General features: G+C 46.6%; 46 protein-coding genes and 7 pseudogenes (2 of these 53 cut by a window edge). 30 read left to right on the top strand and 23 right to left on the bottom strand.

The genetic code is table 11. From position 1 onward, the window contains the following. From N5O98_RS12560 to N5O98_RS12550, 3 genes and pseudogenes are all read right to left on the bottom strand, one after another. A protein-coding gene (locus tag N5O98_RS12560; RefSeq protein WP_004308143.1) for a hypothetical protein crosses the window boundary here: on the bottom strand, nt 1-807 show its 5' portion. Its footprint begins 399 nt before the window's first position; 807 of the gene's 1,206 nt are visible here — the first part of the coding sequence; the start codon lies at nt 805-807; the stop codon falls past the left edge of the window. A 346-nt stretch (nt 808-1,153) separates the two neighbouring features. Next, on the bottom strand, nt 1,154-2,278 hold the full coding sequence (locus N5O98_RS12555; protein WP_004318663.1) for a helix-turn-helix transcriptional regulator: 1,125 nt from the start codon (nt 2,276-2,278) through the stop codon (nt 1,154-1,156). Between the two features lie 207 nt (nt 2,279-2,485). Next, nucleotides 2,486-2,935, bottom strand: a pseudogene (locus N5O98_RS12550) (DNA methylase); the annotation flags it as partial. Here N5O98_RS12550 and N5O98_RS12545 point away from each other — a divergent pair. Next, entirely contained in the window at nt 2,865-3,107 is a 243-nt protein-coding gene (locus tag N5O98_RS12545) for a hypothetical protein (RefSeq protein ID WP_010537621.1), read from the top strand. The pseudogene N5O98_RS12550 and the gene N5O98_RS12545 sit on opposite strands and share 71 nt — an antisense overlap. Nucleotides 3,108-3,381: 274 nt before the next feature. Here the strand turns inward: N5O98_RS12545 and tnpC are convergent. The 3 genes and pseudogenes from tnpC to tnpA form a co-directional block, all read right to left on the bottom strand. After that, a pseudogene (gene tnpC / locus N5O98_RS27590) lies at nt 3,382-4,967 on the bottom strand (IS66 family transposase). 82 nt (nt 4,968-5,049) lie between these two features. Then, nucleotides 5,050-5,394 carry an IS66 family insertion sequence element accessory protein TnpB gene (gene tnpB / locus N5O98_RS12530; RefSeq protein ID WP_074759520.1) on the bottom strand — a complete coding sequence of 115 codons (345 nt, stop codon included), beginning with the start codon at nt 5,392-5,394 and terminating at the stop codon, nt 5,050-5,052. A 4-nt stretch (nt 5,395-5,398) separates the two neighbouring features. After that, nucleotides 5,399-5,833, bottom strand: a complete 435-nt coding sequence (gene tnpA / locus N5O98_RS12525) for an IS66 family insertion sequence element accessory protein TnpA (protein WP_004308135.1) — start codon at nt 5,831-5,833, stop codon at nt 5,399-5,401. 536 nt (nt 5,834-6,369) lie between these two features. On the opposite strand from tnpA, the gene N5O98_RS12520 reads away from it, so the two are divergent. Beyond that, nucleotides 6,370-6,540 carry a hypothetical protein gene (locus N5O98_RS12520; protein WP_008643590.1) on the top strand — a complete coding sequence of 57 codons (171 nt, stop codon included), beginning with the start codon at nt 6,370-6,372 and terminating at the stop codon, nt 6,538-6,540. Between the two features lie 195 nt (nt 6,541-6,735). After that, entirely contained in the window at nt 6,736-10,701 is a 3,966-nt protein-coding gene (locus N5O98_RS12515; RefSeq protein WP_004308134.1) for a hybrid sensor histidine kinase/response regulator transcription factor, read from the top strand. Nucleotides 10,702-10,798: 97 nt separating this feature from the next. Here N5O98_RS12515 and N5O98_RS12510 read toward each other — a convergent pair whose 3' ends face one another. The 12 genes and pseudogenes from N5O98_RS12510 to N5O98_RS12455 form a co-directional block, all read right to left on the bottom strand. Beyond that, nucleotides 10,799-11,185: a fimbrillin family protein gene (locus tag N5O98_RS12510; RefSeq protein ID WP_032855785.1), complete on the bottom strand. Its 387-nt coding sequence runs from the start codon at nt 11,183-11,185 to the stop codon at nt 10,799-10,801. 85 nt (nt 11,186-11,270) lie between these two features. Continuing rightward, entirely contained in the window at nt 11,271-11,762 is a 492-nt protein-coding gene (locus tag N5O98_RS12505; protein ID WP_004318655.1) for a hypothetical protein, read from the bottom strand. A 2-nt stretch (nt 11,763-11,764) separates the two neighbouring features. After that, nucleotides 11,765-12,109: a fimbrillin family protein gene (locus N5O98_RS12500; protein ID WP_224262686.1), complete on the bottom strand. Its 345-nt coding sequence runs from the start codon at nt 12,107-12,109 to the stop codon at nt 11,765-11,767. A 189-nt stretch (nt 12,110-12,298) separates the two neighbouring features. Further along, nucleotides 12,299-13,579 (bottom strand): fimbrillin family protein, encoded by a 1,281-nt coding sequence (locus N5O98_RS12495; RefSeq protein WP_118161352.1) that lies wholly within the window; start codon nt 13,577-13,579, stop codon nt 12,299-12,301. A 263-nt stretch (nt 13,580-13,842) separates the two neighbouring features. Further along, nucleotides 13,843-14,206, bottom strand: a pseudogene (locus N5O98_RS12490) (helix-turn-helix domain-containing protein); the annotation flags it as partial. Nucleotides 14,207-14,326: 120 nt separating this feature from the next. Next, complete coding sequence (locus N5O98_RS12485) at nt 14,327-14,524, bottom strand: reverse transcriptase domain-containing protein (protein WP_008775183.1); 198 nt, start codon at nt 14,522-14,524, stop codon at nt 14,327-14,329. After that, nucleotides 14,502-14,852, bottom strand: coding sequence for a reverse transcriptase N-terminal domain-containing protein (locus N5O98_RS12480; protein WP_004308130.1), 351 nt, complete (start codon nt 14,850-14,852; stop codon nt 14,502-14,504). The genes N5O98_RS12485 and N5O98_RS12480 overlap by 23 nt, the downstream gene beginning before the upstream one ends. Nucleotides 14,853-15,823: 971 nt before the next feature. Further along, nucleotides 15,824-16,585, bottom strand: a complete 762-nt coding sequence (locus N5O98_RS12475; protein ID WP_004308129.1) for a glycerophosphodiester phosphodiesterase family protein — start codon at nt 16,583-16,585, stop codon at nt 15,824-15,826. Nucleotides 16,586-16,628: 43 nt separating this feature from the next. Beyond that, nucleotides 16,629-18,521, bottom strand: coding sequence for a RagB/SusD family nutrient uptake outer membrane protein (locus N5O98_RS12470; protein WP_118161353.1), 1,893 nt, complete (start codon nt 18,519-18,521; stop codon nt 16,629-16,631). 18 nt (nt 18,522-18,539) lie between these two features. Continuing rightward, nucleotides 18,540-21,698, bottom strand: coding sequence for a SusC/RagA family TonB-linked outer membrane protein (locus N5O98_RS12465; RefSeq protein ID WP_118161354.1), 3,159 nt, complete (start codon nt 21,696-21,698; stop codon nt 18,540-18,542). Nucleotides 21,699-22,089: 391 nt separating this feature from the next. Then, the gene (locus N5O98_RS12460) at nt 22,090-26,058 is read right to left on the bottom strand and encodes a two-component regulator propeller domain-containing protein (RefSeq protein WP_004318650.1); all 3,969 of its coding nucleotides are present in this window, start codon (nt 26,056-26,058) and stop codon (nt 22,090-22,092) included. Between the two features lie 72 nt (nt 26,059-26,130). After that, entirely contained in the window at nt 26,131-28,179 is a 2,049-nt protein-coding gene (locus N5O98_RS12455; RefSeq protein WP_004318649.1) for a hypothetical protein, read from the bottom strand. Nucleotides 28,180-28,409: 230 nt separating this feature from the next. Here N5O98_RS12455 and N5O98_RS12450 point away from each other — a divergent pair, with 230 nt between their 5' ends. Then, on the top strand, nt 28,410-28,652 hold the full coding sequence (locus tag N5O98_RS12450; protein ID WP_004318648.1) for a transposase: 243 nt from the start codon (nt 28,410-28,412) through the stop codon (nt 28,650-28,652). Between the two features lie 156 nt (nt 28,653-28,808). On the opposite strand, the gene N5O98_RS12445 is transcribed toward N5O98_RS12450, so the two are convergent. Then, the gene (locus N5O98_RS12445; protein ID WP_004312658.1) at nt 28,809-29,936 is read right to left on the bottom strand and encodes an AraC family transcriptional regulator; all 1,128 of its coding nucleotides are present in this window, start codon (nt 29,934-29,936) and stop codon (nt 28,809-28,811) included. Nucleotides 29,937-30,113: 177 nt separating this feature from the next. Between N5O98_RS12445 and N5O98_RS12440 the strand changes: the two genes are divergently transcribed. The 24 genes and pseudogenes from N5O98_RS12440 to N5O98_RS12325 all read left to right on the top strand — a co-directional run bounded on the left by N5O98_RS12440 (nt 30,114) and on the right by N5O98_RS12325 (nt 53,492). Then, entirely contained in the window at nt 30,114-31,400 is a 1,287-nt protein-coding gene (locus N5O98_RS12440; RefSeq protein ID WP_004312659.1) for an IS1380-like element ISBfi1 family transposase, read from the top strand. Nucleotides 31,401-32,170: 770 nt separating this feature from the next. Continuing rightward, nucleotides 32,171-32,350: a hypothetical protein gene (locus N5O98_RS12435; protein ID WP_008771119.1), complete on the top strand. Its 180-nt coding sequence runs from the start codon at nt 32,171-32,173 to the stop codon at nt 32,348-32,350. 181 nt (nt 32,351-32,531) lie between these two features. Further along, nucleotides 32,532-32,987, top strand: a complete 456-nt coding sequence (locus N5O98_RS12430; RefSeq protein ID WP_005680129.1) for a ferritin-like domain-containing protein — start codon at nt 32,532-32,534, stop codon at nt 32,985-32,987. A gap of 80 nt (nt 32,988-33,067) precedes the next feature. Further along, the gene (locus N5O98_RS12425; RefSeq protein WP_004308119.1) at nt 33,068-33,715 is read left to right on the top strand and encodes a MarC family protein; all 648 of its coding nucleotides are present in this window, start codon (nt 33,068-33,070) and stop codon (nt 33,713-33,715) included. Nucleotides 33,716-33,761: 46 nt separating this feature from the next. Then, complete coding sequence (locus tag N5O98_RS12420) at nt 33,762-34,244, top strand: ferritin (protein ID WP_004308118.1); 483 nt, start codon at nt 33,762-33,764, stop codon at nt 34,242-34,244. Between the two features lie 23 nt (nt 34,245-34,267). Next, nucleotides 34,268-35,320 carry a class I fructose-bisphosphate aldolase gene (locus tag N5O98_RS12415; protein ID WP_004308117.1) on the top strand — a complete coding sequence of 351 codons (1,053 nt, stop codon included), beginning with the start codon at nt 34,268-34,270 and terminating at the stop codon, nt 35,318-35,320. Between the two features lie 12 nt (nt 35,321-35,332). Beyond that, nucleotides 35,333-36,082 carry a 2,3-diphosphoglycerate-dependent phosphoglycerate mutase gene (gene gpmA / locus N5O98_RS12410; protein WP_004308116.1) on the top strand — a complete coding sequence of 250 codons (750 nt, stop codon included), beginning with the start codon at nt 35,333-35,335 and terminating at the stop codon, nt 36,080-36,082. A 76-nt stretch (nt 36,083-36,158) separates the two neighbouring features. Continuing rightward, the gene (locus N5O98_RS12405; protein WP_004308115.1) at nt 36,159-36,587 is read left to right on the top strand and encodes an Hsp20/alpha crystallin family protein; all 429 of its coding nucleotides are present in this window, start codon (nt 36,159-36,161) and stop codon (nt 36,585-36,587) included. Nucleotides 36,588-36,687: 100 nt separating this feature from the next. After that, nucleotides 36,688-37,185 carry an RNA polymerase sigma factor gene (locus tag N5O98_RS12400; RefSeq protein ID WP_004308114.1) on the top strand — a complete coding sequence of 166 codons (498 nt, stop codon included), beginning with the start codon at nt 36,688-36,690 and terminating at the stop codon, nt 37,183-37,185. 22 nt (nt 37,186-37,207) lie between these two features. Further along, the gene (gene pfkA / locus N5O98_RS12395) at nt 37,208-38,194 is read left to right on the top strand and encodes a 6-phosphofructokinase (RefSeq protein WP_004308113.1); all 987 of its coding nucleotides are present in this window, start codon (nt 37,208-37,210) and stop codon (nt 38,192-38,194) included. Nucleotides 38,195-38,206: 12 nt separating this feature from the next. Then, nucleotides 38,207-39,946 (top strand): annotated as a pseudogene (locus N5O98_RS12390) (cation:proton antiporter); the annotation flags it as partial. 42 nt (nt 39,947-39,988) lie between these two features. Beyond that, nucleotides 39,989-42,546: pseudogene (gene glgP / locus N5O98_RS12385) on the top strand (alpha-glucan family phosphorylase). A gap of 6 nt (nt 42,547-42,552) precedes the next feature. Further along, nucleotides 42,553-43,371, top strand: a complete 819-nt coding sequence (locus N5O98_RS12380) for an arginase family protein (protein WP_004308109.1) — start codon at nt 42,553-42,555, stop codon at nt 43,369-43,371. Between the two features lie 54 nt (nt 43,372-43,425). Further along, on the top strand, nt 43,426-43,962 hold the full coding sequence (locus N5O98_RS12375; RefSeq protein ID WP_008775197.1) for a methylglyoxal synthase: 537 nt from the start codon (nt 43,426-43,428) through the stop codon (nt 43,960-43,962). Nucleotides 43,963-44,196: 234 nt separating this feature from the next. Beyond that, nucleotides 44,197-46,605, top strand: a complete 2,409-nt coding sequence (locus N5O98_RS12370; protein ID WP_004308107.1) for an ATP-binding response regulator — start codon at nt 44,197-44,199, stop codon at nt 46,603-46,605. Further along, nucleotides 46,583-47,869: a sigma-54-dependent transcriptional regulator gene (locus N5O98_RS12365; RefSeq protein ID WP_004308106.1), complete on the top strand. Its 1,287-nt coding sequence runs from the start codon at nt 46,583-46,585 to the stop codon at nt 47,867-47,869. Before N5O98_RS12370 ends, N5O98_RS12365 begins: the two co-directional genes overlap by 23 nt. Before the next feature lie 214 nt (nt 47,870-48,083). Then, nucleotides 48,084-48,701, top strand: a complete 618-nt coding sequence (locus tag N5O98_RS12360; protein WP_004308105.1) for an RteC domain-containing protein — start codon at nt 48,084-48,086, stop codon at nt 48,699-48,701. 242 nt (nt 48,702-48,943) lie between these two features. Next, nucleotides 48,944-49,288: a conjugal transfer protein MobA gene (gene mobA / locus N5O98_RS12355; RefSeq protein ID WP_224202605.1), complete on the top strand. Its 345-nt coding sequence runs from the start codon at nt 48,944-48,946 to the stop codon at nt 49,286-49,288. Nucleotides 49,289-49,377: 89 nt separating this feature from the next. Further along, nucleotides 49,378-50,064 carry a relaxase/mobilization nuclease domain-containing protein gene (locus tag N5O98_RS12350; RefSeq protein ID WP_004308102.1) on the top strand — a complete coding sequence of 229 codons (687 nt, stop codon included), beginning with the start codon at nt 49,378-49,380 and terminating at the stop codon, nt 50,062-50,064. Then, nucleotides 50,061-50,234, top strand: a complete 174-nt coding sequence (locus tag N5O98_RS12345) for a hypothetical protein (protein WP_162864683.1) — start codon at nt 50,061-50,063, stop codon at nt 50,232-50,234. The genes N5O98_RS12350 and N5O98_RS12345 overlap by 4 nt, the downstream gene beginning before the upstream one ends. Beyond that, the gene (locus N5O98_RS12340; protein ID WP_004308101.1) at nt 50,203-50,502 is read left to right on the top strand and encodes a hypothetical protein; all 300 of its coding nucleotides are present in this window, start codon (nt 50,203-50,205) and stop codon (nt 50,500-50,502) included. Before N5O98_RS12345 ends, N5O98_RS12340 begins: the two co-directional genes overlap by 32 nt. 33 nt (nt 50,503-50,535) lie before the next feature. Then, nucleotides 50,536-52,548 (top strand): annotated as a pseudogene (gene mobC, locus N5O98_RS12335) (conjugal transfer protein MobC). A gap of 38 nt (nt 52,549-52,586) precedes the next feature. Then, nucleotides 52,587-53,330 (top strand): annotated as a pseudogene (locus N5O98_RS12330) (DNA adenine methylase). Then, entirely contained in the window at nt 53,331-53,492 is a 162-nt protein-coding gene (locus N5O98_RS12325; RefSeq protein ID WP_004308096.1) for a hypothetical protein, read from the top strand. It abuts the pseudogene before it with no gap. 126 nt (nt 53,493-53,618) lie between these two features. Here the strand turns inward: N5O98_RS12325 and N5O98_RS12320 are convergent, their stop codons facing one another. The 4 genes from N5O98_RS12320 to N5O98_RS12305 are packed head-to-tail and all read right to left on the bottom strand — an operon-like array spanning nt 53,619 to nt 55,194. Then, on the bottom strand, nt 53,619-54,365 hold the full coding sequence (locus tag N5O98_RS12320; RefSeq protein WP_004318633.1) for a toprim domain-containing protein: 747 nt from the start codon (nt 54,363-54,365) through the stop codon (nt 53,619-53,621). A 45-nt stretch (nt 54,366-54,410) separates the two neighbouring features. Next, nucleotides 54,411-54,569: a hypothetical protein gene (locus tag N5O98_RS12315; RefSeq protein WP_004311895.1), complete on the bottom strand. Its 159-nt coding sequence runs from the start codon at nt 54,567-54,569 to the stop codon at nt 54,411-54,413. A 16-nt stretch (nt 54,570-54,585) separates the two neighbouring features. Then, nucleotides 54,586-55,038 (bottom strand): M23 family metallopeptidase, encoded by a 453-nt coding sequence (locus N5O98_RS12310; protein ID WP_008771124.1) that lies wholly within the window; start codon nt 55,036-55,038, stop codon nt 54,586-54,588. A gap of 24 nt (nt 55,039-55,062) precedes the next feature. Beyond that, nucleotides 55,063-55,194 carry a hypothetical protein gene (locus tag N5O98_RS12305; RefSeq protein ID WP_004311894.1) on the bottom strand — a complete coding sequence of 44 codons (132 nt, stop codon included), beginning with the start codon at nt 55,192-55,194 and terminating at the stop codon, nt 55,063-55,065. Nucleotides 55,195-55,268: 74 nt separating this feature from the next. Here N5O98_RS12305 and N5O98_RS12300 point away from each other — a divergent pair, with 74 nt between their 5' ends. Together N5O98_RS12300 and N5O98_RS12295 are read left to right on the top strand one after the other, a co-directional pair. Further along, on the top strand, nt 55,269-56,408 hold the full coding sequence (locus N5O98_RS12300) for a DUF4099 domain-containing protein (RefSeq protein ID WP_004318630.1): 1,140 nt from the start codon (nt 55,269-55,271) through the stop codon (nt 56,406-56,408). Between the two features lie 5 nt (nt 56,409-56,413). Next, nucleotides 56,414-57,671: the 5' portion of a DUF6047 family protein gene (locus N5O98_RS12295; protein ID WP_004311892.1), read on the top strand. Its footprint extends 167 nt past the window's final position; 1,258 of the gene's 1,425 nt are visible here — the first part of the coding sequence; it begins with the start codon at nt 56,414-56,416; its stop codon lies beyond the right edge, outside the window.

Raw genomic sequence — 57,671 nt, 5'->3', positions numbered from 1 at the left:
CTTAGCTTCTACTTGAAAATTATCGGTTGTCCCTTTACCTTCATGTCCATGAACAGGAGGTGCGGTATAGCTATTTTGACCGATAACGATATAGGCAGATATCAAGTTTTTCAAATCCGACGAACCGTTTGACGGAGCTTTCGGTTCCAGGGCTCTTTGTAAACTTTGACTTGTCATGTCGCAATGAAATCCCTGCCCGTATTCATTAATCGTCTGTACAGATTCTTTGCCATCAGCTCCGGTAGCAGTACTGAGCGCATTGAGCTTGGAATAGAATCCGCTCGCCGACGGAAGCGGTCCAGAAAATACCCACAGCGGCAGTTCGTCCGAATAAGACTCATCTTCCTTCGCATAAGGATTATAGCAATCCAGCAACGTGCAGACGGTATTAAAATCCTCGTTCGTTCCTCCCTCCATCATCATCACGATGCTCCGCTTATGGAACATATCCTTGATGTCAGCCAGCAAATCGGTATCCGACTGAATCCGGTCAATGTCCTGCCGGGTAAAGAAGAACGCGTCGCCAACCTCCATCTTCTTTCCCGGAGCATAAGGAACCGCCTCCTTGTAACGGTTTATCATGTTCTCGGATATCATATGGTCTTCTTTGCTCCAGAACGAAAGGTAATAAAGCGTGTTGTTGTGTGTTACGCCTAACTGGTCGGTAGTAGGCAAAGGATCAGTTAGTTTCTCGGGATCATTTACATTGTCGGGGGCGTAGTCATCCTCGTCATCGCCGCACGATGTAGCTACCGCAAGAACCATGTAGCACAACAATAAGTAATGAAGTAAATGAATCTTTTTCATGACTTTTTAAAGGAGAATCCTATTGTTTGTATTATTCAAATTCAAGCTGTAGAACTCATTTGCCGCTTGAAATAGAGTTGTCTTTATTTGAAGTTATTTGGGTAGCATTTTCTTTTACACACGTTAAAATCACCCATAAAACCCTGTTTTACTCTTTTTGGAGATGACGCAGGCTCAACCGACAAGTGCAAAATAAGCGAAAAGATTTAAATTCAGCCCGATTCTTGCCTATAAAAATTGTCTCAATTGTCAGAATCGCACATCTTTGTGGTTTAGAACATTTTAGTTTTGTAGTTTAGGCTATTTTTTGTCGTTTGGGCTATTCCTCCATCCATAACACACCGTATTATTCCGCCTCTGTTTTCCTCCATTTAGGGGTACAGCCCGCATTTTCCTTGAACAGCCTTATAAAATGGCTTGGTGACAAAAAACCGGATTTCTCGGAGATGTCGGCAACCGTCAACCTCGGATATCGCGCAAGCAGACGTTTCGCATATTCTATACGAAGTCCGATAATCCAATCGCGGAACGACATGTCATACGTAGTTTTGATGTACCCGGACAGGTAGGTACGGTTGGTATGAAGCACATCTGAAAGCTCCTTTATGGTAAGGCCGGGCCGGATATAACCGTCCGCATCGATACAACCTTTGATTTTTTTCGCTATTTCGGCATGGAAAAAAGGAGTATCCTGCCTCTGTGCCTGTTCCCGGTTTGTGGTGTCACACAGGTCTTCCTCTTCAGAAGTCATGCCATCTTCCATCGCGTTTTCCACCTGTTCGTAAAACAGCAGATAGTTCAGATAGCAAAGGAAGAGATAAATGTAAAACGGTACCGATGACAGAATCCAGATATAGACGTATTCATCAGGCAGGAATGTCAGCAGTCCGCATCCCACCCCGAATGTGACAGCCCAGTAGGTGAAAATGGAAAGCCATTTGATATAGGCACCGATGTCGTCCGCACGGGTGTCATCGAAAATGCGGATGACCCTGTGATAGGCCCGGAGAAGCCTACGGGTCAAGAACAGCCCATAGATAACCAACCATGCGGCCAAGGCAAACATCACCGTTGTCTGTAAACCACCTTTTGGTAACAACAGCAGAACGATGCCGGAAAGGATGGAAAACAGTATCCATAGACAGATATGCGTCCGTAACCGACGTTTGGTGATATAAAAGCGGTCAAGCAGAGTGGTGAGGGCCGAACTGAACAACCAGTAGCACAAAAAATAGGTGGACAGGTTCATCAGGATGGCGGCATCGGTATTCTTGAACCTGATTCCAAAAAAGAAATGTACCGAATAGTTGGCGGCAAGTAACAGTATGGCTACCCCCATAATTCGCCGGGAACGCAGATAATTATTGAAAATGGCTTTTTCCGAGGTTGGAGCCAACAAAAAATAAAAGCCGAAGAACAACATCAACGGTAGCGCAATACAAAGTGAATAACTGTATATAGATGGTTCCATTTTATTATGCCTAACTATTTTGAATGCAAAATTAGCGAAAATACTGAATATATGGCGGATTTGCCATGACGATTTACTTTCAACACCCTATTTTGATATAATCGAGGGCTTGTTGTATGGTATCCTTGCCATTATGTCATATTGATGGAAAAAGCAGGAAAAGGAATGGTATGTTCCCAATCCTGCCATATATATCCGCACACTCGTTCACATTTTTATACCTTTCGGTTTGCACTCGTCACGGACGTTGAATCCCGGCCGCCCGATGATGATGTGGTCGGCAATAAAATTGCCAGACGGACTGCGTTCATTCACCGAGCTGCGTATCTGCGGCACATCTTCGGTGTGTTGTGGAGATACGTTTCGTACACCTTCCGCATCCGGTTTGACCTCCTGTCCGTCATTCTCCTTTTCGGCGACTTCGGGCGTAGGCGGCTCAAGCTCCAACTGTATCTTTCGGTCGAGTGCTGCAAGTTCGGACTTCAACTGTTTCAGTTCGTCCTCCTTCTTCCATACCTTCCCGGCTATCTCCTACAACTGTGAGACCTCCTTTTCCTGCACCTCGTTCTTCGCCTTGTACTGGTCAATGATGGACGGAATCCTCTCCAATGCGTTCAGGAAATTGCGTGCGGCGGCTACCGGGTCAGCCATCGCCAGCATGCAGCCTATGTCATACAAGGATACTGATACTACGGGAGAACCTGTCGAGCATGTGACAGAACCGGACAAGCAAATTGCGCATTCGGCTCTCGGTGACTACGGACCATTCAGTGTGAAATATGCCACGAAGGACTTTCTCAGCTACGGGAACAAAAAGTTCCGCATATAGATTCTGATTTTGCTTGTTACAGATGGAAGCAACGGCAATATGCCAGAGGAGGCCGGGCTATACAAAAAATAAGGGGCTGTACACATGCGTCAGCTCCTTGTTTTTAAGGGGTAAGCGACTGCTCAACTACATCTTGTGCATTCAATTTTTCAGTGGGATGCACTCCATTGTAAGTGCATCTCAATTTCCATATACCAACTTATCTCAGGGTTGTCATTGAGTGTCAGTCTCGCTTTTTCCCGTTTTTTCCTGCATTTTCCCGGAACTGTCCTGATTATTTTCTCCATACATCCGGTAGCAGTTCCTTCAGGTCTCTGTCTGATTTGGGAGCCAGATAATAGGGGAGTTTACTGATCACATCATTCAGCCACTCTCTGGGGTTGACACCACGTTCCTTACATGAGCCAAGCAAGGAACAGATTATAGCCGTATTCTCAGCCGCTTCGTGGTTTCCGCAGAACAGCATGTTCTTTCTTGATATGACCAGTGGCCTCAGGGCATTCTCACAGCGATTGTTGTCAATGAAAATTCTTCCGTCATGGAGATACGGTTTCATTCTTGGCAGCAGGGAGTAGGCATAGGCTATGGCTTTTCCCATAAGACTTCGTTTTAGAACTTTAGGGTATGTGTTTTTAAGCCAGAGTTCAAAGCTGTCAAGCATCGGCTTGGATAGACGTTGGCGTAATTCAGCACGTCCTTCATACGGGAGTTCCTGTTTATCCGCCATGTATTCCACATTATACATATCCTGGATAAATTTGAGTCCCTGCATGGCATATTCCAGATTTTCTTCCTTGCACAGCTCTATATGTCTGCGGATATGCGCGAGACACCCACACAGACATACGTCCTCCCCATCCTCAAAGGCGTCATAAATGGGATGGCCGTCACTTTGGAGATATCCTTTGAAGTTTTTCAAAAGCCTGACCGCAACTTTTTGTGAACGCGATCCGTTGTCGTAATGGAAGAAGGCAGACGCGGCACAGCCGCTCGGACTATCCAGATGTATTCTTTTACGGCTTTATGCCTGTCGTGGTTTATAACCGGAAGCGTGGTCTCGTCAACCTGGAAGTAATCTGCGGCCAGTACTTTCTTCCTGAGTTCCAGATAAAGTGGCCTGAGAAGCTCGCAGACCGGTCTGAACCAGCCGTCCAATGTGTTTTTGGACAGTTTCACACCCAGATGTTCCAGCTGTTTCACTTGTCGGTAGAACGGGACATGATATTCGTATTTCTGTAAAAGGACCTCAGCGAGCATGGAAGCCCCTGGCATACCTTTATATATGGGCATCAGTGGCATGGGAGCGGTTATTACAGCCTTTTCTCCGTTATCAACGGCCTCCATTTCATTTTTCAGGGCGTATGTGGGACGTACCGTGTCTTTCACATAGAGGTAGCCGGGTTTCATCTCAAGGGTCCTGGTATGTTCCTCGCCTATCTTGACGTATCTGCTTAAATCGACATTCTCCGGTTCGATGACGACTGTTACAACCGGAAGGTTATCCATGACGACCCGGTTACGGCGCGGCGTTTTATTGGCGGCCCGGGACTTGGGGACGGTAATCTGTTCAGCCGCCCTGCTCCGGGCATCTTCGATTTCCGCCTCTATCTGTTCCAGGTCGCCATAGTCAAAAGGGAGCTTCGGGTCTCCGTTATCGACAGGCTTGCATTTCTCACTCATCTTTCCGAACACCTTCCTCTTCAGCCATGCCAGGGAGGCGTTCAACTCAACTATCGTACCCCGGAGTTCTTCTATGGTCCTTGCCTGGGCTGAGATGATCTCACTCTGTTTACGGTTGATATCCAGCAGCTGCTCCATTGAGGGTTCCACAGCTTGTCCGGTTGCATCTTCTTTTGCCATTCAATATCTTTTTTTTGATGATATAAAGATAGTCAAAAACAACAAGAAAAACAAGCCTTCAAGCTGTTTGTTTACAACTGTTTTACCAATGCTTTTTCAAATTGGAAAGCCGTCTTTGCCTGCCTTTGCTGACATCTTCATTGATGCCTTCCACCATAACGACCAGGTCACTCCAGGTCATGGGGTAAGAACGGGTGGCAGGATTATAGGCGGGTATCTTGAAGGTGCCTTCTTCAAGCAGTTTCTCATAAAGGACCAGACCGCCCGGTTCGGCATGGAGCAATTTTATCTTGGTCCGGAAACGGTTGTAGAAAATGAATACCTCCCCACTTCTGATGTCGCCTCCCATCCTCTCATGCACAAGGCCGCAAAGAGTGAACATACCTTTCCTCATGTCCGTATAACCGGGGCACAGGAAATATCTCATGCTGTCATTTAGGCAGAACATTGGCATTATATATTTTAGAGATCAGATTCAGGGCAGCTTCACAGCCGGAAGACCCTTTAAACTTCAACTTCAATCCGTTGGGTAATTCCAAGGATATTTCAGAGCTGTCCTTTCCTTTCAAGGGAAAGGGGACGCTAGGCTGGGGAGATGGCAGGGGAGCCTCGTGAGATATACCGGGGGATGGCGTGTCGCCATTGATTACTATGGGGACAAAGCTGTCTTTAACCCCTAAGCGGGAGGCTTCTGCCAATAACTCCCGCTCCGTTATACCGTATTTTTGTTTCCAAAGATAGAATCTACTACGGCTATAACCTTCATTCTCACAAAAATCAGCAATGGACAAACCACTCTGCTGCTGACGGAAAAGAACGGAGATAAATTTTTCTCTGCTCATCATGTGTTTACGTCGCTGCATCATAGGATATTATTTTTTTTGCAGCAAAAGTAAGGAGGGAAAATGAACTGTAGAAGATGTACTTACTCAGGCGCTTACTTTAAGGGGATATTCGACTTTTAGCCCCCAAAAAGATCAATATTGTTATGTACAACCGTCCAACCTGCGGGTAAAGTGCGCAACTCGGATCTGGACAGCAAGCTGAAAAGAGGCACAAGTATGTAGGCAACCCTGTTATAGCACCGGAATCTGCTGTGTCGCATGAATCAACCGTAGTCCCCGTGAAAGGCATGGCTATACCGCCAAGGGCTGTGGATGAAGTCGCAATGCGGAAAGCCGTCCTTTCCCAGGCAGTTCTCAGGAAGTCTTAAGAAAGAGGGGATAAACATCTGATACGGACAACTCGCAATACGATACGCAACGATGAAAGTGGTGAACAAATCTGGCACTAACGGATGCGCCTCTTTTATATGATTATAATATTAACAAGAAATGCCCGCCATTGTTCTTAAATGCGAATTATAACTTCTTACTGTTGGAAGATTATCTATAAATCGGGCATGAGGGTAAGAGTGCTTACAAACAATTCGGCCCGCTTTATTGGGGGCTGCCAAACCTCGACCGGCACCTGTACCACCCGCGGATATAAATTCGGACCGGAGGTATGGATGGTATTCCGCACACCGGACCAACGTACCCTTGCGGACAGTCCCGAGCCCGGCAAGCCATAATTCCGTCGGGTCAATTGAACAACCGCCTCTCGGAATATGTTCATATCATGGGCCGGTCCCGTATGCAGCTATTTTCCGGGGTACATGACATTGAGGACATACCGCCTGATGCCGACATCCGAGGTTATGTTTAAATTTGTATATTAATTTATATTTTTATATATTTGCAACAGTTGTTGTCTAATTTACATCAGAATGACACGTGTTCGGAATATGGGAAGAATACTGTCCGCATTCCTCATGCTGGGAATTTCCTCCATGTGCGGAGCCCAGATATATAAATACTTGGGAATAGAGGACGGATTGAGTAACCGGAGGATTTACCGTATCCAAAAAGACGGGAGGGGATACATGTGGTTCCTCACCCAGGAGGGGATGGACCGTTATGACGGCAAGCGGATCAGGCATTACACTGTTCTTGACGGCAATCTGAAGGTGGCCCCGCAAGTCAATCTGAACTGGCTCTACACCGACACGGAGAACACGCTGTGGGTTGTGGGAAGGAAAGGCCGTATTTTCCATTACGACACCCTCCATGACCGTTTCCGGATGGTATACAGGATACCCGGTCTTCAGGATGACTTCGCCACGGGCATGCTCTGTTACGCCTATATGGACCGTGGGGACCGCATATGGCTCTGTCAGGGTGACCATATCATCCGCTATGACACCCGCACAGGCATTGCGCAGCGGCTGGTCTCCCGTTTAAGAGGTGATATAACCGCTATCAGCGAGACGGACGGTACAAACCTTTTCATCGGTACCGTGAACGGACTTTTTCCGGTACGGGAAAGGGACGGTGTCCTTGAGGCGCTTGCGGACACGGACAGCATCCGGACGCCGGTCAGCGAACTCTACTACCACCCCGGTTCGAAGAAACTGTTCGTGGGAACCTTCAGGAAGGGCATACTTGTATACGGAGTGTCCGCAGGCAGTACGCTGCGGAATGTGGCCGTCAACCGGATCACCCCTCTCAATGACCGGGAGCTGCTGATAGCCACGGGCGGAAGGGGGGTATACAGGATGGATATGGACTCGCTAGTGCCCAAACCCTATATAACCGCCGACTACGCCAGCCACAACGGCATGAACGGAGACAATATCAATGACATTTATGTGGATGGCGGGGACCGTATCTGGCTTGCCAACTACCCCGCCGGAGTCACAATCCGGAATAACCGCTACCAGAGCTATGAATGGTTCCGGCACTCACCGGGCAACAGCCGGTCGCTGGTTAACGATCAGGTGCATGATGTCATCGAAGACAGCGAAGGCGACTTGTGGTTCGCCACCAGCAACGGGATCAGCCTGCTGCAGCCTGCGGTAGGACGGTGGCGCTCCTTTCTCAGCCGGTCCGATGGGATACAGGATGGCGGGAACCATATCTTCCTGACGCTCTGCGAGGTCTCGCCGGGTGTCATCTGCGCCGGCGGGTACGCTTCGGGCCTGTACAGGATCGAAAAGAAAACCGGGAGGGTGGAATACTTTCCCCCCTCCTTTGCAGCAGAGGGGCGTCCAGACCAGTATATCAATGACATCGGAAAAGATTCCGGAGGATGTATATGGACAGGGGGCTGCCACAATCTCAAACGTTTCGATCCCCATGACGGCACAGTACGCCTGTACCCGGTCCCGGGCCCCATCACCGCCATACTGGAGAAGGCTCCGGAATGGATGTGGATCGGTACCGGCATGGGGTTGTACCTGCTTGACGGGCACGGGGGGACCTGCAGACATATCGCCTTTCCAGTCGAGGCGGTTCATGTCTATGCACTGTACCAGGCACCGGACGGGCTCCTGTATATCGGCACCGGCGGGGCGGGACTTCTCGTCTATGACAGCGTGGAGGACAGGTTCGTCCGCCAATACCAGACCGAGAACTGCGCCCTGATATCCAATAACATCCATACCATTGTCCCCCGTGCGGACGGCACCCTGCTACTGGGGACCGAAAACAGCGTGGCCCTGTTCCGGCGTGAGAGCGGCACTTTCAGAAACTGGACGGCAGAACAAGGGCTGGCAAGCGTATGCCTCAATGCCGGGGTATCCACTTTCCGGCACGGGGAAAGCTTCGTGTTCGGGAGTAACACCGGAGCCGTCATGTTCCCCTCCGACATGAGGATACCCGCCCCGCATTTTTCTCGGATGCTCCTGCGGGATTTCATGATCTCCTACCGCCCCGTCTATCCCGGGGACAAGGGATCCCCCTTGAGGGAGGATATTGACAATACCGTCAGGCTGGAACTTGCATATGACCAGAATACCTTCTCCCTGGAAGCTGTCTCCATCAACTACGACTATCCCTCGAACATCCTATATTCATGGAAATTGGAGGGGCTCTACGAGGGCTGGAGCCATCCGGTCCAGAGCGGGCGGATACAGTTCACGAGCCTGCCCCCAGGCAACTACACCCTGCGTATCCGTGCCGTCTCCAATGAGGAGAAATACAAGGTGTATGAGGAAAGAAGCCTCGGTCTGAGTGTCGCCCGGCCGCTGTGGGCGGGTACATGGGCCATTGCCGGATATGCGTCATTGTGTGTGTTGGCTGGGGTGGTGTCTTTTCGCGTTGCCATGTTGCGCAGGCAGAAAAGGATATCAGACGAAAAGACGTGCTTCTTCATACATACTGCCCATGATGTCCGTACTCCGCTTACGCTGATCAAGGCTCCGCTGGAAGAGGTGGTGGAGAAAGACATGGTGAAGGCGGAGGGGATGGACAATGTACGGATGGCCCTGAAAAGCGTGGACGGACTTCTGGGATTGGTCACCAGCCTGATAGATTTCGAGAGTACGGACAACTACACCTTGAGACTTCATGTCTCGGAATATGAGCTCAACAGTTATCTGGAGACGACCTGTGAGGCATTCCGCACATATGCCTCCATCAGGGACATCGATATCACCCGTGAGAGCGGCTTCCCTTACCTGAATGTCCGGTTTGACAAGGACAAAATGGACTCTATATTGAAGAATATACTGTCCAACGCACTGAAGTACACTCCACGGGGCGGGAGTATCCAGGTCCGTGCCTTCGCGGACCGGCATGTATGGGGTGTGGAAGTGGAAGACACGGGGATTGGCATTCCACCTGAGGAACGGAAGAAACTGTTCAGGAACCATTTCAGGGGCAGTAATGCCGTCAATCTGCAAGTGGCGGGAAACGGTGTCGGACTGATGATGGTACATAGGCTGGTAAGGCTGCACGGAGGCAGGGTCCGCGTTACCAGTACCGAGGGGAAGGGGACCATGGTATGTGTTATTTTTCCCCTGAGGAGCAGACGCCTTGACAAGGCATGCCCCGTTGCTTCGCCCAGGAAACAGGATACCGGGGAAACCCGCATGGGACCGGATTGCGGCCCCATGCGTGAGATCCTTCCAACAATGACCGGCGGGGACCGGCAGCGTATTCTTATTGTGGAGGACAATGACGATTTGCGGACCTACCTTGAGGGGCTGCTGAAAGAGGAATACCTGGTCCAAACCTGTTCCAACGGACGGGACGCGCTGCTTGTGGCGAGAGAATACAATCCGGACCTGATACTTTCGGACGTTATGATGCCTGAAATGGGAGGGGACGAACTTTGCGCGTCCGTCAAATCCGATATTGAGACATCCCATATCCCGGTCATGCTGCTGACCGCCTTGGGAGATGAGAAGGACATGCTGGAGGGGCTGGAAAACGGAGCTGACGCCTATATCACCAAACCGTTTAGCATAAACGTGCTCAGGGCGAATATCAGGAACATACTGGCAAACCGGGCACTGCTCAAACGGGCATACGCCGGTCTTGAGGACGGAGTCGGACAGGTTCCGCCGGACTGCCACAATACCCGGGACTGGAAATTCATGGCCTCCGTAAGGGAATGTGTCATGAAGAATATCGACAACCCCGGTTTCTGTGTGGACATGCTCTGTGGCATGCAGAACATGAGCCGCACCGGATTTTTCAACAAGTTGAAGGCGCTCACCGGCCATGCCCCGGCTGACTATATCCGCTCCATGCGGCTGCAATATGCGGCACAACTGCTCAGGGAAAAAGACTGTTCGATAACGGAAATCTCGGATGACTCGGGGTTCTCCGATGTCAGATATTTCAGGGAGGTGTTCAGGAAGTACTATGGAATGAGCCCGAGTGAGTACAGGAATTCGATGAGAGGATAACATCACGGGCAGACAGACTCCAGGATATGGCAGGTCTTATTGTCGGAGATGGTGTATGTTTCGCTCCGCACCGACAAGCCGGGCACGGTTAACTCGTTCACCGTAATGATGAAGGCGAACAGCCGCCCTGCCCCAGTATTGAGGCTCGTGCCTGATAGGGATAGTAGAAATAATAGTGTTCGTCCAACAGCCCGCCTGTGAGCGGTGTCGGACTTTCAGTTTTCCATACGAGACCGCCCGTGTCGGCATCCCTCTCGGCTGTCAGTTTCACGTTGGAATAGACTGTTTGAGTGCCCCGCACCACGTATAGGCCGCAGGCCCCGCCTTCGGAAAACTTGGTTTGGCAGCCATTCTCCACAGTACGGGTGGTTTTGCGAACAGCCGACGTATATCCACCATCGGTAATGGAGAAAGTAAGTTGCTGCGCCTTGTCTTGGTTGCCCGGGAGCTCTTCTTGCGTACAGGCGGCAAGCGATAGGAGCACCGCCGCCGGAATCGAATGTAGAATGCTTTGCTACAGTTTCTTTCTTTAATGTGATTAAAAAGCGCACACGGCCAGAAACCTAACTTTATAAGTACTTATCATTACTTTCCAGAGTGGCATCTGGAAAGTGTATGGCATATGCATTGTTAGGGCTATAATATGCCTCCGTAGACGACCAGTAAGAGGTGGTATAAATTGGCGTCGGACCGCCGGCAGCGACGAGGGATGGGTTGACTATATAATTCCAAATTTCGGCATTCGGAAAATCTTTCATCATAATCTTATCATCAGTAAGTCGGGCTGGGGTTAGTCTGCCTGTGGGGTCAGTGTCTTTCGGTATACAGAAGACGACACCGGCGACCGTCTTGCCCGCTACGGATTGCGGCTTCGGGTCTGCGATGACCTGAGCTTTCCCATTGGGATAGCGTTTGCGCAGTCCGCCGTCCGAAGTGCTCCTGCCCGAATAGATGTAGTCCCCAGCCTTCACTTCATCGGCAGTGTAGTGTATTGTTTTGGCTACCGCCACATTCTCCTCGCCGCCATCAATCCAGGTGTTGCCCGGCACCGTCTGCACCACGTCTATTTCATTCGTTTTTCCTCCGTGACACCTTCGCCCGCCATGAGCGTGAACTCTACTTTTGCCATGCGGTGGTTGAAACGGAGGCTGACGGCTTGGTCATAACCTCCCACTACGGTGACGTATAGAAGGCCGAAGCCGGCATACCCGCCACTTTGGTCGATATCGGCATTCGGAGTCCGTGCCGTGACACATGTCTCGGTAGTGCTCTTCCGGTAAATGGTGTTTTCAGCATCCTTTGGGACAGTATTGCCCGAGGCGTCCATTACGTACCTTTGGAGGCTGAGCATGCCATCCAGCATCACTCCTATCTCCTTGCCGCCGGCACGGGGGTGCGGTTGCGCCACCTCCGCTGTCAGTCGCAATGGGTACTTGCCATCGGGTAAACGTGTAGTAGATTCTCCCGTTTCCATCTTGCCGCAAGAGACGAGTAGCCCGCCCGCGAGCATCAACATCGGCTACCAGCCGCTGATGCGCATCCATCGTCCGGAATATCCTGTTCCTTTCACATCGTTATTTTTCTTTGTTTTATGTGGTTAGAAAGCGCACACGGCACGCACATTGAGTGCGCCGTCCTTTTCGCTGAGCTGTGCGAAGGCATTGTAGAAATACACGCTAAAAGCGCCATTCTTATTACTGGGGCTCTCCGAAGAAGACCAGAAACGTTTATGGTTATTGCGCGGTGACAATGCGTCACCGCCAACGGCGGAGATGGAGACTTCGACTATATCCCTCGTCTCTGTGTTGTCCCGTGTGTACGCAATATTATCGACATCCTTATAACATAGCATGTGCAGTTCCTTTACCGACGGCAAGAACCATCCGGTGCTGTTTGCCGGGGCTGGATTATTTGCGATAAATGTTTTCAGGACCTCAGCAGGATTGACCAAGGCATCGGTTTTGCCGTTTGTCTTGCAATATCCGTTATACGCCCACAGCACTTTCGTGTTCTGGTAACCGAGTATCCTGTTTATGTTGCCGGTCGCATCGAAACCAGTGGCAATGTTTACGTACTCATCCTTATCGACAGGATTGAAATCTGTTCCTCTTTGAAAATCCGCCACCCAGTCGTTAACGTTTTGCCACGAGACGTTGCCCGGAGCATCTTTAATCGACACGGCAAGGCCATGGGTGCAATTGGGATGTTCTTTCACCATAATCTTGTCGAAATCCAGAGACGCCGGCGTGATCCGTCCTTCAGGATTGGTCTCTGCCGGTGTCCAGAAGACGATGGCCGCCACGCTTGCCTTCTGCTCCTCGGTCAGGGTAGTACCCTTAGGCAGCAGGTTGCCGTCGGCGAGCAGGTAATCTCCCCGTTGCATCGTGTAGTCCTTTACAGTTGTCACCGCGCCGTCCACCTTGTATCTCTTGTAACTGCCGGTAGAAAGGCCGGACGGGGTTATGGTGAACTCCTTGCTTCCCTCGTCATAATGTCCTTCGATAGTCGGTGCGGGAGTCGCGTGATTCACCAAGTAGCGGTATGTACCATCGTTCACGCGCAGCGGCTGGGCAATGCCAGAGAATGTAGTGGCGGGTGACACGGCGTAATCAGGAATCCTCTCGTCGGTAAACTTGTATTTAACGGTATTCGGCATCTCGATGACGGCCAATGCCATACGATGGTTCATGGTGAAAGAGAGGTGGAGGGTGTTGTCTTCCCCTGTCGTTGCGGAGCCTTCGGCAGTCATCAAGTCGGAGGCGGTATATGCCGCATGAGTACTTTGGTCGCCCTGAGGCTGCCAAGCGGAAACCAACGGGGCGAAGAATTCCGTGTCGGTCAAGGCTGAGCCTGTGGGAGTGGCAGTCTTTCCGCTCATATCCGTTTAGTAGGGATAGTAGAGGTAGTAGTGCTCATCCGACAATCCCCCCACAAGTGTCGTGTTGTCCTTGGACTTCCACACGAGGTCGCCCGTGGCGGCATCCCTCTCTGCGGTCAGTTTCACGTTGGAATAGAGGGTTTGAGTGCCGTGCGTCACGTATCGCCGTCAGGCATGTTTTTCCTGCCGCTATGAACAACGGCGGGGGTATATGGTTATCCGGATGTTGCCGATGGAAAAAATCGGCTGGAAGAAGAAATAAATTTCTCGCAACGTTTCACAACAGCTTTGACCTGATGCTTTTCAACACACGCCACACCGTCATGCCTGAGAGCTTTATTCTCTTCCTAAGCAGATAGTTGGCAATCCGTTGCGCTCCCCATCTTCTTGTCTCACGCACAGATTAAGGATAATGGTTTCAATTTCAGGTGTTATCTTCATATTGGCAAGTCTTGATGAATGTTTAGACTTATCGGACAATTCCGACTTGCCTTGTTCTTTCTCGCAATTTATCCAACGGTATAACGTGGAACGGGTAATCCCGCACCGAAGGGCAGTTTTTGTCACAGAACCCGTTTCGACGTATAGCTCAAGCCATTTTTGGCGCATCCGTATATCTTCTTTCATGCAACGAAGATACGGATTAAGATTTGCCAACGAAAAGAAAAAGTGTAGCGTATCTATTGATACTTTGCAATTAAATACTACTCCGCTTTTCAGCCATCTCCTTAATACCAGCCTGTCAATCTACACATTGTTGAGAAGCCATTCATGATTAATATGATCAAAACAACCCTTAATGTCACCTTCCAGTATCCATTGTGGTAAACAGTCTCTACTCAACCATCTATGAAGTGCGTCTATTGCATCCGCAGTACTTCTAAACTTTCTGAACCCATATGAGTTCGCATCCGCTTCACTTTCAGTTATAAGTTCTAAAGCCATAAGATATATCCTGCACGGCTCTGTCCTTCATGGTTGGTATTCCCAAAGATCTTGTCTTGCCATTTGCTTTGGCTATGTTGACCTTCCTCAGCGGGAAGGCCTTATATCCTCTCCTTTTCAATAAACATATAGCTTCTATTTTCTTGGCATCAGTGTCCCACTTCATATGGTCAACCCCTGCCGTACGTTTACCTTTATTGGAAGTTACTTTCCTTATCGCCAATGCCTTGGCTTCGTAGGAAGTGGCAAGTAGGTACCGTAAGGCCTTTACCTTGTTGTACCTCTTTTCTTTGTGGGCCTTTGCTATTCGGACCTGCAGTTTTCTCACTTTACGCTCATATTTGGAAGAATCGATATCTTTTCATGTCGTGTTTCGTACGGTTAAAGATGCACACTCGGCTTTTGCCTTGCTCATTTGCAGTTTCTTCATTTTATTAAAGTTCTACAATCGTTTCACAAAGAATTACCCTGCGGAAGTCTGCCTGATTTCGCATGGGGTGATGTTTAAACCTCTATCCTCCGCATTACACAGAATCATTCACTTTCTCCGCAATCCTTTACCCGCACCACATTCGGCTTTTCTTGCAATTGGCTTACCTGCCTGACATAGACAGGAGAAATACGGGTTTACCAAGTTCCGTACAAGTAACTGACGCCCGACTTAGAGCCCGCCCCTCCACCGCCAGTATGATGTCCGTGTAGCCTTACATTCCCAAAAGACTATCCTGACTACCCACCTTTTGGCTATAGCTTATAAATATCCGTAAGCTATTTCTTTATTACGATGGTGTAGCGATTCACATATGTTACTCATATCAGTCAGCCTAACAGCCTATACATTGGATATTTCTGTAAAGGACTGCATTGTCAAGAGGGCTTCGCACTAAACCATGACTGGTAAAGCACGCCTCTTTAGACTACTATTGACAGAACAATAGGTTCAGGCACAGTGCTGAACAATTACTTGTACGACTTCTTGTCGCACGGAATACCTAAAGATACAAAAAGGCCAACTAATTCGCAATAATTTGGCTATGAATTAGTTGGCTAATTTTATATTATTTAATAAATACCCCTATTCAGTTCGATTAATGGAGCTGAACTATAAATTTGGACGTTTGCCTTCTTATACAAGATTGACATTCATTGTTTCCGCTATTGTTTTGTTTTCAATCAGCATTCAACTGTATCAACATGAACAGTCGTTTGAAAACTTGAAACTCATTTTCCAAAAACATAAATAATCAACAGATTATTAAAGGTAATCAGTTGGACTATACATTATCTCAGAAAATATATCTATTTGACCTTCATTATATCTTTCAACAGTCCCAACGGCTCATCTGTAGTGATAAAGTCGACTTTATCCCAAAAGTATTGCATGTCCTCTTTTTTATTAACCGTCCATACATTCACTTTTAGCCCCAAGGCATGGCAACTTTCAATCCAATCGGTATAACGGTAAAATTCAGAGAAGTGATAATCCGGTCCGGCACTACCCAATTCTTTCAGTTGTTGTGGAGATAAGTCCCCTTTCAGATAATATACAGGAGTGCTTGTGGGAGCCTGACGGATCAGTTCCTTTAATGCGTGAGACGAAAAGGTGATATATATCATCCGGGGTTCGAGTCCCATCTTCTTTATCATCGAAACGATCTCTTCAACAGCTTTTATCTCCCGTTCGGGTTTACTATGAGCTTTCAACTCCAGCACCAGCTTCAAAGATGTTTTCCGCTTAGCTGTTTCCAGAAGCTCTTTTAAGGAGGGTACGCATTCTCCATTCGCTAACCATAACCCGGTTAATTCCTTCAGAGTGGACTCTTCAACCTTATGCCCTTGAATAATCCCATCATGGCTAACCACCAAACCATTATCTTTTGTCAGCCAGACATCAAACTCCGAACCATAACATCCTATAGAATCCGCTTTCAACAAAGATGTAATGCTATTCTGTGCTGATCCTTGGGTTTTCCAGAAACCACGATGGGCAATCACCCGTGTTTGTGCCGAAGTATTGGCAATCATAAACATAATTGCCAATAAACACATTACCTTTTTCATTTTGTCCTTTCCTCTAATTGTTAGTTATATAAGAGCTGATTCTCTAGTATCCCGGATTCTGCACTAGATTGGGATTTACTTCTATCTGATCTTGTGGAATAGCAAGCCAATAGTTCTTGGGAGCGGTAAAATTACGAACGCCGGTTTCTTTCATGTCCGTAAGTTTATAAAAACTATCAGCGGTTTTTCCGGATAATGTCCAGGATTTCTGATAACGCATCATTTCAGTATGGGCAATTTTCCAACGGCGCATATCATGGAAACGTCTGCCTTCCATAGCCAATTCAATGGAGCGTTCATCATGTAATATTTCGCGCAACTTCTCTCCTGAAGGAATACCACCGGCTTTTGCCCATGAATCTGCAAAGGTAGGTAATCCGCAACGTTCACGTACTTTATTCAAATAGGACAGACTGGCAGTACTCAGTGTGCCGCTATATTCGAAATCCGCTTCTGCATAACTCAGATAGAGTTCGGCCAGACGCATATAAGGAAAGCACCAACGGTTGTAGGTTATTTGATCGGTAGTCCTATTATAGGTATCATATTTAGACACCCATTTCTGACAATAATAACCGTTGTCCGTTTGATACTCATCCTTGGCATTGCCATTATTCTGCTGCATTTCACCACGTCTGCATTTGAGCACTATTGTCTTTCCCTGCACGTCATAATTTCCACGATCAAAGCCAATAGAGGCATAAAAGCGCGGATCACGATTCCTGTGAAAACGTATCGTACTATCACCTGGTGCAATGGAATACGGATCAAGCTTCTTAGTCTCGGGGTCATCTGCCCAAGGTAGACCGTTCTTGGTATAATACCTACTCACACAATCCCACGTCGGGAATAAGGACCCTCTAAAACCTTTGGTCGAATAACTTGTAAATTCAACACGAGGAGCCATATTCTTGATACAGTAGGAAATAGTTCCCTGTTCAGCAAAGCCAAACAGGACTTCATTCCAGTTAAATCCGCTACCACTGATCCCATCACCGACAAAGGCTTCATGATAGTTTTTCTTCCCTTGCTCCAAGTCATTGGTCGAATTTCCATAAAGTTTGTAACCGTTCTCTTCGCAAAGGTCTATGGCCTCTTTGGCAGCATCCATCGCTCTCTTCCACTTTTCCCGGTCATAAGTCTGGTTAATCAGAAAAGTGCCGTCGGGGTTTTTAAAGTCGGAATAAAACTCACTATTCCCATTGACTAACGGCGAGGCGGCATAAAGCAACAGCCGAGCCTTGAAAGCCAAGGCAGCAGAAGAGGTAGCCCTGTTTCTCTTACTTGAATCCCATACGCCAGGAAGTAATCTAGCTGCTTCCGAATATTTATTGGCAATGAAATCGACACATGTATCATAAGGAGAACGGGAGGTCATCATCTCGGCCGGAGAACTTTCCATTGGTATTTCCTTGTCAATAATAACTATCGGTCCATAGTACTCCAGCATGATCTGATGATAATACCCGATCAAAAACAGCGCTTCACCTTTCCACCAGCTCAGGTTTTCGGGGGTAATGTCCGATACCCTATCCAGATTATTAAGCACATTATAGCAATTGCGGATACTTTCCCATACTGCTTTCTTCACAGCACCCTGCGGATAAGATTTTGCTGTATTGCTCCATAATGAGTAATAAGTCGTTGTTGGGGATTCTTCCCCATAAACCAGACTGCGGAAATGAAACCAGCGCGTTGTTCCTCCTTTGCTCGTTATGATTTCGTTTCCTCCGGTAAAATCAGGAAATTGTTGGGGATGGAAATAGTTAGGGATATTCGCGTAGCAAGACAGTACCATTCCTTCAGCCTGATATTGTGTCCGGTAGATATCATCCACGGTAGCAGTACCTTGCGGAACCACATCAAGAAAATCACATGATGCCATCATTAAACAGCCGATTGCCGACAGGCATAACTTTGTATATATATTTTTCATAACTTATTCTGTTCTTAATTAATAATGAAACTGAATCCCGATCTTGGCCGTGCGCTGTAGCGGATATTTCAAACCATTCCCACTTCCCATTTCAGGATCCCAGGTACTGAACGGAGAGAATGTCAGCAAATTAGTACCTGCTGCATACACACGCAGCCACGGGAAGAAGGAATAGCCCAGTTCGGCATTCTTCAGGCGCAGGAAAGCTGCGTTACGTAGGTAATAAGTGCTGGTTTGCGCATTGTTCGTGATAAATTCGGGTGATAATCGGGGATAGGCGGCACCGGCTACATTATTGCTTTCCGACCAGTGGTCATCAACGATATACTGTGCAATGTTATATCCTTTATGGCCCGCTTCGCTGAACGGATGAATATCGCTCATCATTAAACTGACTTTGGCCACTCCCTGGAAAAACAGAGACAAATCCCACTTTTTATACTTCAACGTTCCTCCAAAACCATAGATAATCTCCGGAATTTCAGGATTGCCGATAATCGTCCTGTCATAACCATTCACCACGTTATCACCATTCAGATCTTTATATTTAATATCTCCCACCGTATAATTTCCGAACGACTGTTTGGGAGATCTGTCTATTTCCTCCTGAGAAGTAAACAATCCGTCAGACACATATCCCATAATACTGTTTATCGGGTGTCCGATTCTTGAAGAATAGGGTTCTACATTCACCGGTTCGTCTATCTCCGTAATCTCATTATGTGCATAGGTCAGACTACCGTTCAGGCGGAGCACCCAATCTTTGCCAATTACTTTGCTGTATGCTACACTCATATCCACACCCTTATTCTTTACCGAGCCAATGTTGGCATAAGGCAGCATACCTGTCACTCCCATTGTTGAAGGGACGGACGAACGTTGCATAAAAATTCCACTACGGTCTTCCTTGAAATAATCAATGGTTATATCCATAGATTCAAGAAGGGTCATATCGACACCTAAATTCAGCTTTTTCGATTTCTCCCATGTAGCGTTCGCATTACCATAAATATTTACAAGCGGCCCATTCACGCGGGTACCGCTACCAGTCCACCAATCCAAATTATTATTCATACTGACTTCTGTTACATAGGGAAAGCGAGTGGCAAGCGCATCATTTCCGGTCAATCCATAAGTAGCTCGGATTTTCAGAGTGGAAACTGTTTTTTTTAACGGTTGGAAAAACTTTTCATTAGAAATAGTCCATCCTAGGGCAATCGCAGGGAAGAATCCGAAACGATGCCCGCTTCTGAAATTCTCCGAGCCATTATAACCAAAGGTAGCCTCAAGCAGGTAACGCTGACCAAAACTGTAGGTCAGACGTCCGGCCATCCCTTGCTCACGGTAAGGAAGAAGATCTTTTTCAGCTCCGCCGTCCTTCACTTTCTTGGTTTCTTTCATGTGGTAAACAAGGGTAGCTCCCACATCATGTCCACCAAACTGGCGTGAGTAGTCCAGCGCTCCCTGTAAAGACCAGACACTCTCTGTCGGATCACGCCCGGAATTGCTCTTCAGATAAGGTTCTCCCGGCTCACCGATAGTCGAAGTCTTATAAAGGTAGTTTCCCTGATCATCCATCGTATAGTCATCAGATACTTTATAGTAGAAAGGTACAATCCAATGATCCAGCCAGTTAAAACTGTAATTATAGAAAGATGCCAGTCCGGTGAGTTTTAACCCTGGTGTGACAAACTTCAAGTCCTGTTCGAGATTGAAAGCGGTCGTCATATAGACATAATTTCGTTCCGTATAACCTTCACTCAATTTGGCGTAAGGATTCGGCTCTGATTTTCCCACATCCCACGGATCATTGCTACCGTAGCGGATGTATGTATCCCCTGGTTCAGCAGGAAGTGTAGCAGGAAAACGTACGGGATTCCCATGCATGGAATAGGCGAACAAATTCCGGGTACTTGTTTTGGGGGCATGGTGGTAGAACAACTGCGTATTCATATTTAGCCCCACTTTCGTCGTAGAGGTAACACGGGCTGTCACATTACTCTGAAACAGGTATTTCTTGTTGCGCATACCCACATCAAGCTTATCTTCCTTGGGTTGCCGGATGATACCATTTTCATAGAAGATTCCAGCATTCAGGAAGTAATCCACATTTTTGCTTCCGCCCTTGATGGAGATATTCAAATTCTGATTAACGGCGAAGTCTTTGAACAACATACTGTACCAGTCATTGTTTGGGAACAGGTAGGGATTTGCATTGGCACGTGTTTTATCTATCTTATCCCGGCTATAGAAAGGCTCATACTCTTGGTTATTGGCAATAGCCTGATTATAAACGGCTTCATTATACATATCCATGTAAGTCGGGCCATCTGCCATTTTCTGCACATAGGTAGGCATGGAGAAAGTATTATCAAAGCGGATATCTACAGACATTTTCTCGGAAAGCTGTCCTTGCTTGGTAGTAACGATGATAACTCCGTTAGCCCCCCGTGAGCCGTATAGGGACGTTGCCGTAGCATCTTTCAGCACAGAAAACGACGCGATAGATTCTGGAGGAATATTGTTCATCATCGTAGCGTTGATTTCCACACCGTCAAGTATGATCAGCGGTGAGGTATTCGAACCAAAAGTTGATATACCACGTATATAGAATTTCGCCTCATCAGAGCCTGGTTCACCCTGTGTTTGTACGGCGATGATACCTGGAACGTTCCCGGCAAATGAAGTACTAAGATTACTGGATGTCATCTTCAGGTCTTCCGGCTTCACTGCCTGCACAGCTCCCACGAGGGATTCTTTCTTTTGTTTGCCAAAACCGACCACGACCACTTCATCCAGCATCATACTCCTGTCCGGAGTCAAATTAACGGAAATGAACTTCTTATCTTTTACCACTACCGTTTTCTTCTGGTACCCAACATATGAAATGATCAATGATGCGTTCTTTGCCAACTGTATAGTGAATATACCGTCCACATCTGTTATAACCCCGTTCTGCGTTCCACTTTCCAATACGGTAGCTCCAATAACAGGCTCTCCGTTTTCGTCTCCCACATATCCTTTCATTTCTGCTTTTACTTCTTTTTGCTGGCTCTCGTCGATCTTTCTATTATCTGCCGCCGTTACAACGGAAACGGGAAATAATGTGAAGGCTAACCATAACAGGATGCAACAGCTTTCGCTGGTAAGGCATCCTTGTTTTACTTTACAGTTCATATATCAATAGATTTTTTGATTAGTAGTGTAGATTTTTCTCTGAAATACAGGGAGGTGTGTCGTAATGCACGATGTACCCTCTTTTTTATTCATTACTATACAACTCTGTTCATTTTCTTTTCTATTATTCATTGTGTGTGCAATTTATTTTATAATTATTTCTTTGACTTTATATAAATTACAGTACAAATTCTCAAACTAAGAATCGTTTATATATACGATAGGAAAACAACTCTCTCTTCCGCCCGAAGGCTGGCTGGCAAAAAAAAGTAAATACCTTGTCATACATCAAATTTAGTTGTTAATATATTTGCAAAATTACCCGGAACAACTCGGATAAAATATCAGAAAATGACCTGATATTATAAAATTTAAAGCAAAATACATATTACTAGTGCGATATGAAATCTTTAGGCAGTACTCCGAACTGTTTTTTAAAACAGCTTGAAAAATAGGAGGGGGTACTGAACCCTACCATGTAAGAGACTTCCACCACTCCATAGGTTCCTTCTTTCAGTATGGAAGCTGCCTGCTTCAAACGGAAAAGGCGGAGATATTCGTTCGGACTCATATTTAGGATTCCTTTCAATTTCCGGTAAAAGTTGGAACGTCCCATATTCATTGCATCCGCTATATCATCAATTTGCAGGTCCGTATTATCAAGATGGCGTAATACATACTCATTTAACTTGCTAATAAACATCTCATCGGCCTTTGTCTGCGCCATTGCATCTGCTTTGATAAAAGGAAATTCAATAAAGTGACGGCGTAATCTTTCCCGATTACTCAACAGATTTGCTACATTGGCACGAAGATACTCCATAGAAAACGGCTTTTCAATATACGCATCCGCCCCTTCTTCAAGTCCTTCGATTCTTGATTCCAGATTAGTTTTAGCTGTCAATAATATTACAGGAATATGACTATAGTCCAGATTTTGTTTCAGATGCTTGCATAATTCAACCCCGTCCATCAGAGGCATCATAATGTCACTTATTATCAGATCCACAGATTTCTGTTCAAGAACGTCCAACGCCTCGACCCCATTTTCCGCAATCAGTACATGATACAATGAAGACAATTGCCTGAACACAAAAGCAAGCATATCCTTATTATCTTCTACAACCAATATGGAAGCAACCTCTCTTTTATCTTTATCAGAAACTTCACGATCTTCATCATCATACCCAGGTTTCTTATGTTGTTCTTCCGAATCATCCGGAAGTGTCTGGTGTAATATTGGAATGGAAAGAATGAAACGGTTACAATCTAGCTCCCGGTCCATCACCAGCATACCTTGATGCAACTCTGCCAAGTAACGAGCCATAGCTAATCCGATGCCTGTGCCCGAGACAATATCTTTCCCGTCCCGGTATTGGACAAAGGCTTTAAAAATATTTTCACGCATTTCGATAGGGACTATATTCCCATCATTACTCATAGAGATAGTGAACACCTCATTCTTCTCATCAACAGACAAATGGAGATAAACGTATGTCCGGGCATATTTCAATGCATTAGCAAACAGATTACTGAGAATTTTGGTCAAAGCCTCTTTGTCAACAGAAGCCAACAATTCTTCCTCTGGAACTTCTACTTCAAGTTTAATTCCCCTTTGCTTTGCCAAAGTGGTGAAATACTTATAAACAGAGTGGACGATAGTACCGATATTATATTCTTTCGGATTCAATTTAAAACCTTTATTTTCCGCTTTACGGAAATCAAGTAATTGGTTTATCAGGTTCAGTAACCTCTCCACGTTCTGATCCATAATTTCCAATTCCATCCTTACATTTTCGGAGAGTTCCCTATCAGCAAGTACATTCTCCAATGGGCACTTTATCAGTGTTAAAGGAGTACGGATTTCGTGTGCCACATTTGTAAAGAAATCTATCTTAGTGGTGTAGAGTTCCTGCTCCTTTTCCTGTTCGAACTTCTCCATCTCTTTACGCTGCTTTTCAATAGTACGCTTCCTTAAATAAAAGAAGAGGGCGAAAAATGTACCGAGTATCAATAGGATATAAATCAGGTATGCCCATACGGATAAATAAAACGGGGGCAATATCCTGATCCCCAATGTGCGTACATCTGGATTCCATACACCATCACTATTCGCACCTTTCACGCGTAACATGTATGTCCCATAAGGTAAATTGGAATACGTAATAGGGCCCTTACCCGCTGTATGCCATTCGGAATCATACCCTTCCAGTCTATATAGCAGTGTATTCATGCTCGGTGACTGATAACTTATCGCAGCTATCCTGAAGGAGAACGAATTCTGATTTGACTGAAGTTCGATATGGTTTGACAAAGTGATACTTTGTTTCAATGGAGAGCCTTTTTCTCCGACTACCACCTTTTTATTAAAGAGCATAAAATCGGTAATCAAAACAGAGGGTAAAAAATCATTATCAATAAAGGAGGAGGGGGCAAAGGAGATGAAACCGTTAATACAGCCAAAATAAATCCGTCCATTCTTATCCTTATAGCTGGACTGGTAATTAAACTGGTTACTCAGCAACCCATTAGCAACTGTATACACTTTAAAACTGGAATTCTTCGGGTTAAAATGCACCAGCCCTTTATTGGTTGAAACCCAGAACAATCCCTTTTCATCTTCTTCAATCCGATAAATGACGTTGCTTGGCAGACCGATACCGTCATAACGGACAAAGGTGTTGGCGGAAGGCACAAAGCGGCAGAAGCCACCTCCTTGTGTGGTAAACCATAGCTGATTTTGACTGTCTTCAAAAATACTCAGCACCTTATTGGATGGAAGGGTGGACGAGTCTGCTTCCTCATGTACGAAATGTTCCCAACCACCTGTACGGACATTCTTTTTATAGACGCCATCGGCATAAGTTGCCAGCCATAAATTCCCCTGCTTATCCTCCTTTATATAATAAACAAACGTCCACCCAAGTTCGGGGACGCGTTTAAAACGTTCCGTATCTGGGTTGTACCGAAACAATCCTATTGTTGTTCCAAGATACAGATCGCCCGCAGTTATCCGGCAGATAGAAAAGATATCACTTGCAATATTATCATAGTGCTTTACAGCGTATGTCCTCAAATCAATACGCTTCAATCCTTTTGCAAAATTCCCAACCCACAGATAATCTCCGTCCAAATACAATCCGTGAACATTATGATAAATATCCGGATGAATGAACGGTTCGATTTTTCCAGTACTAGGATAATAATGGAAAAGCCCCTTATCTTCTGTACCTATCCAGAGTGTGCCGTCATGGGCGGCACAAAACTCCCGCACCCTTTTTCCCATTTTGTTTGATTCTTTCTGGGGATAGACTTTATCAAAGTAGGTATATTGCCGGGGGTAATAATTCACACCCCCAAAATAAGTCCCTATCCACATTCCGCCTTCACGGTCTTTGAGAATCGAATAGATGGCATTGTCAGAGATTGAATAGGGATCACCGTTGACGTTCTGCAAGTGGATGATTTTTGCCGTGTGCAGATTATAGATATAAAGTCCCGATTCGGTTCCTATCCATAATTCGTCATCTGAATAAAATGCAAGTTCCCTGATATAAATATCACCTCCCAATTCATCCTTGGAAAGAAGGGTACGGATAGTCTTATTAGTTAGGTTCACTTCTTTCAGTCCGAATACAGTTCCCACATACATGCAATTATAGGGTCCGGGGAGCAATTTATAGATGTATTCATCTCTGAAAGACACTTTTGAATCTTCTGGAAAAATCGGAGTTAAAGTTTTAAGCTTGTCTTTTGAATAATACAGATTTCCATCACGTATGTCCAACCAGCAGACATCGTCCGAATCAAAATAGAGTTGGCCGGAAGTTTTAAGGTTCAGAGTACCGGACCCGTCCGACTGATAATTAACCAACTGGCTATCCTGGGGATTGTAATAGAAGATTCCCCGCGTCTGAGTTACAACCCAGATACCTCCTTTCTGGTCCCCAGTTATCAGATTGACCGTACAGTCTATATCTATGTTTGAATTACTTATCAGAGTAAAATGCCTGACCTTTTCCATTTGTGGGCAATAGACATATAGGCCTACGTCTGTCCCAATCCATATTTGCCCAAGATTGTCTTCATACAAAGAAGTGATGAAATTATTGCCCAAGGTTCCGGATTCTTTCATGAAAGTCCGAAAAGAGATACCATCATACCGGTCAAGACCATCCTTCGTCCCAAACCACATAAATCCTTGTTTATCCTGAAGGATGGCATGGACCGTATTCTGGGATAATCCATTATTGATATCAAGTGAACGGAATGCATATTGTCCTTCATTCAGAACGGCAAGGGAATAAAGAGGCATCAAAGAAAGAAGTATTAATATAACTAAAATACGTAGTCTCTGCATTGTCTTAATTGTTAGTTTCATTAATTAACATACAACAGGATATAAGAATATCCTGAAAAGTGGATATCAGAGCTATTTCAACAGTATATTCTCAGTACGTCCCGGTGTCAGCAATTCCCAAAGGGATGCTACCGTCCAACCGGGAGCAAACATGTCATTATAATATCCTTTTCCATTCCTTCCATAATCCCAGTTGGTGTGCTGGATCACTTCCGGATAATAACCAACTTTTATCACTCCACACATATGTCCTTTATAAGGAAGTAACTGGCACATGGAAGTAGAAATGACTTCAGCAAAATCAGAGAAACGAGGTTCATTATACTCTTTGGAAAGCCAACGGAGCACATCGGCAAATTCAAAAATAAATACATCAATATGATTATTCTCCACCGAGACATTTCCCCAGCCGCGAGTTTTCAGACCGATATCACCCAACATCTGCCCGGGAGCAAACGGAACGTCCCAGACGTAATACCAGGACAAGGCAAAATAAGCCGCTTTTCGTGTCAGAGAGGCATAGTGGTTATGTTCCGTACCATTTGTTATCAATGATAAATAGTAAGTTGCCGTAGCGGTATAGAGGGAAGCTTCCTTATCCTCACAGTTTGCATCCAGCGTAGAGGAGAAATAGTCAGCCTTTGATATAAGCTCTTTTTCCAGATATTCCGCAGTACGCCGGGCAGCGGACAGATAGCGTTTGTCCTTAAAATATTTATATCCCATAACCAGAGGTAATGTAGCGGATGGAGTACTTCCTCCACTTCCGTCAACAACTGTAAAGTCATCATGGAATTTACGTGGAAAACTTCCATCTGGATTTTGCAGTTGCAAGAACATATCGAGCATTTTCTTTAAGCGTTGTTCCCAATCAGGATGGTGACGTTTATACTTCTGTTCATAATTCAGATAATGAAACATGGCATAAATTCCTTCCGACTGACGACGTATGCTATGCACTGGGCGTTCTTCTTTCACATCACTATCATTTTCCAGATTTACCCATTCACGCAAATAACCGGTTTCCGTAAAGCCATTTTCTAAGTAACTATCAAATATCTTTTTACTGCTAGCTGCAAGGTCATCACGTCCATTCTCATTGCCAAACTCCCATGCATTGAAAGCGTTTAGAAGTACGCGACCGACAAAACCTATCTCTGCTACATTCATGTTGGCACAGGCTGCCACTTTCATTTCAGGGCTGGAGTAATAGGCAAGAGCTTTGTCCCCAACAAAACTTTCCACAAAATAATTGCTCAGCACTCCTTTTATCTCTTCTGGAGAAAAAGGTATTTTCACAGGTTGGGGACGGTATGTATCATAACAATATTCCCAAGTATGGCAAATAAAATCTGAGTAGTCTGTAGCCTGCCCCTCGATAAATTCCCAGGTCAGGAGTACTGTTTCTCCTTTTTTTAGATATTGGAAAGATGTAACCTCCGGAGCCAGCGTCAACTTACGAATATAGGTTTTAGGAGCTTCTCGGTAAGGAAATCCAAAAGATAGTGTTGATGTTCCGTCATGGCTCTCAAAGCCGGTGAACCCTAGGGACGTTTTGCCCGAGAGGATGATTTCGCCTGTTTGGTGGGTAGCAAGGGCATCCCATTGAAAATCGTCCTTGCGTGCCACAGTCATATAACGTCCATCTTTCTGATTGAAGATACCGGTAAGGGGTGAGCTCAGACGATCCTCACGTACCAGCCAACTCTCTGATATATGAAATGAAGGAGCACCTTTAGGAGAACGTAAATTGCGACTATACCAGAATCCTGGTAGATAAAACATACAGTCATTATGTCGGAAGCCTGTTTTCAACTGTTGTTGATAATTAAAGTACACGTCTTCCAATGCCGTAATACTTACTACCATTACACATTTAACATTGTCACGTTCTATTCTCTCTGTAATGATTAATGGTATTTTTTCTTCAGACTCTAACAGATAGATTCCCTTATCATCAACGGCTCCTTGAAAAGCAAGGGAATAGTTTCGTGATTGATTACCGGGAACCTTCAAGGAGACTTGTGCAGATATTCTTTTATATATATCATTAACAGTCCTAGCATCAATAGTAATAGTACAGATCATCAGGCAACAAAGCATACATCTTAATTTTGTCATATAAATCAGATAATTTAGTTTATTAATATTCTTTTAATTTGCGTTCCAAAATTAGGATATTACGTATACAAAGAATGTGATTTTTTGAGCAATTATTATAAGATTTCAGTAGAATTCATAAGAAACAGCCCATTAAGTATTTATTTTTTAATCCTCTATTAAGATCCCATTACAATATACACTTATATTTTTATTGGGATATTTAATACTACAAATGTAAATGTGTCAGAATGCGGGCACAACCTCAGGTCCCTAGCCTTTGTATTGACGAGACTTCTTTAAGCTGCGGAGAATTATATACTGTTGTCACTAATCGTGCGGGACGTGGTGGCAGAGGTACACTTGTGACCATGATACGTGGCACGAAGTCTGAAGACGTCATAAAGGTGCTTGAAATGATTCATGTCTCCAAGCGCAAGACAGCCAAAGAGGTCACTTTAGATCTTTTGCCGACCATGATGCGGATCGTCTGAACGGCTTTTCCCAATGCCACTATGACAGGTTATCGGTTTCATGTACCTTAATTCCGCAATACTATTGTAAATTAAATCTTTTAAGTAGAGGTTGTGTCAAAACGCTGACACACCTCTTTTAAATGCTATTTAATGCGAAATTACAAAAATACGCATTTAGATGGAGGCAAACTGTTTGCGCCATTGGCTAGGTGACATGCCCGTTTTTTGTTTGAATATACGATAAATCCATGTGTGGGATGAGAAACCGCACTCTGTGGAAATAGCGTCAATGCTATATTCGGGGTTGGCTTTCATCATGCGAACAGCCTCATTAAAACGAATGTCGCTAAGCCAGGTTCTAAAATTGGTGTATTCTGACTGATTGAAGTATTCTGTCAGTTCGTTTTTCTTGTATCCCAACTTGGTAGCTAGCGAATAGATGTTAACTTCATAGTCCTTATAAAATCCCTCTTCACACCATTTCTTGAGGGCTAATTCTATTTCCATCTTTCTATTAGCTGTCAAGATATTTGTGCCATGAGTGTTCTTGCCGTCTTTCATGTCTTCTGCTTCCGTGACTTTTGCTTCTGCGTCATTTTCCTCAGGAATGACTTCTTTGGGTGTGATGTAATAGCCCATAGCAATGAAAGTGTGGACGAAAAAGATGACAGAGAGTAATATCAAGGGACCTATTATATATAATAAGGTATTGAAGAGGATTGCTACAGGAAGGAGTCCAGCAGCAAAGTATAGCAAAATGATGCTGGCTTGCGAATAGCGCACGTATGGAATCAAGTCGATTCCGAAATTCTCCATGAGCTTCTGCTTTCGGGCTTTTGTTTCTTTGCGAATGATAAGAATAAAATATGCCATGCTAGCCACAAAAAGACCGAGCATCACATAGAGCATATTGCCAATGTGTAAACTTTGACTTTTGAACATGCCAATGACGAAAACTATGGCGATGAGTATGTATGCCATCATACCACGTAAACAATACCGTCGCACTTTGTTGCCTGTGCTCTCTATGTTGATTATGGAGAGAGTGATGGCAAATGCCACTGGAGTATAGAACAATATGTTGAATGCTGCGCCCACATCGGTACCTTGTGCACGGAGTCCATGAATCATCTGTAAGAGGTAGTGGACGGAGAAGAATAGCATGGATGCAACGAGAATCCATCTTGATATTTCGTAGCGCCACACCTTCCATCTCACCTGCAAACTTGCCATGGCTAATTGCAATGCTAGCATGGCTGTAATGACGCAACATACAAGTTGTAATATGAATAACGATTTCATAGTATTGTTATTACCTTAATTCCGCAACACTATAAATTTTAACTTTTATAATATCCTGAACAACAAAAAGTTCTTGGACAAGCCAAGCGGCAAAGCCGAGCGGCTCAGGATTTTGTCATGTCAAAGGATTCACTTAACTTAGTGTTGCAAAAATAGTCAAACAAAACCTCATCAAGCATGGTAAAAGTACAAATAAAATCCGAGAAACTCACATCTTTTGGTGGTATATTTCCAATTATGGAGAAATTCGACAGGATGTTGTCTTGTACAATAGACTCTACTTTAGGTTTGCGTAGCAAAGTGTATGGCTATCAATATAGCGAGATAATACGTTCTCTGATGTGCGTATATTTCTGTGGAGGGTCATGTGTCGAAGACGTGACCTCACACCTTATGGAAGCACTTTGCTTGCATCCACCCCTCCGTACATGCAGCGCAGACACAATACTTAGGGCCATTCGTGAATTGACCACACCGAATCTGACCTACAGGTCTGATTCGGGCAAAAGCTACGACTTCAACGTGGCTTCCGACCTTAACAATCTGCTTGTCAATGCATTGCTGGCAACTGGACAGTTGCTGCCAGACAATGAATATGACTTTGATTTTGACCACCAGTTCATTGAGACGGAGAAATTTGACGCAAAAATAACCTACAAGAAGTTTACCGGTTACAGTCCAGGAATAGCAACGGTCGGCGATGTCATCGTCGGGATAGAGAACCGCGACGGCAATACCAATGTCCGTTTCCATCAGGAAGACACTCTAAAACGTATTTTTGAGCGTTTGGAGAATGCCAGAATACATATAAACCGTGCGAGGATGGATTGTGGCTCATGCTCTGAGGCTATGGTGGAAATGGTGGAGAAGCACAGTCGGCATTTTTATATCCGCGCAAACAGGTGTGTATCGTTGTATGACGATATCTTTGCCTTGCGCGGATGGAAGACCGAATACATAAACGGTCACGAGTTTGAGATATGCTCCATCATTGCAGAGAAATGGGTCGGCAAAGCGTACCGCCTTGTCATACAGCGGCAAAGAAGCATCAACAAGGAACTCGACCTGTGGGAAGGGGAATATACATACAGATGCATACTGACAAATGACTATACTTCGACAGACCGTGACATCGTGGAGTATTACAACAAGCGTGGCGGTGCTGAGCGTGTATTGGACGACATGAACAACGGCTTTGGCTGGAAACGGCTGCCAAAATCGTTCATGGCGGAAAACACGGTGTTCCTGCTTCTGACCGCTTTAATACGAAACTTTTACAGACACCTCATATCTGACGCAAACATGAAGAGCTTTGGACTTAAACGCACAAGCAGAATCAAAACTTTTGTATTCAAGTATGTTTCTGTCCCTGCAAAATGGATTAAGACTGCAAGACAGCACATACTGAACATATACACAAGCAATGATGCATACATGATGGCCTTCAAATTTGATTTTGGGTAGCCTCAAATCTTCGTGGCCTTTTGCGTATTGCCTCAAGTCGCATCATGGGGTAAGGGGATTTTGTCTCTTGCGACTGCACCATTAGGGTTCTTTACGAAAACGAGTCGTTTTAGAGAGGTATCTGCAACCCCAGATATCAAAAATATTACAGGTTGCGGATTTTAGGATGTACAAAAGCTCTTTTATGAGGCAATTGATGAACTCAGGATTACTTATCGCTGAAGGGCACGGGATTTGGAGAGCGGAGAGCGATGAAATTCAGTGGCGCAGAGAGTAAAATAATAAAAAAGTTGGATTTTTATTGACGCGAATCAATTCTTTTAGTATTTTTGCCTTGTCTTTTACCAAAAAAGATTAATAACAGTAAGCGTTAGGCATTATCCATGTTCAGGAAATCCCCAATTTCAAGACAACAATTGGATAATACATCAGGTGTCCCTATGCACTATTATATCTTGTTAGCATATATAGGCGTGGGGCTTTGTGTATTATATGTTGTTGAGTATGGGGATACTTCTGAACGGTAATACCAAAGTTCCCACGCTTAACTTTATATAAACACAACTTCAGGGAACAGAGTTGTCATATAATCGCATTATGAAAGCAATTTGTTTCAAAACCGGACAGGTCCTGCCTTCCGTTTTCATTCCTCTGTCTGTTACTGTCTTTAGTGGAATTCTCTGCCTTTTTGTTTCCATTCCTGCCCCTTTTCGGGACTTGCGGCTATTATTACACAAATTACATGCCAAACAGTTTCTCTGAATCCATTTATGGCATTCAATAATCCCCCTGGACATACAGAAGAGGAACTTTGGCAACAAATACTCTCCCTGTCAAGGGAATTGCAGGAATGCAGGGCCTGCCTGCACTATCATAATACGCTGGATTACATATACGACAAGATCAACATGATAGAGAAAGAACTGGATATCTTGTTGAGAATGTTGTAGGGATCTTGTGACAAAAAGGCATGATAATTATACATTTTTATGACTATTTGTCTCGCAAGCATTAAAATTCATTTTACAACTCCATAAGAGTCCGATTTACAGATGCTATCACATAAATTCATGATTATTGCAGGATATGAATTACAATTTATTTTGTCTAATTTCAAATATCAGAACAGCCATGGATAAACGAATTGAATATGCGATGAACACATTGATCAATACAGAAATCTGGTCAACTAACCTGTACCTGTCATTGCAGGTCTATTTTGAGGGGCAGCAACTTCCGATATTGGCCTCATGGCTAAGTGCACAGGCACAGGACAATATGGGCAAGGTCTATCAGATGATGAACCGCATCTATCATGAAGGAGGTGCTGTAACCATCCATGAAATCAGGCGCGACATCCGGCAATGGCCGACACCGCTGGCTGCCTTGAACACCCTGCTTGAACATGAACAATATATATCCCGTCAGATATCCGAACTTCACGTACTATGCCAGAATACGGATTCATCCATCCATTCTTTCATCAAGGGGCTGTACACAAAACGGATATATGTAAGTACGGCGTTTATGGAATTGTTGCGTATCCTGGCCATGGAATATGAACGCAGGCTGCCCTGCTTCATATGATGTGTCAAATCGTGTAACCTGACCGGAGTTTATTGTTCACAGAGAAAATAATGGTCTAAAAATAAAACAAGTATCATCCTATGGATATATTCGCATACTCAATGTTGTGTTTCACTTCGTTGTTCACATTGATGGACCCCCTCGGAGTGATGCCGGTTTTCCTGCAGATGACCGAGGGCATGAGTGCCGGAGAACGCCGGAGCATCGCCTTAAAATCCTGCGCCCTCACGTTCGTCATACTGGTACTTTTCACCTTGTGCGGCAGGTTCCTGTTCCATTTTTTCGGGATCTCGACCAATGGTTTCCGGATTGCGGGAGGTATCATCATCTTTAAAATCGGATATGACATGCTGCAGGCACACTTCACCCATGTGAAACTGAACGAGAACGAGAAAAAAGAATATTCCAGGAACATCACCGTCACGCCTCTTGCCGTTCCGATGCTGTGCGGTCCGGGTGTAATTTCAAGCGGCATAACACTGATGGAAGATGCCCCTGAGCATATTTTCAAAATTGCACTGGTTTGCGTGATCGCCCTAGTCTGTCTCCTCTCTTTCATTATCCTTTGCGTGTCAACGCGGCTTTTGAAAATTCTTGGAGAAACCGGAAATAATGTGATGATGAGACTGATGGGGCTTATTCTGATGGTCATCGCCGTGGAATGTTTCATAAACGGGATGCAACCTGTCCTGACAGATATTTTGAGACAAGCACACGCTTGCCCCTGAATATGAAAAATAAAAAATAGTACCAACATTAAAAATTAGATTCATTATGACCGAGAATTTACAAAAGGCCCTGAACGGGCAGATTACTGCGGAATTATGGTCCGCCAACCTGTATCTTTCAATGTCCTTCTATCTGGAAAAGGAAGGTTTTTCCGGCATGGCCCGCTGGATGCGCAAGCAATCGGCGGAAGAGACAGGACACGCATGTGCCATCGCCGAATATATGGCCAAACGTGAGGCGGAGGCAAAAGTGGACAAGGTCGATGTGGTTCCACAGGGTTGGGGCAGTCCCACCGAAGTCTTTGAACATGCCTTGGAACACGAGAGACATGTTTCCAGATTGATTGACGAACTGGTACATCTGGCTTCCGAGGAGAAAGACAATGCCACCCGTGATTTTCTTTGGGGATTTGTCAGGGAGCAGGTGGAGGAAGAGGCGAATTTCCTGAACATCGTAAACCTGATGAAGAAAGCCGGAGAGAGCGGCATCCTTTTCATGGATGCAAAACTGGGGGAACGCCAGTCCTGATTTGGAATAAAAAAACGACTGACATGAGCACGATTATTGATTTGTTGGGAACGCAGGCAGGATACTACCTGGACCATGTATGCAAGACAATAGACAAGAAACTCATCCATATCCCCGAGCCGAATATGATAGACAAGGCATGGGTGGATTCCGACAGGAATATACGCACCTTGGAGAGCCTGCAAGCCCTGTACGGGCACGGGCGTCTGGCCAATACCGGGTATGTCTCCATCCTGCCGGTGGATCAGGGGATAGAACATTCTGCCGGAGCATCCTTTGCACCCAATCCTCTTTACTTCGATCCCGGGAACATTGTGAAACTCGCTATCGAGGGAGGATGCAACGCCGTGGCATCCACATTCGGAGTTCTGGGAGCTGTGGCACGTAAGTACGCCCATAAGATTCCTTTCATCGTGAAGTTGAACCATAACGAGCTGCTGACTTATCCGAACAGTTATGACCAGGTCATGTTCGGTACAGTGAAGGAGGCATGGAACATGGGTGCCGTTGCCGTGGGGGCAACTATCTATTTCGGTTCGGAACAAAGCCGCCGCCAGATTGTGGAGGTCTCACAGGCGTTTGAATATGCCCATGAGTTGGGGATGGCCACGGTATTGTGGTGTTATCTGAGAAACAGCAGTTTTAAGAAAGACGGGATTGACTATCATGCGGCAGCAGATCTGACAGGGCAGGCCAACCATATCGGGGTCACCATCAAGGCTGATATCGTGAAGCAGAAGCTGCCGTCCAACAATGGAGGTTTTAAAGCCATCGGATTCGGTAAGACCGACGGGCGTATGTATACGGAACTGGTCTCCGACCATCCGATAGACCTCTGCCGCTACCAGGTGGCCAACGGGTATATGGGAAGGGTTGGCCTGATCAATTCGGGGGGCGAGTCCCATGGGACATCTGACCTGCATGATGCCGTCGTAACCGCAGTGGTGAACAAACGTGCCGGAGGTATGGGACTTATCTGTGGGAGAAAAGCCTTCCAGAAGACGATGAAAGACGGGGTCTCGCTTCTGAACACCATTCAGGATGTCTATCTGGATCCTTCGATAACCGTTGCATAAAAACTATATGGCATGAAAAGGATCGTATTGTTGAGACATGGCGAGAGCCTATGGAACAAGGAAAACCGCTTTACCGGTTGGACCGATGTAGACCTGAGTGATAAGGGGATCGCAGAAGCCTGTAAAGCCGGTGATATGCTGAAAGAAGCGGGATTCTCTTTTGAGGCGGCTTACACATCCTATCTGAAACGGGCTGTGAAAACGTTGAATTGTGTTCTGGACCGTCTCAATGAAGACTGGATCCCGGTGGAGAAAAGCTGGAGGTTGAACGAGAAACACTACGGCATACTTCAGGGACTTAACAAAAGGGAGACAGCAGACAAATATGGCGAGGAACAAGTCCATATCTGGCGGAGAAGTTACGGCGTGTCGCCCGAGCCGGTGAAGGAAGACGATCCCCGCTATCCGGGGAACGACACCCGTTACGCCGGTGTTCCCGAAATGGAACTGCCACGGACTGAATCCCTGAAGGATGCCGTCATGCGTGTCATGCCCTATTGGGAATGTGTCATCCTACCCACATTGATGCATAGGGACAACCTGCTTGTCGTTGCCCATGGAAACAGTCTGCGCGGGATAGTCAAGCATCTCAAGAATATTTCCGATACGGACATATCCCTCTTGAACCTGCCCACGGCAGTACCTTATGTATTCGAATTTGATGAACGGCCGGTGCTTGTCAGGGACTATTTCCTCGGAGACCAGGAGGAGATACGGAGACGGACGGAGGCTGTAGCCGAACAAGGTATGATCAGACGATAAGAGTCAGTCAATCAGACTGATTTGTATTGTCTTTTTGAATATTTTATTTATTAACAATTTAAAAAAGGAGGTAAAAATGGTACCTGTAAAAACAAATTCAAACTGGTTGCCGAGTATTTTTAACGATTTCTTCGAGAATGAGTGGCTGGCAAAAACGGGAGTTACGGCTCCTGCCATCAATGTCATTGAGAATGACAAGGACTACAAGGTTGAAATGGCGGCTCCCGGAATGACGAAGGATGATTTCAAGGTGAATGTTGACGAAAACAACAACCTGACAATCTGCATGGAAAAGAAAGAAGAGAAGAAGGAGGAGAAGAAAGACAAGAAGTATCTCCGCCGCGAATTCTCTTATTCCAAGTTCCAGCAGACCATCCTGCTACCTGAAAACGTGGAGAAGGATAAGATTTCCGCAAAAGTCGAACACGGGATCCTGTCCATTGAAATCCCGAAAGTGAAGGAGGAAGAAAAACAAAAAACTTCCAAGGCTATCGAGGTTAAATAATTCCATATCTGGAATGGTGTAAGGCCGGACAGGCTTTTCCTGTCCGGAGAGCCGTCCGGCCTTTAACAGGCACTTCCGGAACAGGGAACCGGCACAACCGATGAAGGAATTCAATTTTGAAAAAGAGCTGCTTAGCGTACAGGACGAACTGTTCCGTTTCGCGTACAAACTGACAGCGGACAGGGAGAAGGCGGAAGATCTGCTGCAGGATACCCTGCTCAAGGCAATGCTTCACAAAGAAAGTTACAACAAGAACACAAATTTCAAAGGGTGGCTGTTTATCATCATGCGTAACACGTTTATCAACGGTTACCGGGCGGAGGTCGGTCATACCCGTCTGTACATATCCTCCGATCCTGCATATTATTCGCGGATCATGGACGAGTCCCGTACAGAGGAGGTGGACAGGAACTATGACCTGGAAAAGATACGTAATGCCATCAAAAGTATACCGGAGTCGCATTTCATACCTTTTGAGATGTACCTGTCAGGGTTCAAATACCGTGAGATAGCGGAAAGAACCGGTGTGAGTTTGGGAACCATAAAGAGCCGTATTTTTCACTGCCGGAAAAAACTGAAAGCTATATTGGCAGAATGAAACAAAACAAGAACTGAGATAGATGAAAAAAGATGAATATATAGGAATCCTTACTTCCGGAGGGGACGCTTCCGGAATGAATGCGGCAATCCGTGCCGTGACCCGTACCGCCATTTTCAACGGCTTCAAAGTCAAAGGAATTTACAGAGGGTACGAAGGCCTGATAGCGGGCGAGTCCAGGGAACTTACGACCGAGGATGTGAGCAGCATCATCCAGCGTGGGGGAACCATCCTGAAAACGGCACGTTCCGAAGCGTTCACCACCCCGGAAGGACGCAGAGAGGCATACGATACCATGAGGAAAGAAAAAATCGGGGCGCTGGTAGTCATCGGGGGCGACGGCTCACTGACTGGAGCCCGCATATTTGCCGAGGAATACCCTGTCACGTGCATAGGACTGCCCGGTACCATCGACAATGACCTGTACGGTACCGATTTTACAATCGGATATGATACGGCCCTGAACACCATTGTGGAGTGTGTGGACAAAATCCGGGATACAGCCACCTCGCACGACCGAATTTTCTTTGTCGAGGTGATGGGACGCGACGCCGGTTTCCTCGCCCAGAACAGCGCAATAGCCTCGGGAGCCGAGGCCGCCATTATTCCGGAAGACCGGACGGATGCGGATCAGCTGGAGACTTTTATCGGACGCGGATTCCGGAAGACCAAGAACAGCAGCATCGTCATCGTGACGGAAAGCCCGGGCAATAAGAATGGCGGAGCCATGCACTATGCCGACCGGGTAAAAAGGGAATACCCCGGATATGATGTCAGGGTCTCTATCCTGGGACATCTACAACGGGGAGGAGCGCCAAGTGCCAACGACCGCATATTGGCCAGCCGGCTGGGTGAGGCCGCCATACAGGCCCTGATGGAGGACCAGCACAATATCATGGTAGGCATACATAACAATGAGATTGTCTATGTTCCTTTTGACCAGGCTATCAAGAACGACAAGCCCATTGACAAAAACCTGATCCGTGTCCTTAACGAGTTGTCCATATAAAATGTTACTCCTATGTCGGAAGTTGCCCCTTTAATATCAGACCTTGCCACTATCTTGATTATAGCCGGTATCATAACCGTCATTTTCAAATGGCTGGGACAGCCGGTCATAGTGGGATATATTGTGGCCGGTATTATGGCAGGTCCTTCCATTTCCCTATTCCCGACTGTTTCCGACCAGGCCAATATCAAGATATGGGCGGATATCGGTGTTATTTTCCTCCTGTTCGCCATAGGACTGGATTTCTCGTTCAGAAAGCTGATAAGTGTGGGAGCCTCGGCCATATTCTCCACTGTTATCATCGTCTGCGGCATGATGTTCCTGGGATATACGGCAGGCAATGCGATGGGCTTCTCACACACGAGCTGTATCTTTCTGGGCGGAATGCTGTCCATGTCCTCCACCGCCATCGTATTCAAAGCATTCAGTGACATGGGGCTTCTCGATCAGAAATTTACCGGTATTGTCCTGGGGATACTAATCATTGAGGACGTGGTGGCGGTAATCATGATGGTGGTCCTCTCCACATTGGCTGTAGGCAAGCATTTTGAAGGCTTCGAAATGCTGGAGAGCATATTGAAACTTGCGGCCTTTCTTATTTTCTGGTCAGCATTGGGAATCTATCTGATTCCTACCCTTCTGAAAAGATTGAACCGCTTTATTAGCAATGAAATACTGTTGACAACCTCCCTGGGACTATGCCTGGGAATGGTGATGATAGCGACAAAGGCGGGATTCTCCGCCGCGCTGGGTGCGTTCGTCATGGGATCCCTGCTGGCAGAAACAGATAAAGCGGAAGAAATCGCACATATCGTGCAACCGGTAAAGGACCTGTTCGCCTCCGTTTTCTTCGTATCAGTGGGAATGATGATCGACCCTGCCATGATATGGGAATATGCCGTTCCTGTTTTTATCCTGACGGCACTGGTCCTATGCGGGCAGGTCCTGTTCGGGAGTTTCGGCGTGTTGCTTTCCGGACAACCGCTAAAGATTGCGATACAAGCCGGCTTTTCCCTGGCACAAGTGGGTGAGTTTGCGTTCATCATCGCTTCGTTAGGAATCAGTCTGAATGTAATGGACAAATACCTTTATCCGGTCATAGTGGCAGTATCGGTCATCACCACTTTCCTTACTCCTTATATGATAAGACTGTCGGATCCCGTCTACTGTTTTGCAGACAGGCACTTGCCACAATTCCTGAAAGATTACCTGACGCATTATTCTTCTGGAACAATGACCACAAGACATCAAGGCTCCTGGCACAAGCTCATCAGGTCCATGTTGGTATCCGTCACCCTTTATCTGGTGGTATGCCTGTTTTTCATAGCGCTGTTCTTCTCCTATGCGTATCCTCTGGTAATGGGACGTATTCCGGGGATGAAAGGAAGCCTGCTGAGCTTCGTTCTTGTCCTCCTTATCATATCCCCGTTTTTGTGCGCCATCATCATGAAGAAAAACAATTCCGTCGAATTCCGCAAACTTTGGGCGGACAACAGGTTCAACAGGGGGCTGCTGGTATCAATGATAGTGATCAAGGTGTTGATCTGTATCATTATCGTAATGGGTATCATCATCCGTCTTTTCAATGTCGCTTTGGGGTCAGGACTGATATTATCTTTCCTGATCATTGTCGTTATCTATTTTTCCAAGCGGATACGGAAACGATCGCTAAGTATGGAAAAACAGTTCCTCGAGAATTTCCAGGGTACAGCCGGGACATTTCCACAGGAAGAACCGGAAACAGGAGAAACCTCCACAGAAAAAAATCATGAACTATCAAATAAGTAAAATGTTATGGAATATTCAAGTTATCATGTAAACGTCCCACAATGGAGGGAGATTACAGTCGGTTCACACCTTCCGGCAGAATTGCGGAGATTTGCGGAGATGGCACATAATCTTTGGTGGACCTGGAACGAGGATGCGAAGAGTTTATATAGTGGTTTGAACCCGGAACTATGGGAAGAGGCGGAACAGAATCCGGTACTGTTTCTGGAACGGATGGATTATGAAGAGCTGGAGGCACTGACACATGACGGAAACTTCATGCGTAAGATGGAAAACGTATATTCCACTTTTAAGGCGTATCTTGATGTGGAGCCGGACCACAGCCGTCCGTCAGTTGCCTATTTCAGCATGAATATGGTCTGGACAGGGTTCTTAAAATCTATTCCGGCGGTCTGGGCATATTGGCAGGTGACTATCTGAAGGAAGCTTCGGACAGTAACGTAGACCTCTGCGCTGTAGGGCTTTTATATCGTTATGGCTATTTTGACCAGGCTCTGGCGATGGACGGGCAGCAACAGGTTCATTATGACCCACAGAATTTCGGGCAGCTTCCGATAGAGAAAGTGATGCAGCCTGACGGGCGACAACTGGTAATCCATGTTCCCTATGCCGACAGTTTCACGGTCCATGCCAATGTATGGAAGGCCAATGTGGGACGTGTTTCCCTCTACCTGCTGGATACGGACAATGAACTGAACAGCGAGTTCGACCGTCCGATTACCCATCACCTGTATGGCGGTGACTGGGAAAACCGGCTCAAGCAGGAAATACTGCTCGGCATCGGAGGAATGATGACATTAAAAGTATTGGGCATCGAGAAAGATGTATATCACTGCAACGAGGGGCATGCCGCACTGATCAATATCCAGCGGTTATGCGACTATATATCCGAAGGCCTGGACTTCGGACAAGCCATGGAACTGGTTAGGGCTTCCTCGCTTTACACTGTGCATACACCTGTGCCTGCCGGCCATGACTATTTCGATGAGGGGCTTTTCAATAAATATATGAAAGGATATCCTGATAAGCTGGGCATTACGTGGGACGAGTTGATGAACCTCGGACGGCAAACTCCGGGCAACAAGGGAGAACGTTTCTGCATGTCGGTATTCGCCTGCAAAACCAGCCAGGCGGTAAACGGTGTCAGCAAGCTGCACAAGTCCGTTTCACAGCAGATGTTCGCGCCTCTCTGGAAAGGCTATTTCCCGGAAGAGAACCATGTGGGCTATGTGACGAATGGCGTACACTTTCCCACTTGGTGTACGGCGGAGTGGAAAAAGCTGTTTAAGGACAATTTCGATGAGAATTTCATGAACGACCAGTCCAATCAGGAAATATGGAAAGGCGTTTATAATATACCCGATGAAGAGATATGGAACATGCGGAAAAGGTTGAAAACCAAACTGATATCCTACATCAAGTGGAAATGCGGCCGGGACTGGCTCAAAAGCCAGGTTGACCCGGCATTGGGTGTCTCCATTTTCGAGAAGTTTAATCCGAATGCTCTTCTTGTCGGCTTCGGAAGGCGCTTTGCAACTTACAAAAGAGCTCATCTTTTGTTTACCGATTTGGATCGTCTGGCGCGGATTGTGAACAATCAGGAACATCCCATACAGTTTGTCTTTGCAGGAAAAGCCCATCCAAACGACACTGCCGGGCAAGGGCTCATCAAGCAGATTGTGGAGATATCCCGCCGTCCTGAATTCTTGGGTAAAATCATCTTCCTTGAGAATTATGACATGGACCTGGCACGGCATCTTATTTCTGGGGTTGACATCTGGATGAATACTCCCACCCGTCTTGCGGAGGCTTCCGGAACTTCCGGTGAGAAGGCTCTGATGAACGGCGTACTCAACTTCTCCGTGCTGGACGGTTGGTGGTACGAAGGCTACCGCAAGGAGGCGGGATGGGCCATCACCGACAAGGCCACCTATCAGGATGAACAGTACCAGAACCAACTGGATGCGGAAACAATTTATTTCCTGCTGGAACATAATATCCTGCCGTTATATTATGAACGGAAAGAAAAAGACTATCCGGAAACCTGGGTCAAGTACATCAAGAACTCGGTTGCGCAAATAGCTCCCCGCTTCACGATGAAAAGACAGCTGGATGACTACTATGACGGATTTTACAACAAGTTGTCGGAACACTTTCATGTTTTGGCGGCGGACAATTATGCAAAGGCGAAAACGCTTGCCGGCTGGAAGGCAGCTGTCGACAGCAGATGGAATGCCGTGGAAATCGTTTCCGTGAATGCGGGAAAAGGATTGGACGCCACGGTGGAGGCTGGTAAGGAATACGAGATGACGGTCGTCATTGACGAGAAAGGGCTGGACAACGCGATCGGATTGGAATCGGTCATTATACGGCATGAGGAGAATGAGGATCGCATCCATGAGGTCATTCCTTTTTCTTTGACATCCAAAGACGGAAACCTATACACTTTCAAGGCAATAACCAGAATGTTCAGCGCTGGAAGCTTCAAACAGGCATTCAGAATGTATCCCAACCATCCCCTGTTACCTCACCGGCAAGATTTTTGTTATGTACGATGGTTCTGAACGGACATGAATAAGCAAGAGTTACTGACAAATGGACGGTGTAAGAAGAAGGCGGACCGAGAAACCGTCTGGCCGGTTGTCATCATGAACTTCACCGGTGTGTATGCCCATGAGGTATTTGCACGGAACAATCAGTTCATTTGGCTAGACTGCCGTCACCTTTCTGGAACGAGAGGTTACTGTGACAAGGAGGGGATACGAAAATTGAAGCGGGTGATTGCCGGTTATCCAGCGGAAGGTATCCATTTCATTGATTCGGGCAATTATCATTACCTGACCAAATTATGGACAGACAAACTTCGAGTTCCGTTCTCTCTGATTGTATTCGACCATCACCCCGACATGCAGCCTCCCTTGTTCAAGGGCATGCTTTCTTGTGGGAGCTGGGTAAAAGACATGTTAGACTGGAATATGCTTTGCAAGAAAGTGGTGATAGTCGGTGCATCGGACAAACTGATACGCACCGTACCGGAAGAATACGGACAACGAGTCAGTTTTTATAGCGAAGCGACGTTAGCTCACGAGAAGGGCTGGCGCAATTTCTCCTCTGCGTATATTGAAGGACCGGTTTACTTGTCCATAGACAAGGATGTCCTGAACCCGGCATCCGCAGTAACAGACTGGGATCAAGGGTCTTTCAGCCTGCAGGAACTGGAGGAATTACTGGCAATTGTCCTTCGAAAGGAACGTGTAGTCGGCATTGATATCTGCGGGGAATGCTCCGCAACGCTTACTTTGTTTGAGGAGAGGCGGGAAGCCACCGTGGACAGCCGGGCGAACAAGGAGCTGCTCAAACTCATACAGTCATTCTCCTGTTTTTTATAAAGCTGTTGGATATTGTTAATTATATTATCACATAAACCATATTTTATTATTATGATGAAAACAATTGTTCGTAAAATCGGTCTGGTTGCACACGATGCAATGAAAAAGGACATGATAGAATGGGTTCTTTGGAACTCGGAACGTCTGATAGGGCATAAGTTCTATTGTACGGGAACCACCGGTACACTCATTAAAAAAGCGCTCGAAGAGAAACATCCTGAAACAGAATGGGATATCACGATTCTGAAATCCGGTCCTTTAGGTGGTGACCAGCAAATGGGCTCACGTATTGTGGAAGGAGAGATTGATTATTTGTTCTTTTTCACGGATCCGATGACATTGCAGCCACATGACACGGATGTAAAGGCACTGACCCGGCTGGCGGGAGTTGAAAATATAGTTTTCTGTTGTAACCGTTCGACAGCGGACCATATTATTTCCAGTCCTTTGTTTCTTGACCCGACCTACAAACGGATTCATCCAGACTATACCAATTATACACAACGCTTTGAAAACAAAGAAATTGTATCGGAAGCAGTAGAACGGGTGAAGAAACGGATGAGCCGAAATGAAAACAATATGATCGAATGAGAATGTAATGTCCAATAAAGGGGATGTGATATGTTTCAGTCATAAAAAGCAGGTTCCTATCCTTTCTGTGAGTATAAAAAAAGATTAAAAGATCAACTGTGTGATAGCAAACTTGCGAGGTATCCTCAAATGGTTTGAAACAGTAATAAACTTTTATCATAAGTTTCTATTATTCCCTTTTATATGAGCGAACACGCCTTTTTGTAGGATTCCAATATAAGAATGAAGACTTCCATGTGGTTGAAACTTAAAATCCTTTTAGGATATGTCATACTGCTTCTCCTGCTCGTCCTGACCATTCATATCTTCCGCAAGGAACAGACGAGGCGGAACAGCCTGCGACAGGATGAGCATGAACTGGCCTGTATCCGGCATCTGGCCGGAGAAACATACGCGGGCTTGCTGGGACTGGCCACTTACGGTGAAACAGCCAGCGTCTGGGATGAAAGCGACCTTGGACTCTACCACACAAAAAAAGACAGTGTCTGTAACATGTTGCAGACACTGAAAAGGTATGTGAAGTCTCCCGAACAACAGTCGCGCATAGATTCGTTATGCCTGCTGCTGGAAAGAAAGGAACTGTTGTTAGACACGGTCATGGACACGTTCGGGCGTCTGCGCAAGACCGGCGAGATCGTGAACAGCAAGATTCCGGCAATCGTGTCCCATATCCAGCAGGCGGATGTCCTTCCTGCCGAGAAAAAGAAGGAGGAGGAAACTCCGAAGAAGGGTTTCTGGTCATTCATCAGGCCCGGGAGGAAAAAATCGGCCTATCTGCAGCAGAAGGAACAGCTGGAACGCCAGCGACAGTCCATTGGTAAACATCAGGGTACCACATCTGTCACGAGCATGCTGCACTCCCTTGACAGGGAGGTGACCGACATGCAGAAAGCCGAACGGGAAAGGCTGCTGGAACAGATGGACCTCCTGTACAGTAACAACACGGACCTGAACCACAGGCTACACCGGATTGTCAGGGACTTTGAGGCGGATGCTGGAATACGGCTTGATGAGCGTTACAGGCAATTCATTTCCACACGCGACCGCTCGTTCCATACGGTCTCTCTGCTGGCTGTCCTCATCTCGTTGCTGACCGTCCTCCTGTATCTTATCATCCACCGGGATCTGAACAGGATAAACCAGTATCAGCGTCAGCTGGAAGCCTCCAATCGTGAGAACACGGAGCTCCTACAATCCAGAAAACGCATGATGCTCACCATCGCTCATGACCTTCGTGCGCCACTGGCTACTATCAAAGGATGCGCCGAACTGCTCCCCGGGGAAGAAAAGAAGAGCCGCAAGGACGAGTATGCGGAAAATATACTCCATTCTTCCGATTACATGATCGGGCTGGTCAATACGCTGATCGGATTCTACCTGCTGGATACCGGCAGGAACAAACCCATCCTTTCGATTTTCCGGCTGGAGACCCTTTTCAGCGAAACAGCCCGGAACTACGGTTCGCTGGCCAAAAAGAAAAAGCTGCGGCTGACAACCGCCTTTTCCGGTCTGGATGTGGTAGTAAGCGGTGACCGTTCCCAGCTCCAGCAAATCCTGAACAATCTGCTTTCCAACGCCATTAAATTCACCCGGCAAGGTGAAATCCGCCTGCAAGCGGAATACCGGAATAAAGAATTGCATTTCTCGGTACAGGACACCGGTACCGGGATGACGGAGGAAGAAACAACCCGGATATTCACAGCTTTTGAACGGTTGGACAATGCCCGTAATGTTCCCGGTTTCGGATTGGGGCTGGCCATTGCAAGCAGGCTGGTCTCCGGGATGCAGGGAAGCCTTACCGTAAAAAGCAAACCGGGTGAAGGCAGCACGTTTACCGCATTCCTGCCACTCCTTGAGGCGGATGAATCCACCCAGATGGATGAGACACGCATCGCTACTGATTATCATCTGGATGGAATCAACGTACTGGTCATTGATGACGACCGGATGCAACTGAACATTACCAAAGAGATGTTTAACCGTAACGGAGTGCGGTGCGACTGCTGCCAGACCAGCCGTGAACTGGTTACCCGGCTACGGTCACAAAGATATGACCTGCTGCTGACGGATATACAGATGCCTGAAACGGACGGCTACGGAATACTTGAACTGCTCCGGGCATCCAATATGGAGAACGCAAAGACAATCCCCGTCATAGCGGTAACGGCACGGGTGGATGATGACAACGAGTATCTGTCGGGCGGCTTTTCGGGCTGCATCCATAAACCATTCTCTATGGAAGAACTGATAAATACAGTGGCACAAGTGATAGGAGAAAAAGACAGAAAGGAGTATGCTCCCGATTTCTCACTCATCCTTTCAGGAGAGGACAACAGGGAGGAAATGCTCGCCCTGTTTATCGAAGAGAGCCGGAAAGACCTTGCCGCATTAACCGCTGCCTTAGACCGACAAGACAAGGAGGCCGCCGCCTCCTCCATCCTGCATAAGAACCTGCCCCTATGGGAAACCGTCCGTCTGGATTTCCCCTTGTCTCATTTACGGGAACTGGTGACAGAACCTGCGACAGAGTGGACCAATAGACAATCCATGGAAATGCGGGACATCATCCGGGCAGTGGAAAAACTGATAGTATACGCTGAAAAATACGGGAGGAAAGCCTATGAAAACAATCCTGATTATTGAAGATGATATTGTGTTCAGCCGTAGCATCAGCAACTGGCTGGTGAAAAAAGGGATGAAAACCGAATGCGTGGCAACCCTTGCGAATGCCCGTAAAGCCATCGGGCAAAAGGAGTTCGACCTAATACTGGCAGACCTGCGCCTGCCGGACGGAAATAGCACCTCGCTCCTGAAATGGATGAATGAGAAGTACTACTCTATCCCTTTTCTGATCATGACCAACTACGGACAGGTGGAGAATGCGGTGACAACCATGCAACTGGGAGCCATCAACTACCTGTGTAAGCCTGTGCAGCCAGACAATCTCCTGGCTCTGATAACGGAGATACTGGATAAAAACGATAACGAACAGGAGTTCTACCGAGGTGAAAGCCCCAAAGCCCATGAGATGTACCGTCTGATAGAGATGATTGCCTGTGCCGACATCTCCGTTCTGCTCCGTGGGGCTTCCGGCACCGGGAAGGAGCACATTGCAGCCGAGATACATGCCCGGAGCCATCGGAAGAACAAGCCGTATCTGGCTATCGACTGCGGGGCCATTTCCGATGAGCTTGCCGCCTCCGAGTTTTTCGGTCATCAGAAGGGAGCCTTTACCGGTGCGGAAAGCGACAAGGTCGGATTGTTCCGTGCCGTTAACGGAGGGACATTGTTTCTGGACGAGATAGGCAACCTTTCCTATAAGACACAGATGCTCCTGCTCAGGGCCTTGCAAGAGAAACGCTGCAAGCCGGTAGGTTCCACGAAAGAATACTCTTTTGATATCCGGCTGGTTGCCGCCACCAATGAGAATCTGGAAAAAGCCATCGGAGAAGGACGCTTCCGGGAAGACCTGTTCCACCGGCTCAATGAGTTCACTCTGCGGATTCCTACACTGGCAGAATGCCGGGAAGACATCCTTCCTCTGGCTTATTTTTTCTTGAAACTCACTTGCGCCAAGGCCCATAAATCGTTTCGTGGCTTTGACCGGCTGGCAGAGGCGGCACTGCTGGAATATCCCTGGCCGGGGAATATCCGTGAACTGAAGAATGTAATAGGTCGAGCCGTACTCATCTGCCAAGAGCAATGGATTTCCGTTTCAGACCTGAACCTTGAAATCTCCCTTCCTAAAGAAGAAGAAACGCAGTGGACGGAAGAAGAAAAAGAAAAGGCGTTGCTTCTCCAGACCCTTGAAAAGACGGGTGACAACCGTTCCAAGGCGGCCCGGTTGCTCAATGTCAGCCGGACTACCCTGTATGAGAAACTAAGGAAATACCATATCATCGACTGACCGGAGGATAACCCGAAGCAAATGAGGTTTACAAAAGTGTAAGCCGTCCTAACATTCTTGTCAAGGACGGCTTACACTTTTTATTTACACCCGTTTCTATATGAAATTTGTTTATTGTTGATTGTCAGTATTTTAAAAAGGTATAGAGCTTTAAACGATAGCAGAGGCATTTCATTTGGCTTACTCCGGTATAAACAAATCAAATGTATGCCGTATGAAACCATTTACAGAATGCCGTATATTCAATTATTTATCTCTGGCTTCAAGCCCAAAACAGACAGTTTCCGATGAAGAATTCTCTTCCTCCTATACCGAATATGAACAATACCTTTACGACCTCGCCATCGAATCGGTTTCCGTATCGGAAAGGCTGCGCCATCTGCTTCACAGCAAGGTAGAACTGATTTCCCTAAAGAAGTTATTCACCCGAACAGGACATTTCCACACGGCAGTAGCCGAATTCTATCTGGACAAATGCCTCCTGCTGGTGGAGGCGGAAATAGAGCTGGTCAATTTTGGTGTACAGTACCCCGGAACCATCACGACACCTTCCTCGTTTCTTTCATCGCTCCATTGGAAAGGTTCGCTGGTCAACCTGATGGAACTGATCTCCTCGCTGGATTACAGCGGGCTGATTACGGACGAAAGCGGCAAACGCCTCTCTTTCGCCGGTATCGTTTCCGCTTTTGAGAAACTCTTCAATGTTGCCATTCCCAAACCATATGACCTGCGTGCCGACCTTGCCCGGCGCAAAAAGAACTATTCCGTCCTGCTGCCCAAACTAAAGGAAACCTTTGAAAAGAACATCGCGGCTTGCGGAAACGGGAAGTGAACAGGGGTATTTTTACCCCCTGTCACAAATAGTCATCTCTTGTCATTTGTAGTCACTTTCCGATTTTAGGTTCGTATCAAAATTATCACTTATTTTGCTGCCGGATAAATAAAACCTGAAAAGATATGGCTAAAATCAATAGTACACGCAAACCCGGACGGGCTGACACTTCGAGCAAATGAAGAGGCGGACGGAATCCCAAAGAGGAATCAGAACTTCATTCTTATTATTACGGATTCCGTCTGGACGAACTCCAGAACATCGAGTTTGAGAGGCTCTTTGAGAATTCGGGAGCTAATAATAAATCCCAGTTCATCCTTGCCGCCCTTTTCGACAAACCGATGAAAGTCGTGAAAATAGATAAGGCGGCAACGGACTACTACATCAAGCTGACCAACCTGCAGAGCGAATACCGCCGGATCGGAGTAAACTATAACCAGGCAGTCAAAGCTCTGCATACCGGACTATCCGAAAAGAAGGCTCTTGCCATGCTCTATAAATTGGAGCAACTGACTATTGAACTAATATCTCTCAACCGGGAGATTATCCGTCTCACCCAAGAATTTGAACAATGGTTGCAAAAATAACATCAGGAGCCTCCGTTTACGGGGCATTATACTACAATCAAGAAAAAGTGGACAAGCAGCAGGCACGGCCACTGGCATGAAACCGGATCATGGAACCGGCAGACGGTCATCCGACCATCCAGCACTGCATCCGTTCCTTCGAACCGTATCTGGCGGCTAACCGCCGGACTGAGAAGCCCGTTATCCACATTTCATTAAATCCACACCCGGACGATGTGCTGACCGATGAACAGTTGACCGCTATCGGCCAGGAATACATGGAAAAAATGGGATATGGCAACCAACCCTATATCATCTACCGGCATGAGGATATCGGCAGGCCCCACATCCATATCGTCTCCCTGCGTATTGACGAGCAGGGAAAGAAAATTAAAGATTACAAAGAATGGCAACGCTCGACCGCTGTTTGCCGGGAGCTGGAGAGGAAATACCATCTGTTACCCGCCGAGAAGATGGAGCGACGGGAATCCCTGCCGCTGACTGCCGTCGATTACCGGAAGGGGGATATCAAGCATCAGATAGCCAATGTGGTCAAGCCCGTCATGCAGGGATACAAGTTCCAATCCGTCAAGGAGTTTAAAGCCCTGCTTGGCCTTTTCCATGTAACGGTGGAAGAGGCCCACAAGACGATAAAGGGAAAGACCTATCATGGACTGGTCTATGCGGCTACCGATGAAAAAGGAGAACGGACCGGCGTAGCCATCAAATCCAGCAAGATCGGTAAAAGCGTAGGCTACGAGGCACTCCAAAAGAAATTTGTGAAAAGCAAACAATGAATTGCCCGACATCCCGTACCCGTACAGACGAAGGAAGCTATCGCTACCGCCCTGCAAGGACAGCCCACCCGTCAGGGATTCCTGCAGGAACTTTCTGGAAAAGGCATTGCCGCCATACTCTGGCAGAACGATTCCGGTGTGATCTATGGCGTGACCTACATCGACCATAACTCAAAGACCGTATTCAAGGGCTCGCTTCTGGGCAAAGAATATTCGGCATCGGTTATAAACCGGAAGTACGGCACGATCCCACCGGAAAAGACTGAAGAAGCCCCTGTTATCCATCCGTCCGAACCGGAAATGAAAGAGACGGAGCTGGTGGAAGGACTGCTTGATATATTCTCTTTGGAATCCTATCCGTATCCGGCAGACGACCTGACGCAAAGCCCTTACGGGAAAAAGAAAAAGAGAAAACGCAGAGGTCCGCATCTGGGCTAATAAAATGTATCACCATTAATTATCATACCGCTTATGTCACAAGACGAAACCAGAGGGCTCAATAAGAACCTTGACTTCATGAGGGCCATCAGCATCCTATTTTTAGTGATGAATGTCTATTATTTCTGCTATCCCTATTTTCTTTCCATGAACCTGAACATCGGTGTCGTGGACAAGATACTGCTCAATTTCCAGCGGGATACCGGGCTGTTTTCCCATTCGCTGGTGAGCAAGTCCTTCAGTCTGCTCTTCCTTTTCTTCTCCTGCATGGGAGCGAAAGGACGGAAGGACGTGGAGATGTCATGAAGGAGTATCGGCTGTTACCTTATAGCCGGGATGCTGCTCTTTTTTGGTAGCGAGCTCTTACTGACGGCACGCTTCCCCGTCGCGCTTCTAACCTTATTATATGTAGCTACCGTAGCTGCCGGATATATCAGCCTGCTTACCGCCGGAACCTGGATCAGCCGCCTGTTGAAGAACCAACTCATGGATGACGTCTTTAACGACGAGAACGAGAGCTTCATGCAGGAGCGCAGGTTGATTGCCAATGAATACTCGGTAAACCTGCCCACCCGTTTCCGTTACCAACGAAAGACCTATTCAGGCTGGATAAACGTGATTAATCCCTTCCGCGCCTCATTGATATTAGGCACGCCGGGATCAGGAAAGAGTTATGCCATCATCAATAACTATATCCGCCAGCAGATAGAGAAAGGATTCGCCGCCTATATCTATGATTTTAAGTATCCGGATTTAAGCATAATTGCTTATAACCAGCTGCTTAAAAACAAGGATAAGTATGCCAAGCCGGTCGGATTTTATGTGATTAATTTCGATGATCCCAGATACAGCCACCGGTGCAATCCCCTCAATCCTTCGTTTCTATCCGATATCGCGGATGCATACGAATCAGCGTATGTAATCATGTTAAATTTGAACAAGAGTTGGATTCAAAAGCAGGGAGATTTCTTTGTAGAAAGCCCGATTGTGCTATTTGCGGCGGTGATCTGGTATCTTAAAATCTATGAAAACGGGAAATTCTGCACCTTCCCACATGCCATAGAGCTATTGAATAAACCGTATTCCGACCTGTTCACCATACTGACCTCTTACCGGGAGCTGGAGAATTACCTGTCACCTTTTATGGATGCATGGAAAGGTGGTGCGATGGAGCAGCTCCAAGGGCAGATAGCTTCCGCCAAAATTCCGCTATCAAGGCTGATCTCACCTGCCTTATATTGGATTATGACCGGAGATGACTTCACGCTGGATATCAATAATCCGGAGGAACCCAAAGTTTTGTGCGTCGGCAATAACCCTGACAGACAGAATATTTACTCATGTGCGTTAGGATTGTATAATGCCCGTATCGTTAAAATGGTCAACCGAAAAGGCAGGCTCAAATGCTCTATTCTAGTGGATGAGGTTCCCACACTTTACTTTAAAGGACTTGACACCCTGATCGCTACCGCCCGTAGCAACAAAGTGGCAGTATGTCTGGGAGCACAGGATTTCAGCCAGTTAATACGTGACTACGGTGATAAGGAGGCGCGGGTGATCCAGAACACAATTGGAAATATCTTTTCCGGGCAAGTGGTCGGAGAAACAGCGAAAAACCTTTCTGAAAGGTTTGGGAAAGTGCTCCAACAGCGCAAATCCATTAATATGACCCGTGAAGACACCTCAACCAATATCAGTACCCAGCTCGACTCGCTGATACCTGCCTCCAAAATCTCCAACCTCTCGCAAGGAGAGTTTGTCGGCAGTGTCTGCGACAACTTCGGGGAGAAGATAGAACAGAAGATATTCCATTGCGAGATCGTGGTGGACAATGAACGGGTAGCCGCCGAAACAAAAGCCTACAAGCCTATCCCCGTCATAACCGACTTTACCGGTGCGGATGGTAAGGACCACATGCAAGAGGAAATCGAAAGGAACTACTATCAAATCAAGGAAGACGTGACGCAAATCATCGAAAAAGAGCTGCTTCGCATCCAAAATGATCCCAACTTGAAACACCTGCTGGAAACGGCAGACGATGAATAATCCCTATTTAATTTATTAATCATTTAAATGTTGTAAACATGGAAAAAAAGAAAAGTTCTCCGGCCAACCTGCCGGGAAAACCCTGCTTCCCCTGGGTGGGAGGTAAAAGAAGACTGCTTCCCGTACTTATCGAATCCCTTCCGAAAGACTTCGGACAGATGGATACCTATGTAGAACCGTTTGTCGGTGGCGGCGCCCTCTTCTTCTGAATAAGACAAGCCTATCCGGAAATCCGTTGCGTCATCAACGACTCCAACGAGGCTCTGATCAATGTCTACCGCGTCATCAAGGAATCCCCGGAGCAGCTTATTAAAGTGCTTGCCCGGATACAGGACGAATACATCGCGCTGGAGGAACATACCCGAAGAAGGGTCTACTTCATGGAGAAACGTACCTACTACAATGAAGGAAACCCGAATAACATCACCCGTGCCGCCCTGTTTATCTTCTTCATGCGTACCTGTTATAACGGCATCTACTCCGTGAACCATAGCGGAAAGCTGTCCGTCACTTTTGGTGCCGGGGGACGGGTAAAACTGTTGGAAGAGGAACTGATCCGCTTTAACCACAAGCTGCTGCAAGATGTTGTGATTCTGGACGGTGACTACCGGCAGACCGCAGAATACACCGGAGCCAACTCCCTATTTTATTTTGACCCGCCTTATAAGCCGGTCAATGAGGGTAACTCCTGCACCTCCTACATGCCACAGGACTTCGGAGATGAAGAGCAGATCAACCTGGCAAATTTCTGCAAGGGAATAGGTGAAACCGGTGCCAAATGAATGCTTTCCAACTCCGATCCCCGGCAAAAGAACCCTGAGAACACCTTCTTCGACGACCTCTATGCCGGTTTCCATATCCAGCGAATCAGCATCTTCCGTTCCATCTGTTCCATAGCCGAGAAAAGAGAAGCGGTCAATGAATTGCTGATCAGAAATTATTAAGAATAAATATCCGGTGGTAGCCGGGTAGCAATAAAAAGAGAGCCAAATTCCCTCCAGCAGGGATTTGACTCTCTTTTTTATTGCCTGCCTTTCATGCATCAGACAAGGACCAGTATTTTATAATTTTCAACCGGACTGTTTCTTTGCAGGCTTTTCAATCAGCTTCGGGGCTGTTTCGTGCTGATGATCCGTCTTGTTCTCCTGCGCCATCTTCCTGCCCAACAGGTAATCGTTCAAATCGTTATACTCCCGGTAGCAGTCGGACTTGTCCCTGACCGGGCATCCGGCTTGCGCCATCTGCTGAAAAGCCTGCCTTCCGGCGGAATCGTTATCCAGTAGGCAGAGGGCACTCTTATACTCTTTCAAGACAGGGATAGCCTTGCCTACATTGCTGACCGAATTTAAAACGATATAGTCCGGACCGTTTCCTTTAGGCTGTCCGTTACCGGGATGCGTAGCCTTGAGCGTGAGGTATGAGAGATAATCCATAAAGCCTTCAACCACTATGCAACGGTCGCTGCCATTTTTGATATGGGTAATCTCTTTGGGCGATATGCTGCCTTTTAGGTATTTGTTACGGATCTCGTACCCGCCGCTCCGGTTGGCAAAGCCTACGGCAAAATACCATTTTCCCTTGTTCTGAAAATGCACTTCCTTGCATGCTTCCCTTGCGATTTCAGGCAAGATGCCTCTTTCTTTGAGATATCCCAGCAAGACCGGGTTCGTCAGCGGATCAATGCGTACCTGCCGGTAGCCGGTAGCCTGCGGTTCCGCCTGCCGGGGAGAGGCTGCTACCGGACGGAAAGCAGCCGGAAAATGTCCCTCTATCGTTTTAAGCGCATAAGAGATATCCTTCGTCTTTTGAAGCTCCATCGCCAGGGTGATGATGTCCCCTCCCTGTCCGATGCCGAAATCGTATCATAGGTTGCGGGATGCGCTCACCTTGAAAGAAGGTGTCTTCTCCTCACGGAAAGGGGAACAATACCAGATACTGTCCCCTTGTTGTTTTACCGGGTTGAACCCCATACGCCGGAGATAATCCTCCAACTGAATGCTCTTGGCTTCTTCAATGTTCATTGTGTAACGGATTAAATTAATGACTCTTTTTAGAACGGGAATCCTTTAGTATCACCCACTGCAACGGATTCTGCGGCTTCCCGTTTTTTCTCAGTTCAAAATGCAGATGGTTGCCGGTCGCTATGCCGGTATGACCGACATTGCCGATATGCCGACCTATGCGTACATCGCTCCCTTTCCTCACATGCAATTTGCTCAAGTGTGCATACAACGTGGAAAAGCCGCCCGCGTGCCGGATTTCGATGTACCAGCCGTAACTGCTGCTATACCTGGCTTCAACGACTTTCCCGCTTCCTGAAGCATAGACCGGCGTGCCATAGGGTGCGGCAAGATCCACTCCGGCATGGAGTATCCTTTTCTTTTTCACCGGATGCATCCTTATACCGAAACCGGAAGAAACGGCATACCTCCTCCGACTTTCATTCAATGGATACAGAATAGGATAATCGGCCAGTACGGTAACCGGCAACCGGCTGTCTCATATGAAAGACTTTCACTGCCGGGCAGAGTGGATACGGTAGATGACAGCACTGAGTCCGGCTTTATATCCCTTTGACGGGGACTGTGCAAAAGCCGGACATGACAATAAGTGACAGAACATGACAATTAATGACAACTTCCTCATAATCAAACTATTTAATGACAAAGATAGTAATTTTACCCTCGTAAATGATTCATTAATCTTTAAAATTAACGTATATGAACGATGTGAATTTAGCTCCTGAAAACAAGGAAGCAACCCCGGAACACGGGTATTTGATGGCGTATGACAAGAAAGAGCAGAAAGCCAAAGGTGTAAAAGGAATCGCAGCGAACGGAGAGCTGGAAACGCTCGAAGCTAACGAGGCGAACAGGGACCAGTTTATCAAAGTGGACCAACGTGGAAACTTCTTCACCAACTTCGGGAAGAATTTTCTCTACCAGTACAATAATCCCGGTCGTTACTCCCTCTACAACATGCCGAAGGAAACGCTCGTAGAGCAGGCCAAAGAAAAGATCGAAGCGGCGCAGGAACCACAGAACGAAGCAGTCAGAAGGGAACTGGCTTCGACCAGGGTGTATAATAACCATCGCTTCAACGAGCGGGAAGTGAATTGGGAACAGGCCGCCAAATACGGCATTACCCCGGACGGACTGAAGAACGCAAAGGACAGCCTCGAAAGAATGTTGCAGGGAAAGACTTCCGCTATCGCTTTCCGTGTGGCAAAAAATTCCGAGCTGGGGCGTGAAAACGGGGATGCCAAACTCTCCCTGTTCCGCGACGAGAACGGAGCTGTCAAGTTCGACATCCACTACATCCGTCAGGCTCCCAAGATCGGGGAAGACTACAGGGGACATGTCCTGACGGAAGAAGACCTCAAGGCCCTGAACCAGACCGGCAATCTCGGCAAGGCGGTGGATGTAGTCATTGACTACCGTACCAAAGAAACCAAATCCTGCTACCTTTCCAAAGACCCGGTGACCAATGAATTGTTCCATATGCCCGTAGAGCAGGCACGCATTCCGCGTAAGGTGAAAGATTATACGCTTTCTCCGAAAGAATACGATGCTGCCGTGCGCGGTGAGGAAGTACCGATCCGTTTCAAGTCTGATAATGGAAAATTTTATGCCACCTCCATCCAGATGAGTGCCGCCGAGCGAGGGGTGGAATTCCTCTGGGAAAGAAGCACCAAGAAGTTGGAAGAGGCACAGAAACAAGGTCAGGAACAAGACGGAAGCCAGCAGCAGCCCCATGCACCGGTACAAGTAGCCGGAAAACCCCGGAAAAAAGAGGAAGCCTCACAGCAAGCGGAAAAGAAACCGCGTACCCGTAAACCGTCCATCACACCTAAAATGTAAGAAAAATGGCAACCTATATTTCTGATGATCCCAAACTATTGGACGAGCTTTTCAGGAAAGACGGTGAAGGCCAGCTCCTTGTCGGTTATGAAACCGGCAAGGAGAAACCCCATGCAGAATCCTCCTATATGCTTTATCCTGCCAATCCCGACAGGCAAGACCCTGTCTATACGTTTATGGCCTTGTTCAGCCAACAATCGATAAAAGCCAAATACTCCGCCTTCGTACCGAATACCCGTCTGGAAATCTATTCATTCCCGAAGATGACGGATGTACCGGCTATCTCCGGAGATATTTCCAAAAAGGAATATATCAATCAGGTATTACTACCCTATATCCGGGAAAAGGGACTGGCTCCTCTAATAAGTACCAATCTGAGAAATGTCCTGTTTGCGCAGTCACGCAGCGATATCCTCATGATATCGGGAGAACTTCCGAAACTGACCACACAGCAGTTGGACGAGCTGGTCCATTTTCATCAGAAGCAGGATGAGCTGGCTGCCAGGTATGATTATAATCCGGTTTACAAATTACCGCTGCATGCTGTGGAAACGTCCAAAGGAATCTTGTTTTTCAGTGATACCAAAATGGGACGGGAGGGATTGAAGAGCTTTTACCAACAGTTATCCGGCAATTATTTCTGGGTTCATGGCGAACCCGGTCCTGTCAGGCAATACAACGTCAACTGCCTGTCCGACGATATCTGTCCTTTGGTGGATGCCTGCTACCGGAAGAATCCCCAAAGCGGAAAAGGGGAATATGATTTTGATAATGCTGTATTCTCAAAAGAGGCTTTCCGTGACAGGAAACAGTGGAAACTGGCGTTTGAAACGGACATGGAGCCGAGCGCTTCTGAATTTCTCCGCCTGAATGAATTTGCCGGATGTCCTGCGAGCCGTAACAATGCGGATATCAGCAAACTGTTGTATCTGATGGAGAACGGATTCAAGCGGGATATAATAAATGATCCCGATTTCGGATACCGGAATGTCTTTCAGGAGTATGTCACCCGGATAGACGACTGTATCAACGGACAGTCCTCGGGGCCAGATTTGTCAGATGTGCTGGATGACATGCGTTGGAAAGCGAAGAATATCCTTCTGACGGATTTCGATGTCCGTGGACACCGTACATTGGAAAGGACACTGAATGACAGGAGCGTCCCGTTTCTCATCAATGGAACCGATGCCGGCGAAGCCATGAGGCAAGCCTTGCTGGAAGGAAAGTGGATCTACTGTCCCCAAATATCCAAGTCAATGCCAG

Origin of the sequence: Bacteroides sp. LFL-34 (genome assembly GCF_027257075.1) — a bacterium.
GTDB classification, from domain to species: Bacteria; Bacteroidota; Bacteroidia; order Bacteroidales; family Bacteroidaceae; genus Bacteroides; species Bacteroides ovatus.
The sequence above is the reverse complement of the archived record's forward strand: the minus strand, read 5'-3'. Positions and strand labels throughout refer to the sequence as shown.

Bases quoted from the DNA above. Each gene is read 5' to 3' on its own strand.
- N5O98_RS12460 (WP_004318650.1), bottom strand. From the start codon at position 26,058: ATGCAGAGACTACGTATTTTAGTTATATTAATACTTCTTTCTTTGATG.
- N5O98_RS12305 (WP_004311894.1), bottom strand. From the start codon at position 55,194: ATGAGGAAGTTGTCATTAATTGTCATGTTCTGTCACTTATTGTCATGT.
- N5O98_RS12400 (WP_004308114.1), top strand. From the start codon at position 36,688: ATGAAGGAATTCAATTTTGAAAAAGAGCTGCTTAGCGTACAGGACGAA.
- tnpA (WP_004308135.1), bottom strand. From the start codon at position 5,833: ATGATGCAGCGACGTAAACACATGATGAGCAGAGAAAAATTTATCTCC.
- N5O98_RS12320 (WP_004318633.1), bottom strand. From the start codon at position 54,365: ATGGAGCTTCAAAAGACGAAGGATATCTCTTATGCGCTTAAAACGATA.
- N5O98_RS12370 (WP_004308107.1), top strand. From the start codon at position 44,197: ATGTGGTTGAAACTTAAAATCCTTTTAGGATATGTCATACTGCTTCTC.
- N5O98_RS12485 (WP_008775183.1), bottom strand. From the start codon at position 14,524: ATGGCTTTAGAACTTATAACTGAAAGTGAAGCGGATGCGAACTCATAT.
- tnpB (WP_074759520.1), bottom strand. From the start codon at position 5,394: ATGAGATATTTCCTGTGCCCCGGTTATACGGACATGAGGAAAGGTATG.
- N5O98_RS12455 (WP_004318649.1), bottom strand. From the start codon at position 28,179: ATGACAAAATTAAGATGTATGCTTTGTTGCCTGATGATCTGTACTATT.
- N5O98_RS12415 (WP_004308117.1), top strand. From the start codon at position 34,268: ATGAGCACGATTATTGATTTGTTGGGAACGCAGGCAGGATACTACCTG.
- N5O98_RS12345 (WP_162864683.1), top strand. From the start codon at position 50,061: ATGAATTGCCCGACATCCCGTACCCGTACAGACGAAGGAAGCTATCGC.
- N5O98_RS12375 (WP_008775197.1), top strand. From the start codon at position 43,426: ATGAAAACAATTGTTCGTAAAATCGGTCTGGTTGCACACGATGCAATG.
- N5O98_RS12515 (WP_004308134.1), top strand. From the start codon at position 6,736: ATGACACGTGTTCGGAATATGGGAAGAATACTGTCCGCATTCCTCATG.
- N5O98_RS12445 (WP_004312658.1), bottom strand. From the start codon at position 29,936: ATGAAATCGTTATTCATATTACAACTTGTATGTTGCGTCATTACAGCC.
- pfkA (WP_004308113.1), top strand. From the start codon at position 37,208: ATGAAAAAAGATGAATATATAGGAATCCTTACTTCCGGAGGGGACGCT.
- N5O98_RS12470 (WP_118161353.1), bottom strand. From the start codon at position 18,521: ATGAAAAATATATATACAAAGTTATGCCTGTCGGCAATCGGCTGTTTA.
- N5O98_RS12440 (WP_004312659.1), top strand. From the start codon at position 30,114: ATGGTAAAAGTACAAATAAAATCCGAGAAACTCACATCTTTTGGTGGT.
- N5O98_RS12465 (WP_118161354.1), bottom strand. From the start codon at position 21,698: ATGAACTGTAAAGTAAAACAAGGATGCCTTACCAGCGAAAGCTGTTGC.
- N5O98_RS12425 (WP_004308119.1), top strand. From the start codon at position 33,068: ATGGATATATTCGCATACTCAATGTTGTGTTTCACTTCGTTGTTCACA.
- N5O98_RS12365 (WP_004308106.1), top strand. From the start codon at position 46,583: ATGAAAACAATCCTGATTATTGAAGATGATATTGTGTTCAGCCGTAGC.
- N5O98_RS12555 (WP_004318663.1), bottom strand. From the start codon at position 2,278: ATGGAACCATCTATATACAGTTATTCACTTTGTATTGCGCTACCGTTG.
- N5O98_RS12300 (WP_004318630.1), top strand. From the start codon at position 55,269: ATGAACGATGTGAATTTAGCTCCTGAAAACAAGGAAGCAACCCCGGAA.
- N5O98_RS12430 (WP_005680129.1), top strand. From the start codon at position 32,532: ATGGATAAACGAATTGAATATGCGATGAACACATTGATCAATACAGAA.
- N5O98_RS12325 (WP_004308096.1), top strand. From the start codon at position 53,331: ATGCTTTCCAACTCCGATCCCCGGCAAAAGAACCCTGAGAACACCTTC.
- N5O98_RS12450 (WP_004318648.1), top strand. From the start codon at position 28,410: ATGCGGGCACAACCTCAGGTCCCTAGCCTTTGTATTGACGAGACTTCT.
- N5O98_RS12405 (WP_004308115.1), top strand. From the start codon at position 36,159: ATGGTACCTGTAAAAACAAATTCAAACTGGTTGCCGAGTATTTTTAAC.
- N5O98_RS12360 (WP_004308105.1), top strand. From the start codon at position 48,084: ATGAAACCATTTACAGAATGCCGTATATTCAATTATTTATCTCTGGCT.
- N5O98_RS12380 (WP_004308109.1), top strand. From the start codon at position 42,553: ATGAATAAGCAAGAGTTACTGACAAATGGACGGTGTAAGAAGAAGGCG.
- N5O98_RS12315 (WP_004311895.1), bottom strand. From the start codon at position 54,569: ATGAACATTGAAGAAGCCAAGAGCATTCAGTTGGAGGATTATCTCCGG.
- N5O98_RS12520 (WP_008643590.1), top strand. From the start codon at position 6,370: ATGAGGGTAAGAGTGCTTACAAACAATTCGGCCCGCTTTATTGGGGGC.
- N5O98_RS12545 (WP_010537621.1), top strand. From the start codon at position 2,865: ATGATGGACGGAATCCTCTCCAATGCGTTCAGGAAATTGCGTGCGGCG.
- gpmA (WP_004308116.1), top strand. From the start codon at position 35,333: ATGAAAAGGATCGTATTGTTGAGACATGGCGAGAGCCTATGGAACAAG.
- N5O98_RS12475 (WP_004308129.1), bottom strand. From the start codon at position 16,585: ATGAAAAAGGTAATGTGTTTATTGGCAATTATGTTTATGATTGCCAAT.
- N5O98_RS12350 (WP_004308102.1), top strand. From the start codon at position 49,378: ATGGAACCGGCAGACGGTCATCCGACCATCCAGCACTGCATCCGTTCC.
- N5O98_RS12420 (WP_004308118.1), top strand. From the start codon at position 33,762: ATGACCGAGAATTTACAAAAGGCCCTGAACGGGCAGATTACTGCGGAA.
- N5O98_RS12435 (WP_008771119.1), top strand. From the start codon at position 32,171: ATGGCATTCAATAATCCCCCTGGACATACAGAAGAGGAACTTTGGCAA.
- N5O98_RS12495 (WP_118161352.1), bottom strand. From the start codon at position 13,579: ATGAGCGGAAAGACTGCCACTCCCACAGGCTCAGCCTTGACCGACACG.